Genomic DNA, 57671 nt, shown 5'->3' with positions numbered 1-57671 from the left:
TTGCTCAACGGCGCGTTGGCCTTGAAAATATTCCATCAGCCGCAGCCACGGGCCTTCACCGTCGTCTAGCGTGATAAAATCAATGTACTTGAAAATGCGGGGTTCGCGGAGGGTTCTTAATTCAGTATTGGGGTAGCCGCCGCCCATAAGCGTTTTCACGTGCGGGTACTTTTGCTTGATGAACTGCGCCAGCCGCAGCGCGCCGTACAGATTGCCCGGGAACGGCACGGAGAAACCCACCACCTCGGGTTGTACTTCCTGCATTCGCTCGTCCAGAATTTCCAGCAGGAGTTGGTCCACCAGATTGGGAGCGGTCTGTAGTTCGTTTTCCAGCGGGTCAAAGGAGGTGGCGCTAAGGGCCAGTTTATCCGCGTAGCGGCTAAAGCCGAAGTGCGGACACACGGTTTCCTTGATTAAATCGGCTAAATCCTCCAGGTACAGCGTGGCTAGGTGCCGGGCGCGGTCGGTGATGCCCATCGTCCCGAAGGCTTCTTCCAAATCAGCCAGCTGTAGAAACCGACTTGCCTCGGGCAGAAACGCGCCCATGGCGATGGGGTGGGCCAGGGTGCTGTCGCGGCCTTGCAGGAACTTTATAACGGGCTCCACCGTGTCCAGGTACGACTTCCGCAGGCGCAGCATGCGCTGGCTGTTGTCGGATAACTCATGCGTGCCCTCCAGAATGGCCTGAAACACTTGGTTCAACCCTCGGCGCGAGAACAGGCGCAATACCAACTCCAACCCGAAATCGGCTTGGGTCACGTCAAAGCCGCGCCCGCGTAGGAAACCTTTGATGTAGGCCGTGGCGGGGTAAGGCGTGTTGAGCTGCGTGAGCGGCGGCGTAATGAGCAGGGTTTTAGGAGCGGCGTTCAAGGGATTCTATTTTGGGCAAAGGTAGTAAAAGGAGTGCTGAGTCTTGAGTGCTGAGTCTAGCGTCAGAGTTTCCGTTTAGCGGCTACTTTTCTGAAAACAGGCCAAAAACAGAAATTACATTCTCCTGGCGCGAGTCTCCAGACTTGTGACAAGGCGTGCGTGGAGTCTCCAGACTCCAATATGCACGCATTTCCGGCTGGTGGTTCCCGGCGAGTCTGGAGACTCGCTTCACGGGTAGTCACGAGTCTGGAGACTCGCGCCAGCGAATTGCTTTTTTACCATCAACATCAATCAGGGACAACCAGCTATTTCAAATAGACCTCGTAGCGTCCGGAGGACCTGCGAGCGGCTAAATCATTCCTGTTTTCGGCCTCGTTTTCCAAAAACAGGTCGAAAACAGCGCGTATACTGTGTCTGGAGAAACAAGTGAAAAGTGCTATGAGTTCAGCCCCAGAAGTGAGCAAATTAACAGTAATGGCCTAACTGCGTAAAAAGCTTGCAGAAAAGGAAATGAATTATGGCTGTTCGGCTCACCAAACCATTGAAAATAGTACTCACCCTTGTGGTGGTGCTCCTCGCGTTCCGGATTGCGTTGCCGTACATTCTGAAAAACTACGTGAACAAAACGCTGGACGAACTGCCCGGCTACACGGGCCACGTGGAGGATATTGACATTGCTCTCATACGCGGGGCGTACCAGATTAACGGGCTGGTACTGCTGGAGGAAAAAGGCAACCCCAAGTACCCGTTCCTGCAGATCACTGAAACCGATTTGTCTATTGAGTGGAAATCTTTGTTCAAGGGCAAGCTGGTGGGCGAGGTCATCATGACCAACCCCAGGCTGAACATTTTGGCGGGCGGCTCTAAAACGGAAGATCCTACGCTAGACCACTGGACCGAGGTGGTGAAAGACCTCATGCCCATCACCATCAACCGCTTTGAGGTGCACAACGGCCGGCTGGCGTTCCTTGATTTTTCGGCTTCGCCGGACGTGAAACTGCACCTGGATAACCTAAGGCTGACCGCGCTTAACCTGGCCAACGTAGAGGAGGTGGGGAAAAAGCTTCCTTCTTCGGTGACGGCCACCGCCTCTTCCATTGGCGGCGGGGCTTTCAAGGGCAAAATGCAGGTGAACGCCCTTAAACGGATCCCAGACTTCGACGGCGATTTTCAGCTCACGGGCGTGAACCTCACCAGCCTCAATGCCTTCATCAAGGCCAACGCCAAATTTGACGTGGAGCGCGGCAAGCTAGATATGTACAGCGAACTCAAGAGCACCAACGGCCAACTGAACGGCTACATCAAACCTTTCTTTGAAGACATCAAAGTCCTGAACTGGAAGAAAGACAAGAAGGAAGGCGGTTTCCTGAGTGCCGTGAAAGAAGCGGTCATAGGTGTCTTCACCGAAGCCGCCGAAAACCAGCCCCGCGACCAGGTAGCCACCAAAATCCCCATCTCCGGCGACATCAGCAACCCCAAAACCAACGGCTGGAAAACCTTCATCAACGTGCTCAAACATGCCTTCATTGACGCCTTCAGCAAAGGGATAGAAAGTAAGTTGCAGGGTTCTGAGGAGGGGAAGTGAGTTTTTGGCGCAGACGCTCGCAGGTCCTCCAGACGCTACGAGGTCTTGGGAGCAGGCGGTATTACAATTTGTAGAAGGAAATATGCAGCAGACGAAGGCACTGGAACCTGGCAAGTTTTATCATCTTTACACGAGGGGTAATAACGGGGAAACGGTGTTTTTCACGCAAGAGAACTACTTTTATTTCCTGCAGTTATACCGCAGATATGTAGCCCCGTTTGTGCATACCTTTTGTTATTGTCTGTTGCCGAACCATGTTCATTTCCTGGTGCAAGTGAAGGAAGAGCAGTATCTGTTCAAGCCAAGTGAGATGAACCAGGAGCTGTTGCCGGTAACCGTTCAACGGCAATTGAGCCACTTACTGAATGCCTTCACCAAAGCCATGAACGCCCGCTATGGTCGTGGCGATAGTTTGTTCCAGAAACGTTTCAGAAGAAAAGAAGTGACCTCAGAAGCCTATTTTACAAGGCTAGTGTTTTACATCCACTTCAATCCGCAGCACCACGGGTTGATTCCTGATTTCAAAGAGTGGCCCTACTCATCCTATCCTAGTCTTTTATCAAAAAGCAAAACCAATCTGGAGCGAAACGAAGTCCTAAGTTGGTTCGGCGGCGCCCACCACTTCAAAACATTCCACCAAGACCTTGCCGATTTCTCCAGCATCCATCCACTCATAGAAGAAGACGAGGTATAACCCCGCAACTGCGCCTGCTCTCAAGACCTCGTAGCGTCCGGAGGACCTGCGAGCGTCTGCGCCAACTTCCGTTTTTGGCTTGTTTTCTGGAAAACAGGTTAAAAACGGAAGCTGCATTTTCATTTAATGCTGATGTTCCATCCCGGAAGCCCCAGACTTCTTACTTCCGCCCATCATCAAACCCGGATTAAGCCGCAGGTAAATCTCCCCGGAAACCGGCGTTTTCCCATACAACGGCTTCAGTAATTTATCTGGCGCGAAAACGGTGGCCTGCACGCCCAGCGTCAAATAGGTATTCGCAAAATTCGCTACGCGCTGGCTGGTGCCCAAGGTCAACGCGTGCACGTCAAAGACCTCATGGTGGTCAAATTGGCTGGCCAGGTCTAGTTCGCCGGGCGTTTTCTGCACGTACTCATAGCGACCGTACACCGCGGTTTTATCCATCTGCAAGTTGGCTTCGGCAATGGCCGAATGCTCTTGGTGGTGGCCGCCGCCGTTAAAGCCCCAAATCAGCGCCGAGGTGAAATATCTATCCCCGCCCCCGGCCAGCGGACGGCTGTACAGCGCCGAGGCCGTGGTGCGGGTCACGTCTTCCTCGGGCTCCAAGGATTCAGGGCTCTTCAGCCAACCGCGCGATACTTGCAGGGCCCAGTTCTCAGTGGGGTTGTAAGACAGACGGGCGGCGTAGGAATCAAAGCGGGCTTTGTCAAAGTCGTAGCGGTTCTCATCGGGTTCGCGGCCCGTGAAGTTGGAGCCTTCCAGCTTGAAGTTCTTGTACCTGAAGCCCAGCGTGGCCACCCCAAACGTGATGTGCGTGGCGTCCTGCCAGTGGTGCCCCAGCGGCGACTCGGGGTTGTTGAACGCCGAGATGCGGTGCATGAACACGGGCGGACCAATGACCGGCTCAGCGGGGTAGCCCAGAAAACCGTACACGTCCACGTTTTCATTGACCATGTGCGTGTAGCCCACGCTAATCTCTGAGAACAAATCATGCGGGTGCTGGCGGTCCACCAGTCTTTTGCCGCCGCCATACGTCTCGCCGCTCTGGAACAGGAGCGGGTAACCACGGTCGCCCATGGTCAGTTCGTCCAGACTCAACATCACGCTGAGGCGTAATAAACCACGTTTGCCTACCTCGCGCTGCGCCATGCCCATAAACCAGTTGGGTGCGTCCAGCTGAGAATCGCCGCGGGAGCCTTTGTCAAATATGTCCTGGCGGTTGTAGCGCAGCCAGAGTTGCCCGTGGAACATGAGCATCCAGTCGCCGGCGTGTTTCATGTAGCCGTACATGGGTGTGGCGTCCGGGTGCCAACTGGTGCCGGAGCCGTTTCGGTTCATGGGCAGGTTGCGGGAGAACGCGTGGCTCATGCCGCCCATTCCCATACTGTGGTTCATGCCCGCGTGCTGCGTGGTGTCAGAAGCCATGGCGCCGTGGTTCATGTGCATGCCGGGGTGGTGCTGGTGACCTTTGGCGGTGTCCATGGGCATGGTATGTCCTTCGTGGCTAGAAGCTTTGCTCTGATTCAGGCTGTCTTGTGGCGTCATTTGGTGCCCTTGGTGTTTACCCGCCGAATCGGCGACAGGCATGTGGTGTTGCGAGTGGTCTTGGTGCGTGACTGGCGGTGTCGCTTTCACCTTAGGGGCAGCATGCGTTTTCGGCGTAGCCGAGGGCTGGTTTTTCCGGTGCGTCTTCGCCGGGGGCGGGGCGGGTTTGTCTTTAATGGGCTGCAGCTTTGAAGGTTTGGGTTTGGCCGGCTCCGCCGAAGTTTTTTTCTTAGGGGCAGGTGCGGCCGTTTTCTTCGTCTCTTTTTTGGCAGGTGCGTGGTGCTCATGCTGCGCAAACGCAGTCATAAAACCGAAAGAGAGGAATATGCTTAAGGTGAAAATTCGTTTCATAAAGGCAGTACGTAAAGTGGGTGAAACTCTGCTACAAAGAAAACGCACGCCTGCCGCCGGGGTTTAACAGCATTCTGTAAGACTTGTGTATAATTTTAGTCATCGGCGGCCGCCGAAGGAATATCCAGCTGTTTTTGGCCTGTTTTTCAGAAAAGAGGCCAAAAACAGAAACAACCCGTAGCTTTACCGGCACCAACTACTTACGCTATGTTTCTAATAGAACTCACCTATAAAGTCCCTTTCTCAGAGGTAGAACCGTTCCTGGCCGAGCACCTGGCATTTGTGGAGAAAGGCTATGCCAGCGGGCACTTCCTGGCCTCCGGCCGAAAGGTTCCACGTGACGGCGGCCTCATCTTCTGCCAGGCCTCCGGCGGCAAAGCCGAACTGGAGCAACTCCTGCAAGACGACCCGTTTGTGTACCAGGATTTGGTGGAATACCGCATCCTGGAATTTGTCACCTCCCGCGCCGAAGAAGGTTTGAAAGGGCTACTGGCGTAAAAGCCGTTTTTGCCCTGTTTTAGCCAAAAAAGGCCAAAAACGCAGTGGCGAAATTCCCTCTCCCTCTGGGAGAGGGCTAGGGTGAAGGCAGCAGTTGGCGCAGACGCTCGCAGGTCCTCCGGACGCTACGAGGTCTTTTGAGAAGGGCTGATTGCTGAAGTACAGAAGAATCTGGCGCGAGTCTCCAGACTCGTGCCAAGGGGTGGGTGGAGTCTCCAGACTCCCTTTTTACCTCTTTGCAGATGGCTCCCGGCGAGTCTGGAGACTCGCTTCACAGTTAGTCACGAGACTAAAGTCTCGCGCCAGCGCAGAATATGTAAGCATGAAGAAATATGTGCCGTCCATTATCCCCAAAAACAGGTGCTGACCTCGTAGCGTCCGGAGGACCTGCGAGCGTCTGGGCCAACTGCGTTTCTGGCCTCTTTTCCTAAAAACAGCCCCAAAACAAGTGCCCTTCTACTTTGGTTTTAAAACAATTAGAAAAGCTTCCTTATTTTATCCGTAGAAGCAACATGGCAGGAAAAGCTGCTTACTTTTGAAAGAAACTCAACCACACCTACATGGAATTCTATCAGCGGCCCGCCCAAGAGGTTTTACAGGAATTCAATTCTTCTGCCCAGGGGCTTTCTGGGGAAGAGGCGCAGCAGCGGCTCCAGGCCAACGGCTACAATGAACTGAACGAGGCTGAGCGCGATTCTGTCTTCAAACTCATTCTGGAGACCTTCAAAGACCCCATGGTGATTGTGCTGCTGCTGGCCGCCGCCGTGCAGCTGGTGCTGGGCGAGGTGATGGAGGCCATCATCATCTTTGCCGTGCTGGTGCTCAACGCCATTGTGAGCGTGGTGCAGACCAAAAAGGCCGAAGGCGCCCTGGATGCCCTCCGCCAGATGTCGGCGCCGTCTGCCAAGGTGCTGCGCGGCGGCGTGACCCAGACCATGGCCGCCCGCGAACTGGTCACCGGCGACGTGGTGGTGCTGGAGGCCGGTGACTTTGTTTCGGCCGACGGCCGGTTGCTGGAGAGCGGCTCCCTGCGCGTAGACGAAGGCATGCTCACCGGCGAGTCTGAAGCCGTGGAAAAACATATTGAGGCCATTCCCGAAGACGCCCCCCTGGGCGACCGCAAGAACATGGTCTATAGCGGGGCGCTGGTAGTCTATGGCCGGGGTACGTTTGTGGTCACGGCTACCGCCGAAAAAACCGAGATAGGCAAAATTGCCGGCCTCTTGGCATCGGCGCAAGCCAAGCAAACCCCGCTCCAGCGCAAACTCGCAGATTTCAGCAAGAAGCTGGGCTGGGTGATTCTGGCGCTGTGTGTAGTGATCTTTGGGGTAGAGGCGCTGCGCGTGTGGCTGGAACCCGAAGGGCAGGACATGACCAACGCCTTGCTCAAGGCCTTTATGTTTGCCGTGGCCGTGGCGGTGGCGGCCATCCCAGAGGCGCTTTCCTCTATTGTCACCATTGTGCTGGCGGTGGGCACTAACAAAATGGCCCGGCACCACGCCATCATCAGAAAGCTACCGGCGGTAGAAACCCTGGGCTCCACCAGCGTGATCTGCACAGACAAAACCGGCACCCTCACGCAGAACAAAATGACGGTGGTAGACTACTACACCCCAGACAAAACCGCTGACGAGTTCCCGGAGAACCCCGCAGATTGGTCAGCGGGCGAGCAGCGGCTCATTCAGGTGGCCGTGCTCTGCAATGACTCGCAGATCAATGAAGACGGCGCTGAAGTGGGTGACCCCACAGAAGTGGCCCTCATTGCCTTCAGCAACAAACTGGCGCTGAACTACCGGCAGCTGCGGGAGAAATTCGGCCGGGAGGCCGAACTGCCCTTTGACTCAGACCGCAAGCTCATGTCTACGGTGCATACCATTGACGGGGAGCGGCTGCTGCTCACCAAAGGTGGCCCAGACGTGGTGCTTTCCCGCTGTTCCCGCATTTTCCTGAACGGGCAGGAACAACCGCTCACCCCAGAGTTGAAAGAGCAGCTGCATGACCAGAATGAAGACTTCTCTGACCGCGCCCTGCGCGTGCTGGCCTTCGCGTATAAATCTGTTCAGGCCGGGGCGGCGGTTTCTTTTGAAGATGAACATGACCTGGTGCTGGTGGGGCTGCTGGCCATGATTGACCCGCCGCGCGAAGCCGTGTACGCCTCTATTGAAGATGCCAGGAAAGCGGGCATCAGAACGGTCATGATCACCGGTGACCACAAGACCACCGCCCAGGCCATTGGCCGTGACATTGGCCTCATGGATGAAAATGACATTGCCGTGACCGGCCGCGAACTGGACGCCATGTCTGAAGAGGAGCTGGACCAGAAGCTGGAAGACATTGCCGTCTACGCCCGGGTTTCGCCCGAAAACAAAATCAGGATTGTGCGCGCCTGGCAGAAGAAAGGCAAAATCACCGCCATGACCGGTGACGGTGTAAACGATGCCCCCGCCCTCAAGCAGGCCGACATTGGCGTGGCCATGGGCAGCGGCACTGATGTGGCCAAAGACGCCGCCGCCATGATTCTCACAGATGACAACTTTGTCTCTATTGTGCGTGCCGTATCAGTGGGCCGTACCGTGTTTGACAACATCAAGAAAGCCATTGCTTATCTCTTCGCCGGAAACCTGGGGGCCATTATTGCCATTCTCTTCGCGCTGGCCCTGGACTGGGTGAACCCGTTCACGCCCATCCAGCTGCTGTTCATCAACCTGCTCAATGACTCTCTGCCCGCCATTGCCCTGGGTATGGAGAAAGCAGAGCCGCACGTGATGCGCCGCAAACCGCGCGATATCAACGAAGGGATTTTTGCCGGCGGTACCCTGAAGTCAGTGCTCATGCGGGGGCTCTTGATTGGCGCCGCCGTGATTTTCTCCCAATGGCTGGGGCTGCAGGAGTCGGCAGAAATCAGTGTGGCCATGGCATTCACCACCTTGATTCTGGCGCGTACGCTGCAAACGTTTGCGGCCCGTTCAAACACCCAGACCGTGTTTGGCGCGGGGTTCTTCCAGAACAAATACGTGCTGTGGGCGGTGTTGCTGTGCTTCGGGTTGTATGGCCTTACGGTGCTGCCGGCCACCAGGGCCGTGTTCTCCATTCCCGCCAGTTTCGGCTGGGCCGAATGGAAATGGGCGGCCGGTCTGGCCTTGCTGGCCGTCACCCTGATGGAGGTCTGGAAACTGACGCCGTGGGCCGGTGACAAGAGAAAGGGAACGGCGAAAGGAAAGAAGTAATCTGCTGAAAAGAGGAATGGTTTCTGTTTTGGGTTTTCTGTTTAGTCTCTGGCGCAAGCGGCTTTACAGGTAGTGAGCTTCTGTTTCTGGGCTGTTTTTGTGAAACTAGGCCCAAAACGGGGCACAACCGGGTGCTTGCACCTCTGAACACTGAGAACTCTAATCAGCTTCAGCAGTAAGATCTAATACATCTCAATCACCTTGAGCTGCCATTTCTTATTAATCTCGTACTTGCGTTTTTGGCTGAGGGTCATGGCTTTGCCCACGGCAAACGTGGAGAGGGCGGCCCCCATGGTGAATTTGGCATCATCACGGTAGTCTGGCGTGGCGAAGTAATTGATGCCGCCCACCAGCGTGAACAGTGCGCCCGTGCCTTGCAACAGGTAACTTAGAAAGCCCACTGCTTTTCGGCCGGAGGTGTGGTTCTTCATTTTGATTTCGGCTACCCACTCCAACGGAATGCGCGACTGCTGAAAGTAAAAGGCTCCGTCTTTGATATCTGTGATGGGGCCGGAGTAGAAGTAGGTGTCGTTTTTTACCCGGAAGGTGATCCTGTCACCCTTGTAAAACCGGAAGCGGGGCAATTTGCCGGGCTTGGCCAGGAGCAGGTACGCAAGTCTGGGCGGCGTGGGCGTATCTGCGGTTTGGGCGGGGCAGGAAAGGGTAAGCCCCAGGAAAAAGAACAAGCCATACAGGAGAAACTTCGCCATGCCAAAGAGGTGTTTTAGAGGGAAACGTAACCCGGGGCCAATTTATTAAAATCAACCGTCAGGTTTCTGCAACTCCGGGCAAAGCTGCCGCCCGGCCCGCCACGGGGTACTTTTCTGTTTTCGGCCTGTTTTGGCCAAAACAGGCCGAAAACAGGAATCCAGCACGGGTGTTAATACATCTCCACCACCTTGAGCTGCCACTTCTTCTCCAGGTTGTAGGTGCGTTTGGTGAGGGCCTTCAAACCCACGCCGGCGGCATACATGGTCAGGGCGGCCCCCATGGTGTGCAGGCCGTCTACGCGGTCATCTGAATGTGTAATGAAGTTGATGGCGCCCACCAGCGTAAAGATGGAACCGGCGCTCTTGAGTACCACACTGCTGTAGTTGAGCACTTTTTTGCCGCCGGTGTGGTTGCGCATTCTGATTTGGGCCACCCGCTCCAGCGGAATTCTGGTGTTCTGGAAATAAAAGGCGCTGTCTTTGATAGCGGTGATGGAACCAGAGTAGAAGCGGCTGTCATTCTTTACCCTGAACATGATCTGGTCGCCCACATAAAACCGGTACCGCTTCAGTTTGCCGGTTTTGTTCAGGAGCAGGTAAGTCAGGTTGGCCGGTTTGGTTTTAACAGAGTCTACGGCCTGCGCCTGACCGGTAAAAATAATCCCGAAGAAAAAGAACAAGCCGTACAGTAAGGATTTTGCCATGCCAGGGAGTGAGGTTTTAAGGGAGAACGGTGCTTGGGAGAAGATATTGGCGTATCCTGTCTCATCATAAGTAGGACACGCTATGTCTAACGGAGCTTATTTTCATAAATTATCATTGGGTAAGAATCTTGGGCAGCGCTGTTTGCATAATACGCCGGTATTTCTTTCCCCTGCGCCTTAAGAGCAGGGCGGAAGACGGCATAGGCGTATTTCTCGTGGGCAGAGATCTCCTCATCAAAGGTGAGCCTGATGGTGTCACCTACCATTTTATAGCTCTCTGATTTTTCATCCATCCCAAAACAGGCAGATGATTTTACAAACCGTTCCCCTGCTTTCAAGCGAAGCGTAGAGGTGCAATTAGCAACTCCTTCATATTGGGCCACCAGCAGGTCAGGCGCCTCAAATTTAGTGAAGTCAATAATTCCCGAGGGAAAAAGTAAAAGGCTCACCAGAACAACCAACAGAACGGCCGTTTTCTTTACCCGGTGCGCATTCTTGCACCTCTCCCTGTAAAGAAGGATACATTGTACTGGAAAGATGACGGCAAGAACGGGAAATCCTAAAAATAGGAGCATGCCTAACCCAAAATTCCAGAGCTGCGGCAGCTTCTGCCAGAAGTACATAGTATGCCACAAGACAAAATAGAAAAGTGAGAGAATGACCAATTTGCTTTTCAAGGGCTTTGCTGCGGTTGAGGCTATGAAGAGCATGTTTACATTTGTCGTTTGCGCTGCAAACGGGTGTCAAAAGAACCTGACTTCGCCTTTCACTCCCCGTTTTCGCTTGCAAATCAAAATGTAAACAAGCTCAAAGGATGAAGAACAGACAAAAAGAGCAAAGTAGCAAGTAGCGGCAGAAACAGAAATGGCCACCGGTTATCAGGTGGCCATTCTTTTAATATAACGGAGTTGGTAGTCTACTCTTGCACCGGAGTAGCGTTGTAGCCGGCTTTGTTCACAGCGGCCACTACTTCCTCTTCAGAGATGTTTCCCTGCACGGTCAGGATTTTATCAGGGTTGTTGGTGTCTACCGCCCAGTTCTCAACGCCAGGGGTAGCATCTAAGGTGGGGGTTACGGCGCTGATACAGCCACCGCACTTGATATTGGTCTTAAATTTTAATGTAGACATAAGGGTACGTATGAATTAGGAATGAATTTGAACACAAAGATCTATTTACAATTTTAACGTGCGCAGGCGTAAACTGTTGGTGACTACAGACACAGAACTCAGCGCCATGGCGGCCCCGGCCAGCATGGGGTCCAGCAGGAAGCCCCAGATAGGGTAGAGCAGCCCGGCGGCCACGGGTATGCCGATCACGTTGTAGATAAACGCCCAGAACAGGTTCTGATGGATGGTGCGCACCGTGGCCTTGCTCAGTTTAATGGCCTTGGCAATGGCGCGCAGGTCTGAGTGCATGAGCGTGATTTTGGCCACATCCATGGCAATATCCGTCCCGCGGCCCATGGCAATGCCTACATCAGCCAAGGCAAGCGCCTGCGAGTCATTGATGCCGTCGCCCACCATGCCCACCACATGGCCCTGGCGCTGGAGTTCCTGAATGAAATCGGCTTTGTCCTGGGGCATCACTTCGGCTTGGTAATGGGACAGGCCCACCTGTTGCGCCACGGCGGCGGCGGTTTGGGCGTTGTCTCCCGTGAGCATGTACACGTGCAGGCCCAGTTGCTGCATCTCTTGAATGGCTTGCGCCGAGGTTTCTTTAATAGCATCAGCGATGGCGATGAGCGCCACCACCTGTCCCCGCGTGCCGGCGTAGACCACGGTTTTGGCTTCGGCTTTGCGTTTAGCGGCCGTTTTTTCCAAATCGGGGCTAAACTGGAGGCCGTTTTCCTGCATCAGCTTCTCGTTGCCCAGCCAGAACGTTTGGCCCTGGTACTGCGCCTGCACGCCGCGGCCGGTCACGCTGGTGAACTGCTCCAGTACCGCCGGTTGCACGCCTTGTTCTGTGAGATGTTTGGAAACGGCCTCGGCCAGCGGGTGCTCACTCTGGTTTTCCAGCGCCAGCAGAACAGCAGCCAATTGGTTCGTTTCTTCCTCTGGAACCGCCCAGTGCAGCTCTGTTACCTCGGGTTTGCCTTTGGTGATGGTGCCGGTTTTGTCCAGCACCACGGCGGTGAGTTTATGGGCAGTTTCCAGAGATTCGGCGTCTTTGATCAGGATTCCGTTTTCGGCGCCGCGGCCCACGCCCACCATAATGGCGGTAGGGGTGGCCAGACCCAGGGCGCAGGGGCAGGCAATAATGAGCACGGTAATGAGCGCCAGCAGCGCGTGGGTTACGTTGTTATCGCCGCCCAAGAAATACCACGCGGCAAAACTCAGCAGCGAAATACCAATCACCACCGGCACGAAGATGCCCGCAATTTTATCGGTGAGTTTCTGCACGGGCGCTTTGGAGCCCTGCGCCTGCTGCACCATCTTGATAATCTGGGCCAGCAGGGTTTCTGCGCCAACTTTCTCCGCCGCAATCTGCAAGCTGCCTTTCTGGTTGATAGTGCCCGTGAACACCTGGTCGCCGCTGTTTTTCTCCACGGCCATCGGCTCGCCGCTGATCATGCTTTCGTCTAAAAATGAAGAGCCGCTGACCACCCGTCCGTCCACGGGAATTTTCTCGCCGGGGCGGATTAACAGCACATCGCCTACCAGTACTTGTTCAATGGGCAGCTCTATCTCCTGCCCGTTGCGGAGGGCTTTCACGCTTTTCGGCTGCAGGCCCATGAGCTTTTTGATAGCGCCGCTGGTGCGGGATTTGGCGCGTTCTTCCAGCAGCTTGCCTAAAAGAATGAACGCGATGATGACCGTGGCCGCTTCATAATAGACGTGCGGCTCCAGCCCGCGGGAGAGGAAAAACTGCGGATAGAACGTGTTGAAGGCGCTGAACAGAAACGCGATGCCGGTGCTCACGGCCACCAGCGTGTCCATGTTGGCCTTGCCGTGGCGGGCTTGTTTGAACGCATTTACATAAAAATTGCGGCCAAACCAGAACACCACCGGCAGGGTAAGCGCCAGCATGATCCAGTTGCCGTACGGCATATGGTGGAAGAACATGCCAATCACGGCCACGGGCAGAGACAGTGCCGCCGCCCAAATGGTTTTGGTTTTGAGGCGGGTGTACGCTTCCTGCTCGCGGGCCTCCTGCGCCTCCTGCGTGGCCTCCTCCTGCTGGATGAGCAGGTCATAGCCCACGCTCTGGAGGGCTTTCTGCAGTTGGGAGAGGTCAGTGCCTGAGGCGTATTCAACCAGGGCTGTTTTATTGGCGAAGTTCACCGCCGCGCTCTGGACACCGGGTTGCGCCTGCAGCATGGACTCTACGCTCACGGCACAGGCCGCGCAGGTCATGCCCTCTACCGGAAAACTGTTCTTAATGGCGGGTTTCTCTTTGGTCAAGGTGGCCATATATCTATTGGTTGAGGTTCTGATTCAAGTTCTGATACAAAGGTACGGGCCCCAAGCGCGCGCGGCGTTACAGCTTTGTATACCGTTGTTACATAATTTTAATGAGTTGCGTTTTAGGCCTGTTTTTCTGAAAACAGGCCTAAAACGGCACAACCTGCTTTCACAGCAACTGCCGGGCAATGAACTGCGCGTCTCTGGCCGCCCCCAAAAGCAGGGCCGAGCTTCTGCTGCGCTGCCAGGAGAGGCCCAGGTAAAACAGCCCCGGTACCGGACTGAGGCCTTGCTCATGCAACGGATTGCCGTCTGCGGTGATGGCCCCTGCTATCTGGAGCCAGCGGTAGTCCGGTTGAAAGCCGGTGGCCCAGATAATGCTGCTGAACTGGGTACTGGTCCCGTCCTTGAAAAAGACCTGCGAACCGGCAAACCCTGTGATCTCAGGCCTGAGCGGAATCACTTTTTCCCTGAGCAGTTGCTCCAGCTCGCGCCCGTAGATGACGTCTGCTTTCCGGAGGACCTTTTTGCCCACGCGCGAGGTGGGGGAGGCGTAGAGGGCACCCGTGACGGTGGCCCACCAGAAGACGCTTCGGCCCAGCATTCTGAGCGAAGAGAACCGGGGTTTCCTCTTCACAGATAGGTGCACCGCATGGTATTTGGCCAGTTCCACGGCAATTTGCGCCCCTGAGTTACCGGCTCCCACCACCAACACGTTCCCCGGGGGCAATTGGCCTGGGTTCCTGTACCGGGAACTGTGCAGCTGCACCACCTCTGGGGCGGGAGCTGTGGCGTACGTGGGTAGGAACGGCGCTTGAAACGGGCCGGTGGCCACCACCACTTGTTGGGCCAGGTAGTGGGCAGACGGGGTCTGGAGGAAGAACAGCCCCTCTTTTTTGGTCAGCGAAACTACCGGCTGCCCCAGTTCTACCGGAAGCCGGAACTGCTGGGCGTACTGCTGCAGGTACCGGGCTATCTCGTCTTTGGTAGGGTAGTGCTTTCTGGGCAACAGCAGCGGGAACCCCGGCAAATGGCAGTACGGTGCGGGCGTAAACAGTTGCAGGGAGTCATACCGCTCCCGCCAACTCTGCCCAACCTGCGGGGCCGCCTCCAGCATAAGAAAGTCTCTGCGCTGGAGGTGCAGGTAATAGCCCATGGCTAAGCCGGCCTGCCCGGCACCAATGACAATGACTTCATACACGTGGGGCTGCGCCACCGGCAGAACTGTGGTTGATTGCGTTTTCATGCTTCTGAATAGATACGCAAAACTAGATTTCGGCACAGCCGAAGGCATTACAGAATTTTATAGAAGTGGTGCAGGATTTTGTCTTGTAGGGACCCGGCGCCGCCTTGTCTCCATGTATCTCTGGTAAACCGGGCTCCACGCGTTTCTGATGACTACATTTCCCCGCCTGCTGATTACCCTTGTGGAACATCTGTCTTATCAGACGTTGACCGGGAGCAGCTGCTTTTGAGCACGTGTCAATTTGCCTTTTACGCTGCAGACCGTCCCAGAATACCCTGCGCAGGTACTTTTGCCACGAAAATGATAGTGGATACATGCTCCTGCAAGGGCAACCAAAGGGATACAGACTTTACAGATGCCTTGAACGGTTGACTTTCTGGTGCCCCGTGAATAGGCCTGAGCTTTGGCGCTTACTCAGGCAAGCCAGAGGTCAGCATCAGTTGGAACACAGCTGTCTGGCATTAGCTAAGCCTCTGTTCTATTAGAAAAAAACGCTCCCCCACCAGCCGGAGCCAACGGGGGAGCGTGAGATTCTGTTTTTGGCCTGTTTTCTGAAAAACAGGCCAAAAACAGAAATTACAGGTCTATGTCTGAGGTGTTGGCGGCAGAGAGAATATCTGCCACGGGGTCAGACTTAGGAATGAGCTCCTGGCAAACCTCTATGCACCGGCGGCAGGCGGTGGCGCAGGCCTGGCAGTGGTCATGGGCGTGGCGTTCGCACTCAATGGCGCAGGCCTCGCAGATTTCTACGCACTGCCTTAGCACCAGCCGCGCATGCTCTGACCCTTTAGACAGGAACGAGGCTGACAGGCGGCAGTAATCGGCGCAGTCTAAGTCCAGGTGAATACAGCGCGCCATCTTCTTTACTTCGTCTTCCTGCAGGCAGGCGGTGGCACAGTGGTCGCAGGCCGCGATGCAGGCCAATAACGCATCAATGGCCGGTTTATATTCGGTACGCATAGGCTTGGGTTTTGGTCTTCTTGTCTATACGCGAGCGGCAAAGATAGGGGTTAGCTGTTTTTGGCCTGTTTTTCAGAAAACAGGCCAAAAACAGCGGCAGGGGTTTAGTGATACACCCCCGCGTGCTCGCAGGCATGGCCGTCTGGCCCGCGCTCTACCTGCAGGGTCACGTGCTGGATGCCGTGGTGATGGGCTATCTCCTCCCGAATCTCCATGAGCTGGCTGTCCTGATATGTGTCTTCTACCACCAGGTGGGCGGTGAGGGAGTTTTCTGTGCTGCTCATGGCCCATACGTGCAGGTCATGCACCTGGGCCACGCCGGGAACGCCCTGCAAATACTCCCTGATTGCCGGTAAATCAATCCCGTGCGGAACGGCGTCTAAGGTGAGGCGCAAAGATTCTACCAGTAATCCCCAGGTACTCCAGACAATCACCACCACAATGACCAGGCTCATGGCGGCATCTACCCAGAACCAGCCCGTGTAGTGCATGACCAGCCCGGCCACCACCACGCCCAGGCTCACCAGGGCGTCAGCGGCCATGTGCAGGTACGCTCCCTTTACGTTGATGTCATGCTCTTTATCTCTGAAGAAGAGCAGGGCAGTGCCGGTATTGATGAGTATGCCCACAATGGCCACCAGGGTAATGGCGGTGCCGTTCAGGGCGGGGGCGGTGCCCAGGCGCTCAATGGCTTCCCAGCCAATGGCGCCCACTGCCACCAGGAGCAGCATGGCGTTGAGCAGGGAGACCAGGGTAGTGCTTTTGCCATAGCCGTAGGTGAAACGCTCAGTGGGTTTGCGCTGGGCCATTCTCAGGGCGAAAAAAGCCAGCAGCAGGCTCAGAACATCAGTAAAATTGTGGCCGGCATCTGTGAGCAGCGCCAGTGAGTTATACCACCAGCCAGCGGCGGCTTCTACCACCACAAAGGCTATGTTGAGGCCAATGCCCAGCAGAAAAGCTTTGTTCAATTTGCCGGAGGCTGGCAGGCCATGGGCATGGCCGCCGTGGGAGTGGGTATGGTTGTGTGTGTGTGAATGTGCCATGGGTCAAAGACAGTGTGTCTGCTCCTGATGCTTTTGTTCTCTTGTATGCAGCGGCCACGTGGGGTACTTTGTTTTCGGCCGCAGGCCAAAGGAAGAAAACAGAAGAGAAAAGGAAGTTACAGTTTTCTGCTGATGAGTTATAAGATTTTGCCAGCGATTCGCCTAAAAAGAAACAGCCGGGAATTTCCGGCTGTTTTTGTTCTTTCTGCAGATGCAGCTGTTAAGCTGCAAGTGAACGGCAGGCTTCGGCGCAGCGGTAGCAGGCCTCTGCGCATTGCTTGCAGTGTTCTGCGTCATGTTGGGCACATTCATCCCCGCATTTCTGGCAGATCTCAATACATTCTTTCAACAAGTGTTTGCCGTGCTCTGACCCTCTGGCCAGGAAAGCGGCTGTGAGGCGGCAGATGTCGGCGCAGTCCCGGTCAAGGGAGATGCAACCGGCCATCATTTTTACGTTGTCTTCCTGTAAACAGGAGGAGGCGCAATGCTCACAGGCTAATATACATTCTTGTAAGGCGTCTAACACAGGTCTGATTCGTGAATCAATCATAGTTTTTTAGTTAGTGGTTAAAAATCTATTCTTCTTCACACTCTAAAGGCCTTTGCGCCGCGGCCGCAGAAACAGGCAGTGGCACAAGGTACCTTTATAGATACGCCCTGCCGCCGCCGCTGTTCTTATAAAATTATGTGATGGGGTGTATATAATTTTAGGGCAGGTGTAAGATTGTCTTTTGGGCTGCAAACGGGCCTTAAAAGAACCTGACCTGGCGGTTACCCTGCCCCATAGCGCTGATCTGCTGCTCTAAAACGCTAGAGAAGCACCTTTCGCTCCCCTTTTCGGCTCACAATCAACATGTAAACAGGCTCTAAGGCTAGGCCAGGTGGTCTAGCGGCAGCCGCTCAATAGTGGGGTCTTTCTTGAAATCTGTCACAGAGACGCCGGTCACTTTCTTGAACTGGTTGGAAAGGTGCTGTACGCTGCTGTACTGCAGTTTGAAGGCAATTTCACTTAACGTGAGTTCGCCGTAGGAGAGGAGTTCTTTTACCCGCTCAATCTTTAACCGGATGAGGTATTTCTCAATGGTGGTGCCGGTGTGCTGGGAGAAGACCTTGCTCAGGTGCTGGTAAGACATGCCCAGTTTCTCTGACAGGTACACAGAGGTGGTGATGGGCTGGTACTCCTCTTCCAGGTGGCGCTGGTACGCCAGCAGGGTGGTTTTGATTTGGTCAGTGAGCTGTTCCTCCTTCTCCTGCAGCAGCTCAAAGCCGTGTTCCTGCAGCGCCGCCCGCAGGTGCTCCACCTGCACGGGCCCGCCTGTCACTACCGCCTCTCCCAGCTTTACTTCCTGCACGGCATAGCCCTGCTGGGTCAGCACGTCTGTCACGGTGGCAATGCAACGGGGGCAAACCATGTTTTTAATGTGCAGGTGCTGTTCCATAGGGTGTTTTAAAGGTGCGTAGCTTAGAAATAGGGAGCTGGTGTTCCCCTCTTTAACGTTCTGCCTTAGAGCTTGTTTACATTTGTCTTTGGAGCTGCAAACGGGTATCAAAAGAACCTGACTTCGCGGTTGATTCGCACCATAGCGGGGCGTATGCTGCTCAAAAAAAGCTATAGAAGAACCTTTCGCTCCCCGTTTTCGCTTGCATAATCAAAATTAAAACAAGCTCTAAGCAGGAGCGTTACATGGGCTTAAAAATAGTAAAAAGTCTATACTTCTTTAGGCCGGTTCTTAGGCACGTTCCGTTTGGGCGAGGCGGCCGGGGCGTTTCTGGGCTTCTTTTTTGAAAACCGGGCAAAAAGCCAGTTCACGCTGGGCACCACCAGGAAGGCCGTGCCTGAGATGACCAGGAAGAAGCCGATAAAGGCGTTGAACAGCCGGGGCAGAAAGTCATCTGTGAGCCCGAAGGTATAGAGCAGCACCGTCATGGCCAGCACCAGGCTGCTGAGGCCGGCAATGAGCAGGTCACGGCGCCAGTCACGCTGGAAAGGGTGCTGTTTAGCTACTTTGGCCATGGGAGAGCTGGCTGTTTCTAATCCAGTGCGGGAGCAGGTGCAGCAGTTCTGCCTGTAGCGACTTGCCGTTGTCCTCTTCTGAGTACTGCAGGGATTTCTGAATGAACTCTGGCAACGGCAATTCTTTCTGCTTCAGCTCCAGCACATACTCCTGCAGTACCTGCGGCCTTGGCCCCCAGGTGCCCAGCGGCTGCAGGGTGTCTGCGTGCAGGGCAATGAGTTTGGGAATGCTTTTGCCGCCGTTGGTGAGGTAAGCCTCCATCACGGCGGGCTGCTCTGTGCGCAGTATGGTGCGCAGGGAAATATGCTCTGCCTGTTCAGCAATGGCGGCCAGCACGGGCACATGAATGGCCGCGTCACCGCACCAGCCCTCTGTGAGCACCAGCCAAATCTGCGGCGTGGTAATGCTCTGCACCAGTTCCACCAGATCTGGCTGAAGCGGGGTCTGGTAGGTGCGCTCCATAATGGCCAGGCAGTTTTGGGTGAGTTGCGCCAGAAAGGCAGACTGCTCCAGCCCCGTGGTTTTCTCCTGGGCCACCGCGTGCCGCACTAAATCCATATAGCCCGCAAAAGAGAGGCTCTGCGCCACCACTTCTGGGGTAATCACGTTTGGTTGTGCTTCCATAGAAATTCTAAACTGTAGCTGGTAAAGCGGCGGCAAAGATACGGCAAAGCCCATGGTTAACCTACACCCGTCTGCTTTTCCCCTTTGTACGGAAAGAAAAAGACCCGAGGTGTTTCCCGGGTCTTTTTCTGAAAACAGGCCTGAAACGGCTGGTTTCTACGGTATTCTGCTACGGTTACTCTTTCTCGTTGCCCAGGCCGTCGGCACTTTCCTTATGGCCTTTGAGGGTGCTGGCGTTGGGCTGGTTGTTTCTGAACTCCTTGTCAGTGCTGTCTGCGCCGCGGGTGTCTGACCAGTTGGCGTTAGAGCCTTGGGGGCTGTCCTGCTCCAGGTCAGCTTTAGCACGTTTGGCACCGCCGCCGTGTCCCTCCTGGTGGCTCACGTTTTCGCCGCGGGTGTTATCAGCTCCGCCGGGCACGGGGCCGTCCTGAAAATTAGGGGCGTTGTGGCCTTTGCCGGGGTTGTGGTTGTGCACGTTGTTGGGTCTCCCGCTCACACCCGCGCCGGTATCCATGCGCTGGTTGTTCTGTGATTTCTGGTTCTGGCTGCCCTGGGTGTTGGGGTTGCTCCTGGTTTCGGGCGAGCCGTCATAGGGCGGGTTGTTATTATGGCGGTTGCTGTTGTTGAGGTGGTCGTTCTGGCTTTGTGCCTCTTGCCAGCTACGGTCCTGTTCTGGTCTGTTTTGTTTTGGGCTGTCTTCGCCTTTGCCTTTGGTCATAACGCGGTCTCCTTATCTATATGTGAAACATGTACAGGTATTTGCTTCGGCTGCGCCGATGTCTCTTACCTGTACGAGCCTGGTTATTTTTAGATTACCGGGGGCAGGGTATCCTTGCCTGAGTGCAGCAGATTTGTTAGAAAATGAACAGCCGGGGGCGGGTTAACTCAAAACCGAAGATGCGCGTACTACTACCCGTACAAGCACCGGAAGGGTAGCGGCCGCCTGCGCGGAATGGGCCTTTCTTCTAACCTACAGACCAAGAACTATGAAAAAGCTATTGATTTCCCTAAAAAACGTTTCCCTGGCCCTGTTGCTGGGAGGCGCCCTTTTAGTAGGCACCAGCGCGTGCAGCACCGGCACCGGTGACGGCCAGACCAACGTGGAGGAAAGTGATTTCAAAGACAAAAGCCCCACTGAGCACAACCAGCCGGGCCAGTCAGACAACACCCAGGACAACAACGGCCGGCCTGCCCCGGGCGCTATGGCCAGTGACTCTGCCTATGAGGAGGTGTATGACAGGCAGATGAAGAAAACCGAACAGAAGAAAGATGGCGGCACCACCGGCAACCAGGCCTTTGGGGGAGCCGCAGAAACGAACAAAGACGATCACTAGGAACTGCAATACAACAGGAAAGCCTGCCCCCGCAAAGGGGCAGGCTTTCCTGTTTTTGGCCTGTTTTTGAAAAAGTAAGCCTAAAACAGGTTTGAAATTTTCCTTTCCTGCGGCAGAGGGCCACGGCTAGAATCTGCGTTCCCGCTTTTCTCGCCATTGCTGCGCTGCTCCGGGCTCTACAAAAGCTTATCTGAAGGTGAAGCCGTTGGGCAGGATTCTTACCTGGAAAGAATCAATGGCGGTGCCTGAGGGCTGGTACCTGATTGCCCAGCCGTTGGTGCTGTAGCCACCCACTCCCAGATAGAGGGTTTCATTGGTAGGGTCAACTCCCAGACCGTAGGCATTGCGCCGAATGAGGGGAGCCGTGGGGGCCGCCGTGGCGTTGGTGGCCATAGAGTACACCGCCCCATTGTAGGTGAAGTAAAGCTTGTTTTTAGCACCGTTGGTGGTGAGGTAGCCTGCGCTGCTTGTGCCCTGGGGGAAATTATAGGTAGTAAGGGCGTGGTTGTTGGCGGGGTCAATTTTCACCAGCGCACCGGGGGCTGACCAGCCTCCTCTGAGCACCCAGATCTTGTTGTTGTTGTCCAGTGCCAGATGCGTAGGTGATTCACCCACGTTGATCTCTGTCTCTACCGCATCAGTAGCGGTGTTGATCACTGAGACGGTATTCCCTGAGCTGTTGGCTACGTACAGTTTGCCGTTGTGCAGAAGCAAGCCTTCTGGCAGTAAGCCTACGTTGATGGTTTTGGTAACCGTGTTTTTAGTGAGGTCTAACACAGACACGCGGCCGGTACCGGTGTAGCCGTAGAGGCTGTAGCCCACATACTCAGTGACGTAGGCTTTGGAAGAGTTCAGCGCTGCCATGTACCGCGGAATCTTAAGGCCGTTGATCACCCCTACAGATTTGAACGAGTAAGCGTTGACCACCTCAATTTTTTCACTGGCGTTCAGGGCAACGTAAGCGTTGTCTCCAATAAACGTGATAGATTGTGCGGCATCACCCAGCGGGCGGTCATTGATTTGTTTGAAAAGCTCCGGAATAAAGGTTTTGGCGTCTGGGGAGAGAAAACTTATCTCTGCCGTGGGAGTGCCAAACTGGCCTTCATTGGTGATAAAAACACCGTGCTCATAAGCGCCTTTGAGGGCGGTGTCTTCATCACTGTCACAGGAGGTGGCAAAGATGGTGCTGCTACCAAGCAGAACGTACAGGAGGTACTTTTTAAAAGATGAAACTTTCATAGGGTGTATAAGTGTGAAAAATAGGGTAGAAATAAAGGTTAAGGATGTTTGGCCCATTGCAGGGACAGGGAAATTCTGATGTTTCTGGGAGGCATGGCGCGGTAGGCCATGGTTTGGTAGACGGTGTTGGTCACATTGTGAACCTGCGCCATCAGTTGGGCCTCAAACGCGTGCCAGGAAAAAGTGCGCCCTGCACCGGCGTTGACCAGCGTGTAAGAAGGCAGCCAGTTGTTGTTGTCATTGTCTGAGTACCTGAGGCTGGTGAAGGTGGCGTCTGTGGTGAGCCACCAGCCGCGGTAGCGCAGGTCTAACCAGCCGGCCAGCTTATGCCTGGGTACATAAAATAACTGCCGGTCTTGCAGCTTGGCCTGGGCGTTTGGCAGTGTCTGCTCAGAAATGGTATGGGCATACGCGGCACCGCCTTGCAGGATCCAGTCTGTAGTTAACCGGTACTGCCACCTGCTGTCCAGCTCAAGCCCATGGCCGTTCACTCTGCTCAGGTTGACGGGCTCAGAATATCCGCCGTTGGCGGAAGGCTGCCATTGAATCCAGTCTTTTACGTTAAGCAGGTAGGCCGTGGCCTCAGTGGTGCCGGTGAGTTTTTTACTTTTATATTGATGCTGAAGGCCTTCTTCATACCCCCAGCCGCTTTCGGGTTGAAGGTTGGGGTTGCCGCCGGGCCGCCAGAAACGGTCATTGAGGGTGGGCACCCGGTAACTTCTGGAAAGGTTGGCCTTGAAGACCAGGCTATGCGCGTCTGTTTCCAGCAGTTGGAGGTTGGCTCCCAGCGTAGGGGTAGGTGGCGGATTGAACCCCTGCACCCATGCCTGCCGAACGTTCAGGCTCAACTGCAGCAGGGGCAGCAGATCATAACGCAGCCAGCCGTAGGCAGAGAACCGCCGCTCGTCTACGTTACCGCCGTAGCCGCCCACGTTGGCTTTGAACAGCTGGCCTTCACCGCCTAACTGCAGGAGAAGGGTAGGGAGCAGCTGCCGCTCATGCTCTATCTGGCTTTGGTAGGTGTTCACGGTAGAGAGCGAGAAGGTGCCGTCATCTCTATAGTCTAACCTGTCTTTAAACCAGGCGCCGCGCACGGTGGTGGTGCCGCGGGCAACCTGCCCCTGCCATTCGGCCATGAGCCGCAGGTTCTCATCTTCCTGTTCTGCGTGCGTGTTGGCGCTGCCCATAGACGGCTGAATCTGCCGGTGGGTCTTCACGTACCAGCCCCGTACAGAAAGCCGCTGCTCCTGGCTTAGTTTGAAATGCAGTTCCTGCGCAAGGCTGTTCTGGTGAAAGGCGGCGTTCTGCTGGCGCTCTGTTGGTGCCCCAAAGGCGGTGGTGTTTTTAAACTTGAAATTGTTGTCTGATGCCGTTCTGGTGAAGGAGGAAACACTGGTGAGGCGCCCGTTGGAAAAGGAGCCCGTAGCGGCAGTTCTTCTATGCCCAAAACTGCCCGCTTCCTGCTGCACGCGCACCAGCTGGTGGGGCTTGAAGGAGGCCGGGTTTTCCAGGATCACAGCTCCGCCAACGGCGCCGCTGCCGTGCAGGGCACCGCTGGGCCCATGCTGCAGGCTCACCTGGGTATTGGCCGCCGGTGGCAACAGCGCAAAGTCAGTGAGCCCCAGCGTGGGCAGCGCAATATTAAAGCCGTTCCAGAGAACCGCGGTATGGCTGGCGGTAGTGCCCCTGAAGGCCACGGTGGCGGTCATGCCGTTGCCGTAGCTTTTCAGGTACAGCGGGCTGCGCTGCTGGAGCACGTCTGCCAGGGTAATACCGGGTTGCCGCTGCAGCAGCAGCGAATCAACGGGTTGTACCCGGGCACCGGCGGCGTAGCGGGTGTTCCTTTTGCCGGCCACTGTTACTTCCTGCAGCTGCACGGCGTTGCGCAGCTGGGCGTGGGCGCGCTGGGTGAAGAGCACCTGGGCCAGTCCCAAAACAAATCCAAAAAAGAAAACGCGTTGCGTCATGTCCTCGGCCAGTTAACAGCAGAGGAGACTACAAGGGGAGAAATAAACGAAAACGCCGGCCCGCGGCGGGGCCACCATCCTTGCTGCTTTTTTTCCCGAAAGCCTCCAAGTATACAAGATGATCTGGCAGGTCTCCTGACTCTCTTCTTCGGCCCGGCCTTCCCATCTGGCAGTGCAGACAGTGGCGTGTGGTGGGCAGAAACAGTTGAAGATCACAGTTGCGGGTACAGCTCAGGTTTCTCACCTGATTCCCTTTTAAGCACACACCGGCAGACGGCCGGGGGGTGCACCAAAATCGGGGCAAAGGTACGGGAAGTTTTGCAATCTGGTGCAGGTGCACCGGGTAAATTCTGTTTCTGGCTTGTTTTCAGGGAAATAGGCCCAAAACGTACGCAGAATATTTCCGTACAAACAGGGGAACAAGGAGACGAGGCCACGCGGGGTTATTGTCTTGATTTAACTAACCTCAGCTATGAAACGTCTATTCTTTTTTGCGTTACTGCTGGGCCTGGGCCTTTCCGGCGCCTTTGCCCAAACCATTTCCAACGTAGACCTCACCAAAGTGTACAGCGGCATAGCCGACGAGGCTTCGCCGTTTTTCTACCCGCCCTTGCTGGAGCGCTACAAAGCCCATGACTCCAGCCTCACCGTCTTTGACTACCATTACCTGTATTACGGCTACACCAAACAGGACGGCTACAACCCCTACGCCCGGGGCGAAGGCGAAAAAGTAGCCATGCAGATGGTAGACGAAGGCAAACTGGAGGAGGCGCGGCTGGTGCTGCTGACTGAGTTTGAGGAGAACCCCTTCAACATGAATGTGATCTTCCGGCTGGGCAGCCTCGCCGACATGCAGCAGAAACCGGCCGAGGCCCGCCAGTGGCTTCTGAAGTTTGACGGCCTGCTGCGCACCATTCTGCAGAGCGGCGACGGCCAGTCTGAGGAGACGGCCCTGGTGGTGATTGCCCCGCAGGATGAATACCCCATCATGGGGGTTCTGGGTCTGGAGACCACCGGGCAGGGGCTGGTCAAAAACAAATATGACGTGCAGAAGCTCAAGACTCCCAATGAGATGGAGAGCGAGAAGCTGTACTTCAACATAGAAATGCCCTTTGGGCACATGGCCCGCACGTTCACCCAGAAAATTGTAAAAGCCGAGTCCAGACCTAAACCTGTGAAGGCGAAGAAGATGAGGGGCACAGCCGGTAATTAATCCTGTTTTTGGCCTGTTTTCCAGAAAACAGGCCAAAAACAGATGTCACCGGTTGGCAGGCGGGTCCTGGTACACCACCGGGCTGCACTGGCTGAACCTGACAGGCGCCTGCACTGAAAGGCGGTGCGTTTGAATGAACTGGTGCATGAGCCGCTGGAACTCAGCCTGTTTCTGGGCATCTACTTCCTGCGGGTTCAGGTGAAACAGGTAGTAGTCAACAGAACCGTCTGGGCTGAAATAGAAGCGGTTAAAGCAGCGGGTAGGTTTGCCCCAGGTGAAGTTGTTCTGGGCCAGGTGCCGGCCCAGCTCCTGCAGCAGTTGCTGGTACGCCTGCACCAGCCTTGCCTGGTCGTTGCCCCTGAACACCGCCAGGCTGGAGTCTGCGTGAACCGCACTTTTGTACCGGGCGTCTAGTTTCTGCATAGAATGGGCCGTACCTTCGGCTTGCTGAAACGAGGAAACCACTTTCTGGGCCTTTGCTACCTGCAGCAGGCCCATCAAAAGGAGGAAGAAGAAGAATTGCTTTTTCATGGCTCAGGGCTGGTTTTGCCCAAGATAAGCATCTTTGTACATTATAACTAATAATTTAGTTGATGCTAGTGTTTTCTGTTTCTGGCCTGTTTTGGCCAAAACAGGCCAGAAACAGAAAGAGGTTTGGGCTGGGCTACGGTGCGAGGTGTAACTTTTTAGCCAGCTTCCAAGTTTTTAGCATTGTATTTGCATTCGGCTTGCCGTCTTACTTTTTCCCTCTATCCCTGAAATGAAACGCCTATTCCTCCTGACCGCGCTCTGCCTTTCTGTTTTTGTGAACGGGCATGCGCAGACTATTTCCAAGATCAACTTTGACGCCATCAAAACCGCCATTTCATCTTCTAAGTCAAAGCTGTATTACCCTAACCTGCTCAAACGCTACCACGCCAATGACGGCACCCTCACCCCAGAAGAATACAAGCACCTGTACTACGGCTGGGTTATGCAGCCCGGCTACAGCCCCTACAAAGGCAATGACAAGGCAGATGCCCTCAACGAGATGCTGCTCTATGAAAAGTTTCCTGAGATTGTGAGCACGGGTAAGAAAATCCTGGCCACAGACCCGTTCAACATGGATGTGATGTACCTCATTCACATGGCCTACGGCGAAATGAACAACCAGGCAGAGAGCAAGAAGTGGCTGGTGAAGTTTGACGGGCTCATGCAGGCCATCAAAGCCAGCGGCAACGGCCGGTCGCCAGAGACGGCGGTGGTTCTGGCCGCCCCGCGGGATGAGTACATGTTTTTAACGGTGGTGGGGCTGCGGCAGAACGGGCCGGTGCAGACCATTGACAACAAGTACCACCTCATCAACATCAAGTCGCCTAACAAGCTCAACCTGACCCAGGTGTACTTTAATATTCAGAAGCCCCTGGCCAAGAAAAAGTAACCTGCCTGAAAAAAGGCCAGATGCGTCTCTGTGCCCCGGTTGGCAGGAGATGCGTTGGGCCCTACTACCACTGCTATGAGAAAAAGAATGTTTGCCGTCCTGGCCGTGGGCCTTGGGTTGGTGTCTTGCCAGCAGAACCAGAATGCCAGCAGAGAAGAGGCGGCAGAAGACAACAGTCACCAGGTGGCGGTGGCCCTTTGCGAGGTGACTACCACAGACTCAGTGACCACACAGAGCTGGCTGGTGGGGGAGTGGGAGCTGAAAGGCATCAGAACCAACTACATGGGCTCAAAAGAAGACGAGTTCCTGACGGGTGAACAGGTGGGAACGCCTAAGCGCCTGACTTTTTTTGAAAACGGTGAATACGAGGAGCGGCTGGACGGAAACCTGCAGGGCGAACGGCAGCCGTTCAAAATTGTGGGGCAGAGCCTCATGCCGGTGGGGTACCAGTACTGGTTCTGCGGCGAAAGAACGCTGGTCATCAGCAATGTGGCCGCAGACGGCGTGACCGAAGTCTACATCAAGCAATAACAAGAACCTTGGGGCCAACCTCTCTTGCTCAGAAACTTCCTGAGGCTTTCTATACCCGCCCAGACGTGGTGACCATTGCGCGCGAACTGCTGGGGAAACACCTCTGCACCCGCTTTGACGGAGTGCTGACCCGCGGCCTGGTAGTGGAGACCGAGGCGTATTCCGGCACCCGGGATGCCGCCTGCCATGCGCACCTGGGCCGCCGCACTAAGCGCACAGAGATCATGTACCACCAGGGTGGTGTGGCGTACGTGTACCTCATTTACGGGATCTACTCTCTGTTCAACGTGGTGACCAACGCAGAAGGCACGGCAGATGCGGTGCTCATCAGAGCCATTGAGCCCTTAGAAGGCATAGAAGAAATGCGGCTGCGCCGAAATCTGGCGAAAATAGAGCCGCGGCTTACGGCCGGCCCCGGGCTGCTCACGCAGGCGCTGGGCATTTCTACCCAGCACACCGGCGCAAGCCTGACCGGCTCTGAGATTTGGTTTGAGGACCGGGGGCTAGAGGTCCCGGAGCAGGATATCCTGGAAGGCCCGCGGGTGGGGGTGGCCTACGCCGGGGCAGATGCCCTGCTGCCCTGGCGCTTCCGGCTCAAAGGCAGCAGGTGGGTGAGCAAGGCCAACCCTAAATACCAGGTATAGCGTGTATGGTTCTCTTTACCGGCTCACGTAAAGACATTTCCTGTTTTTGGCCTGTTTTGGCCAAAACAGGCCAAAAACAGAACTGCTGTCAGGCTTAAACTTTGCGGCAGAGCAGCAGAATTGGCTTGTTCTGCCTATCTGTGGTGGCAAACAGGTAATCTTCGCCGCCTTCCTTCAGTTTTAACTTATCGCGCAGCTGCGCCACCGTTAAAGGGTAATTGCGCACGGTGATGTTGGCTTTTCTCTGGGGCAGCAGCCTGTGCATTTCTTTGGCGCTGGCTTTTGGTTTGGCGCTGATTTCAAAAATCCGGCCCGGAAACGCCCGGCACAAATCTGTTGAAGTATAGAGGTGGCTGTTGCGGTGCAGCTTCTGCACCTGATAGTGCTGTGAGAGCCACTTAAACGCCCCGGCTTTGAGCAGCGCGGTATTGGGCTCATAGAGGTAGCGGAGCGGTTCTGGGGTATAAATGGCCGCAGCCGCTTCCTCTTCTTGTCTGGTGAAGGTGATTTCCTGCGGCGCCTGCCCCGGCCGCAGGTGCACCGCGGTTATTTGCGGGGTTTCTACCGTCTCCTGTTCAAGTAAGTACAGCACCTCTTTGACTTCGTTCTGCACGGCAATAATCCATACCCTGGTGACACCGGGCAATTCCTGCAGTGCCAGGTCCAGGTCCAGCATGGGGGCCGTTTTCAATAGCACTTTTTTCGCTTTGCTGAGCAGGAGGGGCAGCAGGCGCAGCACATCTGGCTCACAGTCCTGCAGAAGGTGCACCCGCTCCCGGGCCTGGCCGCGCCGGGCGGGGTCCAGGTAGATGACATCCAGCGGGGCAGAGAGGGTTTGCAGAAAGTCTTCGGCCTCCTGGTGGCACACCTGCACGTTTGGCACGCCCAATTGGGAATAGTTGTAGGCAACGGTCTGCGCCAGTTCGGCCTGCCGCTCCACATAGTACACCTGCCTGTACTGCTGCGCAAAATAGAAGGCGTCTACCCCAAAGCCGCCGGTGAGGTCTGCCAGTGTTTCTGCGGGCACCAGCGCTGCCTTGTAGGCGGCGGTGAGCTCAGACGAACTCTGCTCCACAGAAAGGTTGGCGGGGAAAACCAGCTCCAGGTTAGCCGCCCAGGCAGGGAGCTTGTTCTTGGCCTTCTGCCGTGCCTGCACCTGCTGCGCCAGTTTGGGCACGTTGAGCTGGGGCCACTTTTGGGCCTGCAGCACCAGCTGCGCCGGGTCAGCGGTGAGATGGTCTTCTATAAATTTCTTTTCGGCGGAAGTGAGCATTGCAAAGGGTGGTGATAGGGTAGGGGTGCTGATTTCCTGTTTCTGGCCTGTTTTTCCAAAACTAGCCCCAAAACGGCTGAAACCTCTTCAATGGAGGATGATAAACTTTTGTGTACCTTTGTGGTTCTATATAAAAAAGTTGAACTACCATGGTAGAAACCTATCAGAAGTACAAAGTAAAAGATATTTCCCTGGCGGAGTGGGGAAGAAAAGAAATAAAACTGGCCGAGGCCGAGATGCCGGGCCTGATGGCGATCAGGGAAGAGTACGGCCCCAGCCAGCCATTGGCGGGTGCGCGTATTGCCGGTTGCCTGCACATGACCATCCAGACCGCGGTGTTGATTGAGACACTGGTGGCGTTGGGCGCTGAGGTGACCTGGTCTAGCTGCAACATCTTCTCTACCCAGGACCATGCGGCGGCGGCTATTGCGGCGGCGGGCATACAGGTGTACGCCTGGAAAGGCATGAACGCCGAGGAGTTTGACTGGTGCATTGAGCAGACCCTGTTCTTTGGCGAGGACCGCCAGCCCCTGAACATGATCCTGGACGACGGTGGCGACCTGACCAACATGGTGTTTGACAAATACCCTGAGCTGGCCGCCAACATCAAAGGTCTGTCTGAGGAGACCACTACCGGGGTGCACCGCCTGTACGAGCGCATGAAGAACGGCACTTTGTTGATTCCGGCCATCAACGTGAATGACTCGGTGACCAAGTCTAAGTTTGACAACAAATACGGCTGTAAAGAATCATTGGTAGACTCTATCAGACGCGCTACTGACGTGATGATGGCCGGTAAAGTAGCCGTGGTAGCCGGTTACGGTGACGTAGGGAAAGGTTCTGCCGCCTCGTTGCGTGGTGCCGGTGCCCGCGTGATTGTGACAGAGATTGACCCTATCTGCGCCCTGCAAGCCGCTATGGACGGTTTTGCCGTGAAGAAAATGGAGAACGCCATTCCTGAGGCTGACATTGTGGTGACCGCTACCGGTAACTTCAACATCATTCGGGCAGAGCATTTCCAGGCCATGAAAGACAAAACCATTGTCTGCAACATTGGCCACTTTGACAACGAGATTGACATGGCGTGGTTGAATGAGAACTACGGCCACACCAAAGACACCGTGAAACCGCAGGTAGACCTGTACACCATTGACGGCAAAGATATCATTGTGCTGGCCGAAGGCCGTCTGGTAAACCTGGGCTGCGCCACCGGTCACCCGTCTTTTGTAATGTCCAACTCGTTCTCTAACCAGACCCTGGCCCAGATTGAACTGTGGACCAACGCTGATGCCTACGAGAACAAAGTGTACACCCTGCCTAAGCACCTGGACGAGAAAGTAGCCCGTCTGCACCTGGCCAAGATTGGGGTGGAGCTGGAGGAACTGTCTGCTGAGCAAGCCGCCTATATTGGCGTGGAGGTAGAGGGCCCGTTCAAACCAGAGTACTACCGTTACTAATAATCCTGTTTCCGGCCTGTTTTCCGGAAACCAGAGCAAAAACGCCCGGCTTCTCCAGAGAGGCCGGGCGTTTCTTTTCTATAGCAAAGAAGGTCACGAGCGGTTGATAACCTCCAGCAGCTCTTGCATACGGTGCATATAAGTATGCTGCTGCAGGGTGCGTGTGTAGGCGTTGGCGGCAATGGCGTCACATTCCTCCGGCCGGGCCAGGTAATGGGTGAGCAGCTCAGGTATTTCCTCTAGCCGGTCATACAGCACAATCTCCTTCCCGGGTTCATACAAGTCCTGAATCTCTTCTTTGCGGTCAGAGATCTGGAACGCACGGCAACCGCTGGCTTCAAATAGCCTCGGGTTTACCCCATAAGACCAGCGGCCAAACCAGGTGTGCAGGTTAAAGACAATGTGGGCCTGGGAGAAGAAAGCGGCCATCTCAGTAGGAGTGAAGTACCCCATGTTCACAAAGTAGGGCCGCAAGGGCGAGTCCTTATCAATCTTTCGTTTCCAGGGACCTGCCAGGGCAAACTGAAACTGTGTCACCAACTGGGTCAGGGCTTTTTCCCGGATTGGGTGCCAGTCTCCCGCAAACACAATGTCATATTTCTTCTCGCCAGATGCGCCGGGTTTATGCACCTCTGGGTCTATGCCCACGGGCAGGTAGTGACAGTTTTTAACCTGGTAGTGATGGTACACGCCTTGGGTGCCTTTGCTGTTGGAGAAGAAGTGGTCATACAGGTGTGCCGGAATGTGCTTGTACCCCAAGTCAAACGGGTCATTGAGCCACCAGCAAACGGTCATGATGCCTTTCTGCTTCAGCTTCTCCAGAGTGGCGGCATCATGGTTAAACCCATAGATGGTAAAGAAAAGATCAGGTTTGATGGTTTCTGCCAAGTCTAACACCTGCTGGTTCTTATATGCCTTAAACCTTTTAAAGCTGATTTTTTCCCGCACCCTTTCTACCTGGCCATTTCTCTCATGGTTAAAAACATGCACCTCATGCCCCAGTTGCTGTAATGCTTTCTCTGTGAACCTCCCCATGGGAATGGTGCGCGTGTGGCCAGGTATAGAAAGTAAAATTCTCATAAAGGGGGGATAGGGTAAACTGTGTGTAAGGTTATGCTAGAGCTTGTTTAAATTTTGTTTTTGCAGGCGAAAACTGGGGGCGAAAGGTTCTGGCTATACCATTTTTGAGCAGCGTAGCAGCGCTACGTTGAGAGAAACGGGCGAAGCCAGGTTCTTTTGATGCCCGTTTGCAGCGCAAAAGACAAATTTAAACATGCTCTAAGGAGGTAAAACGGGAGGTAGTAAGTCACCCGTTTTTATTCAGTCTCTTATTTGCCTCATACAGTTTGTAGTATTTATAAAAAGAGCCGGCCGCGTTGGTAACCGAAATCACAAACCCGTCAGCTCCATACAGAAATCCTTTTTTCAGGAAATAATTCTTCAAGAAAGAAAATATTCCTTTCAGTACCGCTTTCAGAAAGCCAGATTTTTTTCGGTCCTGGTGCTCCTGTGCAAAAAGGGAGGAGTAATAATTCATTTTAGAGACAAGCTCAGAGGCGTCACGGTAAGAGAAATGATCTAAGGTGCCCGGTAAGGTTCTTACCTGTACGCCGTCTGTACGTATGCCCTCATGTACGTCTCTCTGGGAGAAGCCGGTATGCTGGCGGTGGTACAGGCGCAGCACAAAATCATTTTCCCAACCACAGGCATTGATTTCTCGTTTTCCATAGAAATTTTTGCGCAGAAACTGATACACCGTTGTGGGGGCGAGGGCATGGGTGAGAATGTTCTGCACCAGCTCCGGCGAAAGCACCTCATCACTGTCTACAGACAGGATCCAGTCATGGGTGGCGTGGGAGGCGGCCAGGTTCTTGAGCGGCCCAAAGCCAATGAACGGCGAATGAAACACCCGTACGTTCGCAAACGTCTGGGCAATAGCCACGGTGTCATCAGTAGAGCCGTTGTCCAGCAGGATAATCTCCGGGAAGCTGGCCAGGGCCGAAAGGCAGGCGGGCAGGTATTCCTGGCTGTTTTTGGCCAGAATGGTGACAGAAATGGGTGCAGGCATGGGCGCAGAACTAAAAAAGAGGCAGGAGTAACTTCCTGAAAAGTACCTTTCTAGCGGGTACTGAAAACATCTGCTAGAATATTCGTATGTACCTATGTATATTTAATTTCTATATTTGCGTATAGGTACCTTTATTAATGCTGTAAAAGTACTAAATTAAGTCAAATGAGCGAACAGAGAGGGAATTCAATGAGTAAAGAGGAAAAAGATGCCCGCTTTGAAGCGGAGCTAATGCCGGTCATTTCCTCTCTCTACAACTTCGCATTCCGGCTTACCCTTGATGAAGATGATGCCAATGACCTGGTCCAGGAGACCTATTTAAAGGCCTATCGTTTCTTCGATTACTTTGAACCCGGAACTAATGCCAAAGCTTGGCTGTTCCGCATCCTAAAGAACTCGTTCATAAACGACTTCCGGAAAAAGAGCAAGCAACCCGCCAAAGTAGACTACTCTGAGGTGGAAGGCTACTACAACTCAGAAGACGTGGACGCTGAGGGCGAAGGCTCCAGCGGCACCACAGACCTGCGCATGGAAAGCGTGCAGGACCTGATTGGGGATGAAGTGGCCGGGGCGCTAAACTCTTTGCCGGTAGATTTCCGGACGGTGATCATTCTCTGTGACCTGGAGGGTTTCACCTATGAGGAGATGGCCAAGATACTGGACATCCCTATTGGAACAGTTAGGAGCAGGTTGCACCGCGCGCGGCACTTCCTGAAAGAGAAGTTGGAGAAATACGCTAAATCAATGGGATATAACAGTTAATTTACAGCATTATGATGGGAACTACTACAATGACAAATGAGGTAAAAGGCGCAGGCGCCACAGATGAAAACCACGAGCCTGACTGTGAGAAGGTGAAAGGTGTGTTTGAGAAGTGGTTGGAAGGTGCCGCCACTAAAGAGGATGAGGCTTTTCTGGCAGAGCAGGCTGATGAGTGCTCGCCCTGCTTTGAGAGTATTGAGAAGCAGCAGGAGTTTATCACCTTCCTGAAATCTGCCTTGCGCCGGCCGGGCACCCCTGCAGACCTCGTCAACTCCATCAAATCAAAGATCCATACCATATAAGCTTAGGCTACTAAGCGGCGCTAAACCCAAATGCAAGGCAAAATCATTATTTTTTCGGCTCCCTCAGGGGCCGGCAAGACTACAATTGTACGGCATTTAGTAAACGTACTCCCAGAATTAAACTTCTCTATTTCTGCCTGCACCCGTGACCGACGCGGCCGCTCAGAAGAAAACGGTAAAGATTACTACTTTATCACGCCAGAGGAATTCCGCCAGAAAATTGACCAGGACGAATTTGTAGAGTGGGAAGAGGTGTACGAAGGCGCTTTTTACGGTACGCTTAAATCTGAGATTGAGCGCATCTGGGCTTCTGGAAAACATGCCATCTTAGACGTAGACGTAAAGGGCGGCCTGAGTGTGAAAGAGTTCTACAAAGACCGCGCCCTTGCCATTTTTGTGAAACCCCCTTCTATTGAGGAGCTTTCTAAGCGTTTGGTAGCCCGCAATACAGACTCGGCCTCCAGTATCTCCAGCCGCGTGTTCAAGGCCAAGTTTGAGTTGAGCTTTGAAGACAGGTTTGATGAGGTGATTGTGAACGAGAACCTGGAAGAAGCCTTCGCCAAGGCGGAGAAACTGGTGCGTGATTTCATTTATCAAGAAGACGTAATAGCATAAGCATGCGGGTTGGACTGCTCTTTGGGTCTTTCAACCCCATTCATGTAGGGCACCTCATTCTGGCCAACTACATGGCCACCAACACCACGCTGGACACTGTTTGGCTGGTGGTGAGCCCGCAGAACCCGTTTAAACCCAGCAACACCCTGTTGCATGAGTTTGACCGCCTGCACATGGTGCGCCTGGCCATAGCAGACAACCCAGACCTGGGGGTGACAGACATTGAGTTCAGAATGCCCAAGCCCAGCTACACCATTGACACCCTTATTTACCTGAAGGAAAAATACCCCACGTACCAGTTTGCCCTGATCATGGGCGAAGACAACCTGGCCACGCTGCACAAATGGAAGAATTACGAACAGCTGCTGGAAGAGGCTGAGGTGTTGGTGTACCCCAGGCCCGGCAGTGCCAAGGTGCCGGAGCAGTTTCAAAATCACCCCAAGATTCAGGTGGTGCCCGCGCCGCTGCTGGACATCTCTGCCACGTTTATCAGAAAGTGCCTCAAAGAGGGGAAATCAACCCGTTACCTGTTGCCGGAGCCGGTGCTGGAATATGTAGAAGCTAAAAAACTGTACAGGTAGAGCTGTCGGTCCTAAAAGCCGGGCGTCTGTTTTAAGGCTGTTTTTCTCAAAACAGGCCCAAAACAGACGCCCGGCTTTTTAAGGGGTGTCCAACCCTTGTTTCAGTGACGCAAAAGCCGCAGCTGTCCCTGAGATTGTGGCTTTGTTTCCGTTCTTAGGTGCTGTTCAATTTTCTGGGGCAGAACCTGCGCAACCAAGAATGGGTGGTGGAGGGGGAATGTGGGCGCCGTGCGGGGTGGGTGTGCTGGTAGGTTTCTGGTAATGTATGCGTTGAATTATCTCTGGAAAGTTGGTTATATTTTCTTTTCTGTTAAAGCAGCGGCAAGGTGACCCAGCAAAGGTAACCTTTCTTGGGTGTGATTCGTTAATAAAGGGTTTTAGGGTTTTGGCGCGAGGTTAAATCCTGTTTTTCCTTAAAATGTTCTTGGTAAACTCGGCTTGCTGGCCTAATTTGCTTCCACTTCTTCTTTAATGGAAGAGTTAATTGAAAAATGAGTAAATCTGTCCTGTTTCAAGACCCCACTATCACTATCTCTTTTGATGATTCCTCCCAATGTGTGTATGCCGACTGGACAGGGTTTCAAACACTTCGTTCTGTGCAGGAGGGCTGTGAGCGGATCTTAGAGGCCATGGTGCAGCACGGGAGCCATAAGGTCTTAAATGACAACACCAATGTAGAAGGAATTTGGTCCAGTGCGGCAGAATGGGTAGGGTCAGATTGGTTTCCGCGCATGAAACAGGCGGGAATGACCGCTTTTGCCTGGGTGTACTCGCCCAGCATGTTCAGCCGGCTCTCCACAGACAAGTCTTTGCGCTTTACCTATGACACCCGCGGCATTGAGGTGTTTGATGATATTGATGCTGCCACCAAATGGCTGAGAAGCCTGGACTAGGCTACGCACAGAAGCTGCTATAAACGCATACCTGCCAAAACAGAAAGCCCCGTTAGATTGCTCTAACGGGGCTTTCTGTTTTTGGCCTGTTTTCTGAAAAACAGGCCAAAAACGTAGGCTTAGATGGTCATGATCTCAGCTTCTTTCTTGGTGAGAAGCTCGTCAATTTTCACAATATAAGCATCTGTCAATTTCTGCACCTTGCCTTCTGCGTCTTTCACGGCGTCTTCTGAGGTGCCTTCTTTCTGAAGCTTACGGAGGTCATCATTCACATCTTTCCGGATGTTCCGGATTCTGATCTTGCCGCTCTCAGTCTCGTTCTTGGCCTGTTTCACCAGTTCGCGTCTGCGTTCTTCGGTCAGGGCAGGAATGTTCAGACGTACGCCTTCGGCATCTTGCTGCGGGTTAAGCCCCAGGTCACTGTTTTTGATCGCTTTGGCCACTTCAGAAATCATGTTCTTCTCCCAAGGCTTGATCATGAGGGTGCGGGCGTCTGGCGTGGTGACGTTGGCAACCTGCGAGATGGGGGTAGGGGTGCCGTAGTAATCTACCCGCAGGTGCTCCACCATGGCCGGTGAAGCTTTCCCGGCTCTGATTTTTGTTAATTCTACGCTTGTATGCTGTACCGCCTTCTGCATAGATTCTTCGGCTTCGCTCAAGTAAAAATTAATTTCTTCGGTCATGTTGTTCTTCGGTTAGAAAGATATGCTGTGTATGGCCGCCCCAGCGTAAGCCAATGGGCGGCGCTAATTTCTGATTTTATTCTGTAAATTCCATTGCCTGGGGCTTGGTTACATAGACACCAGGGTGCCTACTTTTTCCCCGTCCAGCAATCTGGCCAGGTTGCCGGGCTTGTTGATGTCAAAGACCACTATGGGCAGGTTGTTCTCTTTGCAGAGCGTGAAGGCGGTCATGTCCATCACGTTGAGGCCTTTTTCAAATACTTCTTCAAAGGTAATGTCTACGTAACGGGTGGCCGTGGGGTCTTTCTCTGGGTCTGCGGTGTAGATGCCGTCAACGCGGGTGCCTTTTAGCACCACATCTGCCTCTATCTCAATGGCGCGCAGGGAGGCGGCTGAGTCTGTGGTGAAGTATGGGCTGCCAATGCCGGCCCCAAAAATTACTACGCGGCCTTTCTCCAGGTGGCGCATGGCCCGGCGCCGTATGTACGGCTCGCAGACCTGCTGAATATTGATGCCTGAGAGCAGGCGGGTAAACACACCGGCTTTCTCCAGGGCGCTTTGCAACGCCATGCTGTTGATAACGGTGGCCAGCATGCCCATGTAGTCCCCTTGCACGCGGTCTAACCCTACAGACTCGGCTTGTACGCCCCTGAAAATATTTCCGCCCCCAATCACCACAGCTACTTGTACCCCAAGGTCTACGGCAGTTTTAATCTCCTGGGCATATTGCACCAGCATATTGGTGTCAATGCCGTACTGCTGTTCGCCCATCAGGGACTCTCCGCTGAGCTTCAATAGAATTCGTTTGAATCGCATGCTTCTTATAAGTAGAATAGTTAGTGACGCCTGTAGACGTTTTGGGCCTGTTTTCTGAAAAACAGGCCCAAAACAGGTTTTATCTAAAATACAACCAGTACCTGGTTCTTCTCCACGTTCTGTTTCACGCTTACTTTCACCTCGCTCACCACGCCGTCACCAGGTGATTTGATGATGTTTTCCATCTTCATGGCCTCCAGAATGAGAACTGGGTCTCCTTTCTTCACCTCCTGCCCCGGCGTTACCTTGATGTCCAGGATCAGCCCCGGCATAGGGGCTTTGATGTCATTGAGTTTTTGGCTCAGGGCCTGCCCCATGCCCAGGCTTTCCAGCAACAGGTCCATGCGGTCTTGCACCTGCAGGGTGTGCACGTTGCCGTTGATTTTTATTTGGAAGGTCTTGGTGTCTGGCTCGGTCTCCAGCAGCTCTGCCGTGTAAGACTTGCCGTCTTTGATTATATGGAAAGAGGTGGCGTTGAGCGGGAGCAGATCCCAGGTAAAAGGGGCGTTATTGAGAAGAATCTGGTTTTTCTCAACCACAACTTGCCACGTTTTCGTAGCTGATTTTACCTGTAGCATGTAGAGCAGCGTTTAAGAGCGTGTATACGGTAAGTTTAGAATAAATTCTCAACTTGAGTCCTCAAAGTTAATAAATCCTTGCATGAATCACATTGTTTCCCGCGCCTTCTTGTATATGACCGCAGCAGGGCTGCTGGCGGGTTGTGCCGCCAAACGCCCTGTAAACACCTCTGTTGCCGCTGAACCGGTAGCCACCCAGGTTGATTCTGCGGCTTTGGCTCCCGCCCCTGCCACCAGCCAGGGGCCTTATAATCCTGCGGCTGAGCGCCTGATGGATCTGCTGCACACGCGGCTCGACGTAAGGTTTGACTGGGGGAAACAGCACCTGCTGGGGGAGGCCACCCTCACCCTTAAGCCGTATTTCTATCCGCAGGAAAAAATTGTGCTGGATGCCAAAGGGTTTGACCTTCATAAGGTGACACTGCAAAAAGGAAAACAGGAGGTGCCCTTGGCCTATGACTATGACCGCTACCAACTCACCCTCAAGCTGGATAAGGCCTATACCCGTAAAGACACTTTGCAAATCTTTATCTCCTACACGGCTAAGCCCAATGAACTGAAGGTGAAAGGAAGTGAGGCCATTCTGGCAGATAAGGGCCTGTACTTCATCAACCCCACGGGGAAAGAGGAAGACCTGCCCCAGCAAATCTGGACGCAGGGGGAGACCGAGGCTAACTCTGCCTGGTTCCCCACCATTGACAAACCCAATGAGCGCATGACGCAGGAGATCATCATGACTGTAGAAGACCGGTTTAAGACGCTTTCAAACGGGGTGCTGGTATCATCTAGAAAAGGAGCCAACGGCCTGCGCACAGACCATTGGCGAATGAACCAGCCGCATGCGCCTTACCTGGCCATGATGGCTATTGGTGAATTTACGGTGGTGAAAGACAAATGGCGGGACAAGGAGGTTACCTATTGGGTAGAGCCTGAGTATGCGGCTACGGCCAAAGCTACCTTTGGCCGCACCCCTGCCATGATGGAATTCTTCTCCCAGAAGCTGGGCGTGCCCTTTGTCTGGGACAAGTACGCGCAGGTGGTGGTACGTAATTTTGTGTCAGGGGCCATGGAAAACACCACAGCCTCCACGTTTATGGAGTCTGTGCAGCAAGACCGCCGGGAACTGCTAGACAAGAACTGGGACCATATCATTGCCCATGAGCTTTTCCACCAGTGGTTTGGTGATCTGGTGACCACTGAATCCTGGGCCAACCTGCCCCTGAATGAGTCCTTTGCAGATTACTCAGAATACCTGTGGGCGGAGCACCAGTACGGGGCAGATGAAGCCGCTCTCACGCACAGAGAGGCATTGCTGGAATATTTAGGCGAAGCCAGAACCAAGCAGGAGCCGTTGATCCGGTACCGGTACCTGGACAAGGAAGATATGTTTGACAGTCATTCATACGCCAAAGGCGGGAGGGTGCTGCACATGCTCCGGAAATTGGTTGGGGAGGAGGCTTTTTTCCAGTCTCTCAATTATTACCTGGTCCGGAACAAGTTCAGTCCGGTAGAGATAGATGAACTGCGCTTGGCGTTTGAGGAAGTAACCGGGAAAGACCTCAGGCCATTCTTTCAGCAATGGTTCCTCACCCCGGGGCATCCGGTGCTGAGCATCAGCCATTCTTTCCAGGACCAGTCCCTGACACTGCACGTGAATCAGACACAGGACACTGTGCAGACAACCGTCTACAACTTTCCTTTGACGGTTGCTATCTATCATAAAGGGGGGAAGCAGGAGTGGCAGGTTGAGGTCACAAAGACAAACCAGAGCTTCAGTTTTCCATTGGCCCATACCCCAGAAGCGGTAGTGGTAGACCCAGAGCAAACGTTGTTGGCAGATATACAACATAAGCAGACAATCTCAGAATGGGCAAACCAGTTCCAGTACAGCACGGCCTTTGCTGCAAAGGCAACTGCGCTGGACCATCTACGGGACACTACCGGGCTGGGGCTGCAGGAAGCTATTATGAAAGCCGTGCAAGATCCATTCTGGAAAATTAGAGCCACAGGACTAGAGCTCTTGGTAAGCACTCCTCTAATGGAATCTCCAGAAGTGCAGGGGCAACTGCAGATGCTGGCGGCCAAAGACCCTAACAGTTCAGTAAGGGCCACGGCTACTTACGTATTGGGGACATTGACAGGGCTCCCGAAAGAGATTATTGAAGTAGGGCTGCAAGACAGTTCCTACCAGGTAAACGCTGCCGCCATTTTCTCATGGGCCAGGGGCAAGCATGATCTGCAGCGCCTGACTTCATTTTTAAACCTGAAAAACCCAGACATAGTAAATGCGGTAGCCGCAGCTTTTACAGATTCTCAGGAGAACCAGATGTACGATTGGTACCTGCGGCAGGCCAGGAGACTGCGTAGCGGGGACCTGTATTACTTCATACAGAGCTTTGGCGCCTTCCTGATGAAAAAAAATATTGATGAGCAGGAGAGGGGTTGGCAGGCTTTGGTAAACATAGTGGAACGGGAAAATATGCCAGTGGTCAAACAGTCAGCGTTTCAAATGCTTACACTCATGGCAGAGACAGAAGAACGTAAAGAAACAGTGGCAAAACTGCAGGCACAGGATGAGAAATTGAGGGACAACGAAGGGCTATAAATGATTGGCCTGAAAAAATATTTGCAGAAATATTTGACACGAAAGAAAAAGCATCTAATTTTGCAGCTCCTAAGAACGAAAACGGCAACGGAAAACGGTTTTAGGGTTCTTTGAAAGAAGAATGGGGAGATTCCAGAGTGGCCAAATGGGACGGACTGTAACTCCGTTAGCGTAAGCTTTCGAAGGTTCGAATCCTTCTCTCCCCACACCAACACCGGTCAGAAATCAGAATAAGGTTACAGGTTATTCAAAGTGAAATTTCTGATCTTTTAGTAAACAAGCGGGAGTAGCTCAGTTGGTAGAGCGACAGCCTTCCAAGCTGTAGGTCGCGGGTTCGAACCTCGTCTCCCGCTCTTTTTTAAAAGTGTATGATGCAGCGCAAGCTGCATCATTTCATTATGCCGACGTAGCTCAGGGGTAGAGTACTTCCTTGGTAAGGAAGGGGTCGTGGGTTCAATTCCCATCGTTGGCTCGAACGGGTGTGTTTTGATAGAGCGCACTATTCAACGAAGAACTAAATACTATCTAAAATGGCTAAAGAACAATTTGATCGCTCCAAACCGCACGTAAACATCGGTACGATTGGGCACGTTGACCACGGTAAGACAACCTTGACTGCTGCTATTACTCAGGTTTTAGCGAGTAAAGGTCTAGCCGCAAAAAGAGATTTCTCTTCTATTGACAACGCTCCAGAAGAAAAAGAGCGTGGTATTACAATTAACACCTCTCACGTAGAGTATGCTACTGAGAACCGTCACTACGCGCACGTTGACTGCCCAGGTCACGCTGACTACGTGAAAAACATGGTGACTGGTGCTGCTCAGATGGACGGTGCTATCCTGGTAGTTGCTGCTACTGATGGTCCAATGCCACAAACACGTGAGCACATCCTTTTGGCTCGTCAGGTAGGTGTTCCTGCCCTTGTTGTGTTCATGAACAAAGTGGACATGGTAGACGATCCAGAGTTATTAGAGCTAGTTGAAATGGAAATCAGAGAGCTTCTTTCTTTCTATGATTTCGACGGCGATAACATTCCAGTGATTCAAGGTTCAGCTCTTGGTGGCTTGAACGGAGATGAGAAGTGGGTGAAAACTATTGAAGAATTGATGGCAGCTGTTGATAGCTACATTCCAATTCCTGCTCGTTTAACTGATCTTCCTTTCTTGATGCCAGTTGAAGACGTGTTCTCAATCACTGGTCGTGGTACAGTTGCCACTGGCCGTATTGAGCGTGGTATCATCAACTCTGGTGAGCAAGTAGATATCTTGGGTATGGGTGCTGAAGGCTTGAAGTCTACAGTAACTGGTGTTGAGATGTTCCGTAAGATCCTTGACAGAGGTGAAGCTGGTGACAACGTAGGTCTGTTGTTACGTGGTATTGAGAAAACTGATATCCGCAGAGGTATGGTTATCTGCAAGCCAGGTTCAGTAACTCCTCATCAAAAATTCAAAGCTGAGGTTTACGTTCTTTCTAAAGAAGAAGGTGGACGTCACACTCCATTCTTCAACAACTATCGTCCTCAGTTCTATTTAAGAACTACAGACGTAACTGGCGTGATTACTCTGCCAGAAGGTGTTGAAATGGTGATGCCTGGTGATAACATCACTATCACTGTTGAATTGATCAACAAAGTAGCGATGGAGAAAGGTCTGCGTTTCGCTATCCGTGAGGGTGGTAGAACTGTAGGTGCCGGTCAGGTAACTGAAATCCTTGACTAATTTCAAAAAAAATGAGTCCGCTCTGCTGTTGAAGTGGGGCGGACTTGTTTTTTTAGAAAAAGAATACTACATTTGCACTCCATTTGAATGAATGGCGTGCATTTTTTTACGGGAGTAGCTCAATTGGTAGAGTAGTGGTCTCCAAAACCATTGGTTGTAGGTTCGAGTCCTACCTCCCGTGCAATAGAAGTAAATAGAATCACAATGGGAAAGTTGACGAAATTCTTCAATGACACAGTAGAGGAGATGCGGAACAAAGTATCTTGGCCTACCTACGCAGAGCTTCAAAAAAGCTCTATTTTAGTGTTGGTAGGGTCTGTTGTGTTTGCAGTCATTGTGGGTGCTATGGACTTTGTTTACGACTCCACCCTGGAATGGTTTTATAACCAATTCTAAAAAAGAAGAGCTGGAGAAATGGCAGATTTAAAATGGTATGTAGTGCGCGCGGTTTCAGGACAAGAAAAGAAAGCAAAGTCTTATCTTGAAAATGAAGTAGCGCGTCACAATCTTACGGAGATGGTGCCTCAGGTGCTAATTCCGTCAGAGAAAGTTTATGAGATGCGTAACGGGAAAAAACGCGTGAGAGAACGCAGCTTTTTTCCCGGTTATGTATTAGTGCACGCTGATATTTCAAATGGTGAAGTAGAGCACCTGATCACTAGTACCCCAGGAGTTATAGGTTTTCTGGGGGCTAACGGTGGTAATGCCACTACAAAGCCCGTTCCTTTGAGGATGTCTGAAGTCAACCGCATCTTAGGTAAAGTTGACGAGACCTCTGAGGAAGTTGAGACTCTGGAGACCCCGTTTATTGTGGGAGAGACAGTGAAGGTGATGGATGGCCCATTCAATGGTTTCTCTGGAACAGTAGAGGAAGTGTTTGAGGAGCGTCGCAAACTGAACGTGATGGTGAAGATCTTCGGTAGAAATACACCGGTTGAACTGAACTACATGCAAGTAGAAAAGGAACAGTAGTAATAATTAATAATGGCAAAAGAAATAAAAGGTTACCTGAAACTTCAGGTAAAGGGAGGCGCCGCGAATCCTGCACCGCCGATTGGACCTGCTCTTGGTTCTAAAGGTCTTAACATTATGGAGTTCTGCAAGCAATTTAATGCGAGAACCCAGGATAAGGCTGGCCAAGTTTGCCCAGTTTTGATTACGATCTATACAGATAAGTCGTTTGACTTTGTAATTAAGACTCCTCCAGCACCAGTTTTGTTGATGGATGCAGCAAAAATCAAAAACGGGTCAAAAGAGCCTAACCGTAACAAAGTTGGTTCTGTGACGTGGGATCAGATTCGCGAGATTGCTGAAATCAAAATGCCTGACTTGAACGCTTTCAAAGTGGAGTCAGCTATGAAATTGGTTGCGGGTACAGCGCGTAGCATGGGTATCACAGTTAAAGGCACTGCTCCCTGGAGTGAGTAATTAAAAAAGCAAATGGCTAGAATTTCTAAAAACAGAAAAGCAGTCTTAGCGAAGTACGACCCTAAAAAAGAGTATTCTTTGTTAGATGCAGCGGGTGTTGTGAAAGAGATTACCTTCACAAAGTTTGATGCCTCTGTTGACATTGATGTGCGCTTAGGAGTTGACCCACGTAAGGCTGATCAAATGGTGAGAGGTGTTGTGACACTTCCACATGGTACAGGTAAAGATGTTCGTGTATTAGTGCTTTGTACTCCTGACAAAGAGCAGGAAGCAAAAGATGCTGGTGCAGACTTCGTTGGTTTAGATGATTATATCCAGAAAATCGAAAAAGGATGGACTGATGTTGATGTAATTATCACGATGCCAGCGGTAATGGCAAAAGTAGGTAGACTAGGAAGAATCTTAGGACCACGTAACTTGATGCCTAACCCTAAAGCTGGTACCGTAACTACTGACGTTGCCAAGGCGGTGAAAGAAGTAAAAGCTGGTAAGATTGACTTTAAAGTTGATAAAACCGGTATCATTCATACAAGCATTGGAAAAGTGTCTTTTGGACCAGATCAGATTGCAGCCAACGCGGCTGAGGTAATTGCTACCTTGAATCGTTTAAAGCCATCTTCAGCCAAAGGAACTTATATCAAGAGCGTCACATTGTCTAGTACAATGAGCCCTGGTGTGGTAGTTGACAAAAACTCAATCTAACGAGAAAAAGAGATGACACGGGAAGAGAAAGAAATCATTGTACGTGACTTAAGCGAAAAGTTAGCCAATAACTCTTTCGTTTACATCACGGACGCTTCAGACTTAACGGTAGCCACTATCAACAAATTCAGAAGATTGTGTTTTGATAGAGGTATAGAGTACAAAGTGTACAAAAACACTCTGATACGCAAAGCCTTAGACACCCTTGATGTGGATACGTCTTCATTAGACGTGGCTTTGAAAGGGTCTTCAGGACTTCTATTTGAAGCAACAACAGGAAATGCTCCGGCAAAATTGTTGTTAGACTTCCGCAAAGGCGGAAACAAAAAGCCCTTGTTAAAAGGAGCTTACATTGACAGCAGCATTTACATTGGAGAAGAGCAGCTAGATACCCTCAGCAAGATCAAATCTAAAGAGGAGCTTATTGGTGAGATCATCGGCTTGCTTCAATCACCTGCCAAAAACGTTATTTCTGCCCTTCAGAGCGGTGGCAATGTGTTGGCTGGCGTGCTTAAAACGTTATCAGAGAGAGAACAATAATTTCAATTTTAAAACAACTTTTAATTACTAATAAAAATGGCAGATTTGAAAGCATTCGCTGAGCAGTTGGTTAACTTAACTGTTAAAGAAGTTAATGAACTTGCTACAATTCTTAAGGATGAGTATGGTATTGAACCAGCAGCTGCTGCTCCAGTAATGGTAGCCGGTGGTGCTGCCGGTGGAGATGCTGGTGCTGCTGCTGAGGAGAAAACTTCATTTGATGTTGTCCTTAAATCAGCTGGTGCCTCTAAACTAGCAGTTGTGAAACTGGTAAAAGAATTGACTGGCCTTGGCTTGAAAGAAGCGAAAGAGCTTGTTGATGGTGCTCCAAAACCATTGAAAGAAGGTGTTGCTAAAGATGAAGCTGATTCATTGAAAAAGCAATTGGAAGAAGCTGGTGCTGAAGTGGAGGTTAAGTAATCCACACACTACCTTCCATTACCACAAAGGGTTAGACCTGGCATTTTCGTCAGGTCTTTTCCTGTTTGTACCTAGAAAAGTTTTTTCTAGAAGATAAGTGCCTTAGAACAGACCGTTATTAGGCATGACAAAGTTTAAACGTTAAAATCTGACAACTTTGGCAACAAGTAAAACGACAGAGCGGATCAATTTTGCCTCCATTAATTCTGTGATTGATTATCCAGACTTCTTGGATGTGCAGTTGCAGTCATTCAAAGACTTTTTCCAGTTGGAAACAGCTGCCGAAAACCGCACGGAAGAAGGTCTTTTCAAAGTATTCGCTGAAAATTTCCCAATTTCTGATTCCCGCGAAAATTTCGTTCTGGAATTTGTGGACTACCACGTAGATCCTCCAAAATATTCAGTTGACGAATGTATTGACCGCGGATTAACATATTCTGTTCCACTAAAAGCAAAACTTCGTCTGATCTGTAATGATACAGACAATGAAGATTTTGAAACTATTGAGCAGGAAGTATTCTTGGGCAACATCCCGTACATGACTGAGAAAGGTTCGTTTGTGATCAATGGCGCTGAACGCGTAATTGTATCACAACTTCACCGTTCTCCAGGGGTGTTTTTTGCGCAAAGCAAACATACCAATGGTACTAAATTATACTCAGCCAGAATTATCCCTTTCAAAGGGTCCTGGATTGAGTTTGCGACAGACGTGAACAACGTTATGTACGCCTACATTGACCGTAAGAAGAAGTTTCCGGTAACAACGCTTCTTCGGGCTATAGGTTACGGTACAGATAAAGACATTCTTGATCTGTTTGGGTTATCAGAAGAAGTAAGTGCTGACAAGAAAACCTTGAAAGGTGTTGTTGGTAGAAAGCTTGCTGCACGGGTTCTGCGCACCTGGACAGAAGATTTTGTTGATGAAGACACCGGAGAGGTGGTTTCAATTGACAGAAACGAAGTCTTATTGGAGCGTGATTCAGAAGTGACAGAAGATGATTTAGATGTTATCACAGATTCTGGGGTAAAGTCTATCATCCTGCACCGTGAAAATGTGAACATTGCAGACTACAGCATCATCTACAATACACTTCAGAAAGATAACTCAAACTCTGAGAAAGAAGCGGTGGAGCAAATCTACCGTCAATTGAGGAACACTGAAGCGCCTGATGAAGAGACTGCCCGAGACATTATCCAGAAACTGTTTTTCAGTGACAAACGGTATGACTTAGGCGATGTTGGCCGTTATAGAATCAATAAGAAGCTAGGGCTTGAGCATAACTGGGATGCCAAGGTGTTAACCAATGAAGACATTGTGCTCATTGTGAAATACCTGATCGGTTTGATTAACTCAAGAGCGGTAGTAGATGATATTGACCATTTGAGTAACCGCCGGGTAAGAACCGTTGGCGAGCAGTTATATGCGCAATTTGGGGTAGGTCTGGCCCGTATGGCCAGAACCATCAAGGAGCGTATGAACGTGCGGGACAATGAAGAATTCAAACCGGTTGATCTGATCAACGCCCGTACGCTTTCTTCTGTGATTAACTCGTTCTTCGGAACGAACCAGTTGTCACAGTTTATGGACCAGACCAACCCTCTGGCAGAAATCACGCACAAGCGTAGGGTGTCTGCTCTGGGGCCAGGAGGTCTTTCAAGAGAGCGCGCTGGTTTTGAGGTTCGTGACGTTCACTATACCCATTATGGCCGTCTTTGTACCATTGAAACACCAGAGGGACCAAACATTGGTCTGATCTCCTCGCTCTGCGTGCATGCGCGCGTGAATAGCATGGGCTTCATTGAAACTCCTTACCGCAATGTGGTAGAGGGAAAAGTGGATATGAACTCAGGTGTAAAATACCTGACTGCTGAAGAAGAAGATACCCACCACATTGCTCAGGCAAATGCCTTGATTGATGAGAATGGTAACTTTATCAATGATAAAGTTAAAGGCCGTTTTGAGGGTGACTTCCCGGTAGTTGAGCCAGAACGCTACACTTACATGGACGTTGCTCCAAACCAGATTGTGTCAGTGGCTGCGTCATTGATTCCTTTCCTGGAACATGATGATGCGAACCGTGCCTTGATGGGATCTAACATGCAGCGTCAGGCGGTTCCACTGTTGAAACCGCAGGCTCCAATTGTAGGAACTGGTCTGGAAGGAAGAGCTGCCCTTGACTCCAGAGCTCTGGTAAGAGCAGAAGGTGATGGGGAGGTTCACTTTGTTGATGCGAACAAAATCATCATTCGGTATGACCTCACTGATGAGGAAAAACTGGTGAGTTTTGACGCTGAATATGTGACCTATGACCTGATCAAATTCCGTCGGACTAACCAGGATACCTGTATCAACTTAACGCCTATTGTTAAGAAGAACGAAAGAGTTGTGAAGGGTCAGCCGTTGTGCGAAGGATACGCTACAAACCAGGGAGAACTTGCTTTAGGAAGAAACCTGCAGGTGGCGTTCATGCCTTGGCAGGGATATAACTTTGAGGATGCGATTGTGATCTCTGAGAAAGTTGTTAGAGATGACATCTTTACCTCAATTCACATTGAAGAGTTTGAACTGGAGGTTCGGGAAACGAAGAGAGGCGAAGAAGAATTAACTTCTGAGATTCCAAATGTCAGCGAAGAGGCAGTTCGTAACTTAGATGAGAATGGAATCATCAGAATTGGTGCTGAAGTTCGTGAAGGGGACATTCTGATTGGTAAAATCACTCCTAAAGGTGAGACAGACCCAACGCCAGAAGAAAAACTTCTGCGTGCTATCTTCGGTGATAAAGCCGGTGATGTGAAGGATGCCTCGTTAAAAGCGCCGCCATCTTTGAATGGGGTGGTGATAGAGACAAAACTTTTCTCTCGTCCTAAGAAAGATAAGAACCTCCGCGCGAAAGCGAAGAAAGAGGTGGAAGATCTGAAAGCGAAATACAACAGTGAACTCAAAGCCGTGAAGAACGTGATGATTGAGAAGCTGGTAGAATTGCTTGAGGGGAAAACAAGCCAGGGTGTTCGTCACCGTTTTGGGGATGAAATCTTGACCAAAGGTGCCAAGTTTGGCAAAAAGAACATCACTGATGCGCTTTTCCCAGACAAGAACCCTTACAAAGATGAAAGCAACTATGCTGTTCCGGAAGAAGTGAACATGTTCAAGGACCTGATCCTTGAAGGATGGACTGCTGACGAGCAAACAAACAAGATGTTGCTGGAACTGGTGAAGAATTATACCAAGCGTCGTAACACCATCTCTGCCCGCTTCAAGCGTGATAGATTTACTTTAGAAGTAGGAGATGAGTTGCCAGCAGGTATTGTGCAGCTAGCTAAAGTGTACATCGCTAAGAAGCGTAAGCTGAAAGTGGGTGACAAGATGGCGGGTCGTCACGGTAACAAAGGGGTTGTTGCCCGTATTGTACGCGAGGAAGACATGCCGTTTCTGGAAGACGGAACACCCATGGATATTGTGTTGAACCCACTTGGGGTACCTTCCAGGATGAACATTGGGCAGATCTATGAAACAGTTTTAGGATGGGCTGGATTAAGGTTAGGGCGTACTTATGCCACACCAATCTTTGACGGTGCCACTGAGGAACAAGTTTCGGCTGAACTGACAGAGGCTAACTTGCCTCGCTTCGGCCGGTCTTACCTGTTTGATGGCCTAAGCGGAGACCGCTTTGACCAACCCGTAACGGTAGGTGTAATTTACATGCTGAAACTGGGTCACTTGGTAGACGATAAGATGCACGCCCGTTCAATTGGACCATACTCACTCATTACGCAGCAGCCGTTGGGTGGTAAAGCACAATTTGGTGGTCAGCGTTTTGGTGAGATGGAGGTATGGGCATTGGAGGCCTTCGGGGCTGCCAACGTTCTGCAGGAGATCTTAACTGTGAAGTCTGATGATGTGATTGGCCGTGCCAAAGCATACGAAGCCATTGTGAAAGGCGACGTGTTGCCTAAGCCGAACATCCCTGAGTCTTTCAACGTGTTGATCCACGAACTCAGAGGCTTGGCCTTGGAAATTACGCTGGACTAAAAAGCTGTTTTGGAGGAGATTTCAGAAAAAGAGGCCAAAAACGCCTTTGTCTGGAATCTCCCTCATCTGCGTTAGGAGAGCTGCTTAGTAAAAAGGAATTTTACATATCTAGCAACACATAACATGGCGTTAGCAAGAAATAAAAAATTAATCCAGGACTTCTCTAAAGTTACCATCAGCTTGGCTTCTCCAGAATCAATTCTGGAGAGATCAAACGGAGAGGTAACAAAACCGGAAACCATCAACTACAGAACCTACAAGCCAGAAATGGGCGGTTTGTTCTGTGAGCGGATTTTCGGGCCAGTGAAGGATTGGGAGTGCCACTGCGGGAAATATAAGAGAATCAGGTACAAAGGGATTATCTGTGACCGTTGCGGTGTTGAAGTAACTGAGAAAAAAGTGCGCCGTGAGCGCATGGGGCATATTGAGTTGGTGGTACCGGTAGCGCATATCTGGTATTTCAAGTCATTGCCAAATAAAATTGGATATCTGTTAGGTTTACCAACCAAGAAGCTTGACCAGATTATCTATTATGAGCGCTATGTAGTGATTCAGCCAGGTATCTTGGGCGAAGACAGTGTAAACATGCTGGACTTCCTCACTGAAGATGAGTACCTGGACATGATTGACAAGTTGCCACGCGAGAACCAAATGTTGGACAACAACGATCCAAACAAGTTCATCGCGAAGATGGGGGCTGAGGCGCTGCAAATGTTGCTGGAACGCATCAATCTGGATGACCTTTCTTACGAGCTACGTTACTCTGCTGCCCATGAGACTTCTCAGCAGCGGAAAGCAGAAGCACTGAAGCGCCTACGGGTGGTAGAGGCGTTCCGTGATGCGGCTACCAGAATTGAGAACAAACCTGAGTGGATGGTGATCCGGATGGTGCCAGTTATTCCGCCAGAATTGCGCCCTCTAGTTCCATTGGATGGTGGCCGTTTCGCTACTTCTGACTTAAATGACCTGTACCGCCGTGTGATTATCCGGAACAACCGTCTGAAGCGTTTGATTGAGATCAAAGCGCCAGAGGTGATCCTCCGGAATGAGAAGCGTATGTTGCAGGAAGCCGTAGACTCCTTGTTTGACAACTCACGCAAGGTGAATGCGGTTCGTGCAGAAGGTAACCGTGCGCTGAAGTCACTTTCAGATATGCTGAAGGGTAAGCAGGGACGTTTCCGTCAGAACTTACTTGGAAAGCGTGTGGACTACTCTGGCCGTTCGGTGATTGTGGTTGGTCCAGAATTGAAACTGCACGAGTGCGGTTTGCCTAAGAACATGGCCGCTGAGCTTTTCAAACCATTCATCATCCGTAAGCTTATTGAGCGCGGTATTGTGAAAACGGTGAAGTCTGCGAAGAAAATAGTTGATCGTAAAGATCCGGTAGTTTGGGATATCCTGGAAAATGTATTGAAAGGACACCCTGTTCTGCTCAACCGTGCTCCAACGCTCCACAGATTAGGTATCCAGGCATTCCAACCTAAGCTGATTGAAGGAAAAGCGATTCAGCTGCACCCATTGGTAACCACAGCCTTCAACGCCGACTTTGACGGTGACCAGATGGCGGTACACGTTCCCCTTGGACCGGCCGCAATTCTGGAAGCCTCTATGTTGATGCTGGCTTCACACAACATTTTGAACCCTGCCAACGGTGCCCCAATTGCGGTACCTTCTCAGGACATGGTGTTGGGTCTGTACTATGTAACCAAAGGTAAGCGCTCTACAGAAAATGAGAAGATTGCCGGCGAAGGTATGTCTTTCTACAGTGCTGAAGAAGTAATCATCGCCATCAATGAAGGTCGCTTGTCTAAGCATGCCTTTATCAAAGTGCGTGTGAAAGTACTGGATGAGAATAACCAATTGGTTACTAAACTCATTGAAACAGTAGCTGGCCGTGTGCTATTCAACCAATTCGTGCCAGAAGAAGTTGGGTACGTAGACGAACTCTTGTCTAAGAAGAAATTGCAGCAGATTATCTCCCGCGTGTTCAAAGTAACAGGTATGGCGAGAACTGCTCAATTCCTGGATGATATTAAAACCCTTGGATTCCAGTCTGCTTACAAAGGCGGTCTGTCAATGGGCTTGGGTGACATTGTGATCCCTAAAGAAAAAGATATTCTGGTGGAGCAGGCTAAAAAAGATGTAGACGCTGTATGGGCGAACTACTCAATGGGTCTGATCACAGATAACGAACGTTACAACCAGGTGATTGATATCTGGACGCGTATCAACAACCAGATTACTGAAACGTTGATGAACCGTCTTGAGAAAGATGACCAAGGTTTCAACTCCATCTTTATGATGATGCACTCCGGAGCCCGTGGTTCCAGAGAGCAGATTCGTCAGCTGGGAGGTATGCGGGGTCTGATGGCGAAGCCTCAGAAATCATTGCAGGGTTCAGTAGGAGAGATCATTGAAAACCCAATTCTTTCCAACTTTAAAGAAGGTCTGGATGTAATTGAGTACTTTATCTCTACCCACGGTGCCCGTAAAGGTCTTGCAGATACCGCCTTGAAAACGGCAGATGCTGGTTATCTAACCCGTCGTTTGGTAGACGTGTCACAAGATGTAATTGTGAATGAAGCTGACTGCGGTACCCTTCGCGGCCTGGAAGTGAGTGCACTGAAAGACAATGAAGATATCGTTGAGTCTCTTTCTGAGCGTATCTTGGGTCGTGTGAATGTGCATGACATCATTGATCCTCTCACAGGAGAGATGATTCTGGAGTCAGGAGGCGAAATCACAGAAGAGGTTGCCAGAATGATTGAAAATACGGCTATTGAAAGTGTTGAAATTCGTTCAGTACTAACCTGTGAGACTAAGCGTGGTATTTGTGCCAAATGCTATGGCCGTAACTTGTCTACTGGCCGCATGGTTCAGAAAGGAGAGGCCGTTGGTGTGATCGCTGCCCAATCAATTGGAGAGCCGGGTACACAGCTGACACTCCGTACCTTCCACGTGGGTGGTACTGCGTCTAACATTGCCGTTGATGCTGCTATCCGTGCTAAATTCAATGGGGTAATCGAGTTTGAAGACGTAAGAACCATTGATACCACCAATGCTGAAGGTGAACCTGTGAAAGTAGTAATGGGTCGTTCAGGGGAAGTGAAAATTACAGAGGCCGGTACAGGTAAGTTATTGATCAGCAACCACGTTCCTTACGGTTCATTCTTAGTGGTAGATGAGGGACAAACCGTTGCCAAAGGTGATGAGCTATGTAACTGGGATCCATACAATGCGGTTATCTTATCTGAATTTGATGGTACCATTGCGTATGACTCTATCATTGATGGCATCACATTCCGTGAGGAATCAGATGAGCAGACAGGTCACCGTGAGAAAGTAATCATTGAGACCAAAGATAAAACTAAGAACCCTGCTATAGTTGTTAACCCTGCCAGTGGAGAGCCTAAAGGGTATAATATCCCGGTTGGGGCGCATATCACAGTAGAAGATGGTCAGCGCATCAAAGCGGGCCAGATTGTTGCTAAGATCCCACGTGCAATTGGTAAAACACGCGATATCACTGGTGGTCTGCCACGAGTTACCGAGCTCTTTGAAGCCCGTAACCCGTCTAACCCAGCAGTTGTGAGCGAGATAGATGGGGTGGTAACGTATGGTGGTGTGAAACGCGGTAACCGCGAAATCTATATTGAATCAAAAGATGGAGTGAAGAAGAAGTACATGGTACCTCTTTCCAAACACATCCTGGTTCAGGATAATGACTTCGTACGTGCCGGTGTTCCGTTATCAGATGGTGCCATCACGCCTAATGACATCCTGAACATTCAAGGCCCTGGTGCGGTGCAAGAGTACTTAGTGAATGAAATTCAGGAAGTATACCGCTTGCAAGGGGTGAAAATCAATGACAAACACATTGAAGTGGTGGTTCGTCAGATGATGCAGAAGGTGAACGTAATTGATCCAGGAGATACCAGCTTCCTGGAGAACCAGACGGTTGATAAAGTTACGTTCATGGAAGAGAATGACATGATCATAGATATGAAAGTAGTGGAAGATGCAGGTGACTCAGCTGCCATGAAACCAGGTATGATTGTGACGGCTCGCCGTCTGCGGGATGAGAACTCAAGCCTGAAGCGTCGGGACTTGCGATTAGTGACCGTGCGTGATGCGCAGCCAGCAGTCTCAAGACCAACGTTACAAGGTATTACTCAAGCCTCACTGGGTACGCAAAGCTTTATTTCGGCAGCTTCCTTCCAGGAAACTACCAAAGTGTTAAGTGAAGCGGCCATTAAAGGTAAAGCAGATGAACTGCTGGGCTTGAAAGAAAACGTAATTGTTGGACACCTGATTCCTGCCGGAACGGGCTTACGTGAATACACCAAATTGATTGTAGGCTCCAAAGAAGAGTATGAAGCTCTTTCAGCCAGCAGACAGTCCGGGGTAAGAACAAAGCAAGGCGAACTGCAAGAGAGATAAAATGGCAGCAGCAGAACAACAAGGACAAATCAACATAGAGTTGACTGAAGAGATTGCTGAGGGCGAGTATGCAAATCTGGCCATGATAGCACATTCTCACAGTGAATTTGTGATTGACTTTATCCGGCTTATGCCCGGTATCCCAAAGGCAAAAGTTAAATCAAGAGTGGTGATTACTCCAGAGCATGCCAAGCGTTTTTTGGCTGCTTTGGAGGAAAACATTCTGAAATATGAGCAAAGTTTTGGAGTGATTAAGCAAACGCCTGAGGCCCCAAGCTTTCCTCTAAATTTTGGTGGAACAATTGGCGAAGCATAAGCCGCTAATAATTAATGAATTAAAACTTTGATTTTGCAAAGTGATTTTTATACCTTTGCAAACCATTTTTTGAAGAGAGAAATCAGTTTAAAAAGTTAGTAAATGCCTACTATACAACAATTAGTAAGAAAGGGAAGAGAAGCGCTAACATCAAAGTCTAAGTCTCCAGCTCTTGACTCATGCCCGCAGAGACGTGGGGTGTGCACACGCGTTTACACAACCACACCTAAGAAGCCAAACTCAGCGATGAGAAAAGTGGCTCGTGTGCGTTTGACAAACGGCAAGGAAGTCAATGCCTATATCCCGGGTGAAGGCCACAACCTGCAAGAGCACTCCATCGTGCTTATCAGAGGTGGTCGTGTGAAAGACTTACCAGGTGTAAGATACCACATCATTCGTGGTGCGTTAGATACTGCCGGTGTAAACGGTCGTCTACAGTCCCGTTCTAAATACGGTGCAAAACGTCCTAAACCAGGTCAGCCAGCAGCTGCTGCAGGAAAAGGCGGTAAGAAAAAATAATTGAGTTAAGACAATGAGAAAAGCGAAACCAAAGAAGAGAATTCTTCTTCCTGATCCAAAATACAAAGAAACTCTGGTTACCCGTTTTGTAAACTACCTGATGGTAGACGGTAAAAAGAGTGTGGCATACAAGATTTTTTACGATGCTTGCGATTTAGTTGAGAAAAGAACTAAAGAGAGCGGGTTAGATACCTGGAAAAAAGCATTGAACAACATCATGCCAGGTGTAGAGGTAAAATCCCGCCGTGTAGGTGGTGCAACTTTCCAGGTGCCAACTGAGGTGCGTCCGGACAGAAAGATTTCTCTTGGTATCAAATGGATGATCTCATACGCTCGCAAGAGAGGTGAGAAGACCATGATGGATAAATTAGCTGGTGAGATCATCGCAGCTGCCAAAGGAGAGGGTGCTGCTGTGAAGAAAAAAGATGATACGCACAGAATGGCGGAAGCTAACAAGGCATTCTCGCATTTCAGATTCTAAGAATGGCTAGAGACTTAAAATTCACAAGAAACATAGGAATTGCCGCGCACATTGATGCCGGTAAGACCACAACGACAGAGCGTATCCTTTACTATGCGGGTGTAAGCCACAAAATAGGAGAGGTGCACGATGGAGCTGCCACCATGGACTGGATGGAGCAGGAGCAGGAAAGAGGTATCACCATTACTTCTGCCGCTACTACTGTAAACTGGGACTACAGAGGTGACAAATACCATATCAACATCATTGATACTCCAGGTCACGTTGACTTTACCGTAGAGGTAAACCGTTCCCTGCGCGTATTGGATGGTCTGGTTTTCTTGTTTAGTGCAGTAGATGGTGTTGAGCCACAGTCTGAGACAAACTGGAGACTTGCCGATAACTACAAAGTAGCCCGTATCGGTTTCGTAAACAAAATGGACCGTTCCGGTGCCGATTTCCTTGCCGTATGTAAGCAAGTGAAAGAGATGCTGGGCAGCAACGCCGTAGCGCTTCAGTTGCCAATTGGTGCTGAAGATGACTTCAAAGGTGTGGTTGACTTGGTGAACTTCAGAGGTATAGAGTGGAATGAGCACGACAAAGGGATGACCTTTAGAGAAGTTCCAATTCCTGACGATATGTTGGAGGAAGCCACAGAGTACCGCGAGAAGTTACTGGAAGCAGTAGCAGACTACGACGAGTCTCTGATGGAGAAATACTTTGATGATCCTGAAACGATCACTGAAGCAGAAATCATGAACGCGCTTCGTAAAGCAACTATTGATATGGCCATTGTGCCTATGCTTTGCGGTTCTTCTTTCAAGAACAAAGGTGTACAAACCATGCTTGACTATGTGATGGCTTTGATTCCATCACCTCTGGACAAGGACAACATTGTTGGTACCAACCCAGATACCGGCGAAGAAGTAGTGCGTAAGCCAAGCGAAAGCGATCCTTTTGCCGGCCTTGCCTTCAAAATCGCTACTGACCCTTACGTAGGGCGCCTTTGCTTTGTGCGTGCCTATTCAGGAGTGTTGGAGTCTGGTTCGTATGTGTACAATACCCGTTCTAACAACAAAGAGCGTATTTCCCGTATCTTCCAGATGCACGCCAACAAGCAGAACCAAATCGAAAGATTGGCTGCTGGTGACATCGGGGCGGTAGTAGGCTTCAAGGACATCAAGACAGGAGATACCCTTTGCGATCAGAATGCGAAAATCGTTCTGGAGTCTATGGACTTCCCTGAGCCAGTAATCGGTTACGCTATTGAGCCTAAAACGCAGGCTGACTCTGATAAAATGGGTATGGCAATTGCCAAACTTATTGAAGAAGATCCAACCTTGCAGGTGAACACCGATGAAGAGACCGGCCAAACTATCCTGAGAGGTATGGGCGAGCTTCACCTGGAGATCATCATTGACCGTATGAAGCGGGAATTCAAGGTTGAACTGAACCAAGGTGCACCACAGGTAGCGTACAAAGAAACCATCACCAAAGCAGTTGAGCACCGTGAGGTTTACAAGAAGCAGTCCGGTGGTCGTGGTAAATTCGCGGACATTGTGTTCACCATGGGCCCACGTGAGGACGGAAAACAAGGTCTTGAGTTTGAGAACGCCATTGTTGGTGGTGTGATCCCAAGAGAATTCATTCCTCCTGTGCAGAAAGGATTTGAAGAAGCAATGAAAAATGGTATCCTTGCTGGTTTCCCAGTAGATTCCATGAAAGTTCGCTTGTTCCACGGTTCTTTCCACGATGTTGACTCCGATGCATTGTCGTTTGAATTAGCAGCCCGTGCTGGTTTTAAAGAAGCAGGTAAGCAATGTGCTCCTAAACTTCTTGAGCCAATCATGGCGGTAGATGTGGTGACTCCAGATGAGTACACAGGTCCAGTTACCGGTGACTTGAACAGAAGAAGAGGTATCATGAAAGGAATGGATACCAAAGGTACTTCAACTGTGGTGAAAGCTGATGTTCCTTTGTCTGAACTGTTCGGTTATGTAACTGATTTACGTACTATCACTTCAGGAAGAGCAACTGCTTCCCTTACTTTCTCTCACTACGAGCAAGTACCACAAAACCTGGCAGATGGGATCATTGCAAAAATTAAAGGGACTTCGAAATAGTTGAAATAGAATGAATCAAAAGATCAGAATCAAACTGAAATCTTACGATCACAATCTGGTTGATAAATCATCAGAGAAAATCGTGAAAGCGGTAAAAGCAACTGGTGCGATCGTGAGTGGTCCTATTCCTTTGCCTACCGAGAAAGATATCTTCACTGTTCTTCGTTCACCGCACGTGAACAAGAAAGCAAGAGAGCAGTTCCAACTTTGTACCTATAAAAGACTAGTAGATATTTACTCTACTTCTTCTAAAACGGTAGATGCTTTGATGAAGCTTGAATTACCAAGCGGCGTTGATGTTGAAATCAAAGTTTGATAAGACATACTGGGTAAAAAAAGGGAGAGGGTTACCTCTCCCTTTTTTATTGTAGTCTCCAATTTTCAAGACATTACAAGATATCATTGGTATTTAGTGATTAGTAAATGAAGCTGTTTAGAGTTTAATAACTTCCAAAGAATTAGGGAGGTAAAAGTGTTTGCGACAACATTTCTCACCAAGCCCTAACTCAATGGAAGCGA

At 51.4% G+C, this 57671-nt stretch carries 54 protein-coding genes, 4 tRNA genes and 1 riboswitch (1 of these 59 running past the window's edge); of the genes, 34 read left to right on the top strand and 24 right to left on the bottom strand.

What is annotated here, in order from left to right:
* A protein-coding gene (locus FHS90_RS17110; protein WP_182513946.1) for a B12-binding domain-containing radical SAM protein crosses the window boundary here: on the bottom strand, positions 1-870 show its 5' end (the start). It extends 1338 nt beyond the left edge of the window; 870 of the gene's 2208 nt are visible here — the first part of the coding sequence; it begins with the start codon at positions 868-870; the stop codon falls past the left edge of the window.
* 517 nt (positions 871-1387) lie between these two features.
* Here FHS90_RS17110 and FHS90_RS17105 point away from each other — a divergent pair.
* On the top strand, positions 1388-2455 hold the full coding sequence (locus FHS90_RS17105; RefSeq protein WP_182513945.1) for a DUF748 domain-containing protein: 1068 nt from the start codon (positions 1388-1390) through the stop codon (positions 2453-2455).
* A gap of 244 nt (positions 2456-2699) precedes the next feature.
* A complete protein-coding gene (locus FHS90_RS17100; RefSeq protein WP_182513944.1) occupies positions 2700-3149 on the top strand; it encodes a hypothetical protein in 450 nt (149 codons plus the stop codon).
* 123 nt (positions 3150-3272) lie between these two features.
* On the opposite strand, the gene FHS90_RS17095 is transcribed toward FHS90_RS17100, so the two are convergent.
* Entirely contained in the window at positions 3273-5045 is a 1773-nt protein-coding gene (locus tag FHS90_RS17095; protein ID WP_182513943.1) for a hypothetical protein, read from the bottom strand.
* A 207-nt stretch (positions 5046-5252) separates the two neighbouring features.
* Between FHS90_RS17095 and FHS90_RS17090 the strand changes: the two genes are divergently transcribed.
* Both FHS90_RS17090 and FHS90_RS17085 read left to right on the top strand, forming a co-directional pair.
* Complete coding sequence (locus FHS90_RS17090) at positions 5253-5543, top strand: YciI family protein (protein WP_182513942.1); 291 nt, start codon at positions 5253-5255, stop codon at positions 5541-5543.
* Positions 5544-6103: 560 nt separating this feature from the next.
* Entirely contained in the window at positions 6104-8770 is a 2667-nt protein-coding gene (locus FHS90_RS17085) for a cation-translocating P-type ATPase (protein ID WP_182513941.1), read from the top strand.
* Between the two features lie 182 nt (positions 8771-8952).
* Here FHS90_RS17085 and FHS90_RS17080 read toward each other — a convergent pair whose 3' ends face one another.
* The 13 genes from FHS90_RS17080 to FHS90_RS22500 all read right to left on the bottom strand — a co-directional run bounded on the left by FHS90_RS17080 (position 8953) and on the right by FHS90_RS22500 (position 20193).
* Positions 8953-9480 carry a hypothetical protein gene (locus FHS90_RS17080; RefSeq protein WP_182513940.1) on the bottom strand — a complete coding sequence of 176 codons (528 nt, stop codon included), beginning with the start codon at positions 9478-9480 and terminating at the stop codon, positions 8953-8955.
* Between the two features lie 170 nt (positions 9481-9650).
* A complete protein-coding gene (locus FHS90_RS17075; protein WP_182513939.1) occupies positions 9651-10184 on the bottom strand; it encodes a hypothetical protein in 534 nt (177 codons plus the stop codon).
* A gap of 86 nt (positions 10185-10270) precedes the next feature.
* Positions 10271-10633 carry a hypothetical protein gene (locus FHS90_RS17070; protein ID WP_182513938.1) on the bottom strand — a complete coding sequence of 121 codons (363 nt, stop codon included), beginning with the start codon at positions 10631-10633 and terminating at the stop codon, positions 10271-10273.
* Positions 10634-11100: 467 nt separating this feature from the next.
* Positions 11101-11313: a heavy-metal-associated domain-containing protein gene (locus FHS90_RS17065; RefSeq protein ID WP_182513937.1), complete on the bottom strand. Its 213-nt coding sequence runs from the start codon at positions 11311-11313 to the stop codon at positions 11101-11103.
* A gap of 45 nt (positions 11314-11358) precedes the next feature.
* Positions 11359-13596, bottom strand: a complete 2238-nt coding sequence (locus tag FHS90_RS17060; protein WP_182513936.1) for a heavy metal translocating P-type ATPase — start codon at positions 13594-13596, stop codon at positions 11359-11361.
* 160 nt (positions 13597-13756) lie between these two features.
* Positions 13757-14833 (bottom strand): flavin-containing monooxygenase, encoded by a 1077-nt coding sequence (locus FHS90_RS17055; protein WP_182513935.1) that lies wholly within the window; start codon positions 14831-14833, stop codon positions 13757-13759.
* 576 nt (positions 14834-15409) lie between these two features.
* On the bottom strand, positions 15410-15793 hold the full coding sequence (locus tag FHS90_RS17050) for a four-helix bundle copper-binding protein (protein WP_182513934.1): 384 nt from the start codon (positions 15791-15793) through the stop codon (positions 15410-15412).
* A gap of 104 nt (positions 15794-15897) precedes the next feature.
* Positions 15898-16836: a cation diffusion facilitator family transporter gene (locus FHS90_RS17045; protein WP_182513933.1), complete on the bottom strand. Its 939-nt coding sequence runs from the start codon at positions 16834-16836 to the stop codon at positions 15898-15900.
* 220 nt (positions 16837-17056) lie between these two features.
* Complete coding sequence (locus FHS90_RS17040; RefSeq protein WP_066835649.1) at positions 17057-17386, bottom strand: four-helix bundle copper-binding protein; 330 nt, start codon at positions 17384-17386, stop codon at positions 17057-17059.
* Positions 17387-17708: 322 nt separating this feature from the next.
* Positions 17709-18275 (bottom strand): AraC family transcriptional regulator, encoded by a 567-nt coding sequence (locus FHS90_RS17035; protein WP_182513932.1) that lies wholly within the window; start codon positions 18273-18275, stop codon positions 17709-17711.
* Between the two features lie 269 nt (positions 18276-18544).
* Complete coding sequence (locus FHS90_RS17030) at positions 18545-18850, bottom strand: hypothetical protein (protein WP_182513931.1); 306 nt, start codon at positions 18848-18850, stop codon at positions 18545-18547.
* Positions 18834-19475: a thioredoxin family protein gene (locus FHS90_RS17025; RefSeq protein WP_066835672.1), complete on the bottom strand. Its 642-nt coding sequence runs from the start codon at positions 19473-19475 to the stop codon at positions 18834-18836. The genes FHS90_RS17030 and FHS90_RS17025 overlap by 17 nt, the downstream gene beginning before the upstream one ends.
* 175 nt (positions 19476-19650) lie before the next feature.
* Positions 19651-20193 (bottom strand): hypothetical protein, encoded by a 543-nt coding sequence (locus tag FHS90_RS22500; RefSeq protein WP_241499025.1) that lies wholly within the window; start codon positions 20191-20193, stop codon positions 19651-19653.
* A 268-nt stretch (positions 20194-20461) separates the two neighbouring features.
* Here FHS90_RS22500 and FHS90_RS17015 point away from each other — a divergent pair, with 268 nt between their 5' ends.
* Positions 20462-20809, top strand: a complete 348-nt coding sequence (locus FHS90_RS17015; RefSeq protein ID WP_182513930.1) for a hypothetical protein — start codon at positions 20462-20464, stop codon at positions 20807-20809.
* Between the two features lie 186 nt (positions 20810-20995).
* Here the strand turns inward: FHS90_RS17015 and FHS90_RS17010 are convergent, their stop codons facing one another.
* Together FHS90_RS17010 and FHS90_RS17005 are read right to left on the bottom strand one after the other, a co-directional pair.
* Positions 20996-22048, bottom strand: coding sequence for a YncE family protein (locus FHS90_RS17010; protein ID WP_182513929.1), 1053 nt, complete (start codon positions 22046-22048; stop codon positions 20996-20998).
* A 38-nt stretch (positions 22049-22086) separates the two neighbouring features.
* Positions 22087-24015 carry a TonB-dependent receptor gene (locus tag FHS90_RS17005; RefSeq protein WP_182513928.1) on the bottom strand — a complete coding sequence of 643 codons (1929 nt, stop codon included), beginning with the start codon at positions 24013-24015 and terminating at the stop codon, positions 22087-22089.
* Between the two features lie 108 nt (positions 24016-24123).
* Positions 24124-24324: riboswitch (cobalamin riboswitch) on the bottom strand.
* A gap of 163 nt (positions 24325-24487) precedes the next feature.
* On the opposite strand from FHS90_RS17005, the gene FHS90_RS17000 reads away from it, so the two are divergent.
* Entirely contained in the window at positions 24488-25228 is a 741-nt protein-coding gene (locus FHS90_RS17000; RefSeq protein ID WP_066835659.1) for a DUF4919 domain-containing protein, read from the top strand.
* Between the two features lie 45 nt (positions 25229-25273).
* Here FHS90_RS17000 and FHS90_RS16995 read toward each other — a convergent pair whose 3' ends face one another.
* Positions 25274-25759, bottom strand: a complete 486-nt coding sequence (locus FHS90_RS16995) for a hypothetical protein (RefSeq protein WP_066832256.1) — start codon at positions 25757-25759, stop codon at positions 25274-25276.
* 229 nt (positions 25760-25988) lie between these two features.
* Here FHS90_RS16995 and FHS90_RS16990 point away from each other — a divergent pair, with 229 nt between their 5' ends.
* The 3 genes from FHS90_RS16990 to FHS90_RS16980 all read left to right on the top strand — a co-directional run bounded on the left by FHS90_RS16990 (position 25989) and on the right by FHS90_RS16980 (position 27823).
* The gene (locus FHS90_RS16990) at positions 25989-26648 is read left to right on the top strand and encodes a DUF4919 domain-containing protein (RefSeq protein ID WP_066832258.1); all 660 of its coding nucleotides are present in this window, start codon (positions 25989-25991) and stop codon (positions 26646-26648) included.
* 75 nt (positions 26649-26723) lie between these two features.
* A complete protein-coding gene (locus FHS90_RS16985; RefSeq protein ID WP_182513927.1) occupies positions 26724-27179 on the top strand; it encodes a hypothetical protein in 456 nt (151 codons plus the stop codon).
* Between the two features lie 8 nt (positions 27180-27187).
* On the top strand, positions 27188-27823 hold the full coding sequence (locus FHS90_RS16980; RefSeq protein WP_182513926.1) for a DNA-3-methyladenine glycosylase: 636 nt from the start codon (positions 27188-27190) through the stop codon (positions 27821-27823).
* Positions 27824-27917: 94 nt separating this feature from the next.
* Here FHS90_RS16980 and FHS90_RS16975 read toward each other — a convergent pair whose 3' ends face one another.
* On the bottom strand, positions 27918-29096 hold the full coding sequence (locus FHS90_RS16975; RefSeq protein WP_182513925.1) for a THUMP-like domain-containing protein: 1179 nt from the start codon (positions 29094-29096) through the stop codon (positions 27918-27920).
* A gap of 149 nt (positions 29097-29245) precedes the next feature.
* Between FHS90_RS16975 and ahcY the strand changes: the two genes are divergently transcribed.
* Positions 29246-30553 (top strand): adenosylhomocysteinase, encoded by a 1308-nt coding sequence (ahcY, locus tag FHS90_RS16970; RefSeq protein WP_066832276.1) that lies wholly within the window; start codon positions 29246-29248, stop codon positions 30551-30553.
* Between the two features lie 93 nt (positions 30554-30646).
* On the opposite strand, the gene FHS90_RS16965 is transcribed toward ahcY, so the two are convergent.
* Both FHS90_RS16965 and FHS90_RS16960 read right to left on the bottom strand, forming a co-directional pair.
* Entirely contained in the window at positions 30647-31633 is a 987-nt protein-coding gene (locus FHS90_RS16965) for a CgeB family protein (protein WP_182513924.1), read from the bottom strand.
* Positions 31634-31859: 226 nt separating this feature from the next.
* Entirely contained in the window at positions 31860-32621 is a 762-nt protein-coding gene (locus FHS90_RS16960; protein ID WP_066832280.1) for a glycosyltransferase family 2 protein, read from the bottom strand.
* 165 nt (positions 32622-32786) lie between these two features.
* On the opposite strand from FHS90_RS16960, the gene FHS90_RS16955 reads away from it, so the two are divergent.
* The 5 genes from FHS90_RS16955 (at position 32787) to FHS90_RS16935 (ending at position 35774) form a co-directional block, all read left to right on the top strand.
* Positions 32787-33383, top strand: a complete 597-nt coding sequence (locus FHS90_RS16955) for a sigma-70 family RNA polymerase sigma factor (RefSeq protein ID WP_066832282.1) — start codon at positions 32787-32789, stop codon at positions 33381-33383.
* Positions 33384-33412: 29 nt separating this feature from the next.
* Positions 33413-33685, top strand: coding sequence for a hypothetical protein (locus FHS90_RS16950; RefSeq protein ID WP_182513923.1), 273 nt, complete (start codon positions 33413-33415; stop codon positions 33683-33685).
* A gap of 30 nt (positions 33686-33715) precedes the next feature.
* Positions 33716-34300: a guanylate kinase gene (gene gmk / locus FHS90_RS16945; protein WP_066832285.1), complete on the top strand. Its 585-nt coding sequence runs from the start codon at positions 33716-33718 to the stop codon at positions 34298-34300.
* Positions 34301-34302: 2 nt separating this feature from the next.
* Positions 34303-34881: a nicotinate (nicotinamide) nucleotide adenylyltransferase gene (gene nadD / locus FHS90_RS16940; protein ID WP_066832288.1), complete on the top strand. Its 579-nt coding sequence runs from the start codon at positions 34303-34305 to the stop codon at positions 34879-34881.
* A 491-nt stretch (positions 34882-35372) separates the two neighbouring features.
* Complete coding sequence (locus FHS90_RS16935; RefSeq protein WP_066832292.1) at positions 35373-35774, top strand: STAS/SEC14 domain-containing protein; 402 nt, start codon at positions 35373-35375, stop codon at positions 35772-35774.
* Positions 35775-35893: 119 nt separating this feature from the next.
* Here FHS90_RS16935 and frr read toward each other — a convergent pair whose 3' ends face one another.
* The 3 genes from frr to FHS90_RS16920 all read right to left on the bottom strand — a co-directional run bounded on the left by frr (position 35894) and on the right by FHS90_RS16920 (position 37851).
* A complete protein-coding gene (gene frr / locus FHS90_RS16930) occupies positions 35894-36457 on the bottom strand; it encodes a ribosome recycling factor (protein ID WP_066832294.1) in 564 nt (187 codons plus the stop codon).
* 108 nt (positions 36458-36565) lie between these two features.
* Complete coding sequence (pyrH, locus tag FHS90_RS16925) at positions 36566-37273, bottom strand: UMP kinase (protein ID WP_066832297.1); 708 nt, start codon at positions 37271-37273, stop codon at positions 36566-36568.
* Positions 37274-37356: 83 nt separating this feature from the next.
* Entirely contained in the window at positions 37357-37851 is a 495-nt protein-coding gene (locus tag FHS90_RS16920) for an acyl-CoA carboxylase biotin carboxyl carrier protein subunit (RefSeq protein ID WP_066832300.1), read from the bottom strand.
* 82 nt (positions 37852-37933) lie between these two features.
* Between FHS90_RS16920 and FHS90_RS16915 the strand changes: the two genes are divergently transcribed.
* The 19 genes from FHS90_RS16915 to rpsJ all read left to right on the top strand — a co-directional run bounded on the left by FHS90_RS16915 (position 37934) and on the right by rpsJ (position 57468).
* A complete protein-coding gene (locus FHS90_RS16915) occupies positions 37934-40456 on the top strand; it encodes a M1 family metallopeptidase (protein ID WP_182513922.1) in 2523 nt (840 codons plus the stop codon).
* Between the two features lie 123 nt (positions 40457-40579).
* Positions 40580-40662 (top strand) — tRNA-Tyr (locus FHS90_RS16910).
* Positions 40663-40736: 74 nt separating this feature from the next.
* Positions 40737-40809, top strand: a tRNA-Gly gene (locus FHS90_RS16905).
* 47 nt (positions 40810-40856) lie between these two features.
* Positions 40857-40928 (top strand) — tRNA-Thr (locus tag FHS90_RS16900).
* Between the two features lie 58 nt (positions 40929-40986).
* Positions 40987-42174, top strand: a complete 1188-nt coding sequence (gene tuf, locus FHS90_RS16895) for an elongation factor Tu (RefSeq protein WP_182513921.1) — start codon at positions 40987-40989, stop codon at positions 42172-42174.
* 108 nt (positions 42175-42282) lie between these two features.
* Positions 42283-42355 (top strand) — tRNA-Trp (locus tag FHS90_RS16890).
* Positions 42356-42378: 23 nt separating this feature from the next.
* Positions 42379-42570: a preprotein translocase subunit SecE gene (gene secE / locus FHS90_RS16885; RefSeq protein WP_066832303.1), complete on the top strand. Its 192-nt coding sequence runs from the start codon at positions 42379-42381 to the stop codon at positions 42568-42570.
* 18 nt (positions 42571-42588) lie between these two features.
* Positions 42589-43146 carry a transcription termination/antitermination protein NusG gene (nusG, locus tag FHS90_RS16880; RefSeq protein WP_066832306.1) on the top strand — a complete coding sequence of 186 codons (558 nt, stop codon included), beginning with the start codon at positions 42589-42591 and terminating at the stop codon, positions 43144-43146.
* Between the two features lie 12 nt (positions 43147-43158).
* Positions 43159-43602, top strand: coding sequence for a 50S ribosomal protein L11 (rplK, locus tag FHS90_RS16875; protein WP_066832309.1), 444 nt, complete (start codon positions 43159-43161; stop codon positions 43600-43602).
* A gap of 12 nt (positions 43603-43614) precedes the next feature.
* A complete protein-coding gene (gene rplA, locus FHS90_RS16870; protein WP_066832312.1) occupies positions 43615-44304 on the top strand; it encodes a 50S ribosomal protein L1 in 690 nt (229 codons plus the stop codon).
* Between the two features lie 12 nt (positions 44305-44316).
* Positions 44317-44844: a 50S ribosomal protein L10 gene (gene rplJ, locus FHS90_RS16865; RefSeq protein WP_066832315.1), complete on the top strand. Its 528-nt coding sequence runs from the start codon at positions 44317-44319 to the stop codon at positions 44842-44844.
* Between the two features lie 36 nt (positions 44845-44880).
* Positions 44881-45264 (top strand): 50S ribosomal protein L7/L12, encoded by a 384-nt coding sequence (rplL, locus tag FHS90_RS16860; RefSeq protein ID WP_066832322.1) that lies wholly within the window; start codon positions 44881-44883, stop codon positions 45262-45264.
* A 157-nt stretch (positions 45265-45421) separates the two neighbouring features.
* Entirely contained in the window at positions 45422-49294 is a 3873-nt protein-coding gene (rpoB, locus tag FHS90_RS16855; RefSeq protein ID WP_066832325.1) for a DNA-directed RNA polymerase subunit beta, read from the top strand.
* A gap of 123 nt (positions 49295-49417) precedes the next feature.
* Complete coding sequence (gene rpoC, locus FHS90_RS16850) at positions 49418-53734, top strand: DNA-directed RNA polymerase subunit beta' (RefSeq protein ID WP_066832328.1); 4317 nt, start codon at positions 49418-49420, stop codon at positions 53732-53734.
* Position 53735: 1 nt separating this feature from the next.
* Positions 53736-54050: a DUF3467 domain-containing protein gene (locus tag FHS90_RS16845; protein WP_066832331.1), complete on the top strand. Its 315-nt coding sequence runs from the start codon at positions 53736-53738 to the stop codon at positions 54048-54050.
* Between the two features lie 102 nt (positions 54051-54152).
* Positions 54153-54569 carry a 30S ribosomal protein S12 gene (gene rpsL, locus FHS90_RS16840; protein ID WP_048919295.1) on the top strand — a complete coding sequence of 139 codons (417 nt, stop codon included), beginning with the start codon at positions 54153-54155 and terminating at the stop codon, positions 54567-54569.
* A gap of 13 nt (positions 54570-54582) precedes the next feature.
* Complete coding sequence (gene rpsG, locus FHS90_RS16835; protein WP_066832334.1) at positions 54583-55050, top strand: 30S ribosomal protein S7; 468 nt, start codon at positions 54583-54585, stop codon at positions 55048-55050.
* A 2-nt stretch (positions 55051-55052) separates the two neighbouring features.
* Positions 55053-57152 (top strand): elongation factor G, encoded by a 2100-nt coding sequence (gene fusA, locus FHS90_RS16830; RefSeq protein ID WP_066832336.1) that lies wholly within the window; start codon positions 55053-55055, stop codon positions 57150-57152.
* A 10-nt stretch (positions 57153-57162) separates the two neighbouring features.
* Positions 57163-57468, top strand: a complete 306-nt coding sequence (gene rpsJ, locus FHS90_RS16825; protein WP_048919298.1) for a 30S ribosomal protein S10 — start codon at positions 57163-57165, stop codon at positions 57466-57468.
* Positions 57469-57671: the final 203 nt, after the last annotated feature.

The organism is Rufibacter ruber (assembly GCF_014138425.1).
Classification (GTDB): Bacteria; Bacteroidota; Bacteroidia; order Cytophagales; family Hymenobacteraceae; genus Nibribacter; species Nibribacter ruber_C.
Note: the sequence above shows the minus strand (reverse complement) of the source record. Positions and strands in the feature narration are given on the sequence as shown.

Coding starts and splice junctions, on each gene's coding strand:
- FHS90_RS17105 (WP_182513945.1), top strand. CDS start 1,388: ATGGCTGTTCGGCTCACCAAACCATTGAAAATAGTACTCACCCTTGTG.
- FHS90_RS17095 (WP_182513943.1), bottom strand. CDS start 5,045: ATGAAACGAATTTTCACCTTAAGCATATTCCTCTCTTTCGGTTTTATG.
- FHS90_RS17090 (WP_182513942.1), top strand. CDS start 5,253: ATGTTTCTAATAGAACTCACCTATAAAGTCCCTTTCTCAGAGGTAGAA.
- FHS90_RS17085 (WP_182513941.1), top strand. CDS start 6,104: ATGGAATTCTATCAGCGGCCCGCCCAAGAGGTTTTACAGGAATTCAAT.
- FHS90_RS17080 (WP_182513940.1), bottom strand. CDS start 9,480: ATGGCGAAGTTTCTCCTGTATGGCTTGTTCTTTTTCCTGGGGCTTACC.
- FHS90_RS17075 (WP_182513939.1), bottom strand. CDS start 10,184: ATGGCAAAATCCTTACTGTACGGCTTGTTCTTTTTCTTCGGGATTATT.
- FHS90_RS17065 (WP_182513937.1), bottom strand. CDS start 11,313: ATGTCTACATTAAAATTTAAGACCAATATCAAGTGCGGTGGCTGTATC.
- FHS90_RS17060 (WP_182513936.1), bottom strand. CDS start 13,596: ATGGCCACCTTGACCAAAGAGAAACCCGCCATTAAGAACAGTTTTCCG.
- FHS90_RS17055 (WP_182513935.1), bottom strand. CDS start 14,833: ATGAAAACGCAATCAACCACAGTTCTGCCGGTGGCGCAGCCCCACGTG.
- FHS90_RS17050 (WP_182513934.1), bottom strand. CDS start 15,793: ATGCGTACCGAATATAAACCGGCCATTGATGCGTTATTGGCCTGCATC.
- FHS90_RS17045 (WP_182513933.1), bottom strand. CDS start 16,836: ATGGCACATTCACACACACACAACCATACCCACTCCCACGGCGGCCAT.
- FHS90_RS17040 (WP_066835649.1), bottom strand. CDS start 17,386: ATGATTGATTCACGAATCAGACCTGTGTTAGACGCCTTACAAGAATGT.
- FHS90_RS17035 (WP_182513932.1), bottom strand. CDS start 18,275: ATGGAACAGCACCTGCACATTAAAAACATGGTTTGCCCCCGTTGCATT.
- FHS90_RS17030 (WP_182513931.1), bottom strand. CDS start 18,850: ATGGCCAAAGTAGCTAAACAGCACCCTTTCCAGCGTGACTGGCGCCGT.
- FHS90_RS17025 (WP_066835672.1), bottom strand. CDS start 19,475: ATGGAAGCACAACCAAACGTGATTACCCCAGAAGTGGTGGCGCAGAGC.
- FHS90_RS22500 (WP_241499025.1), bottom strand. CDS start 20,193: ATGACCAAAGGCAAAGGCGAAGACAGCCCAAAACAAAACAGACCAGAA.
- FHS90_RS17015 (WP_182513930.1), top strand. CDS start 20,462: ATGAAAAAGCTATTGATTTCCCTAAAAAACGTTTCCCTGGCCCTGTTG.
- FHS90_RS17010 (WP_182513929.1), bottom strand. CDS start 22,048: ATGAAAGTTTCATCTTTTAAAAAGTACCTCCTGTACGTTCTGCTTGGT.
- FHS90_RS17005 (WP_182513928.1), bottom strand. CDS start 24,015: ATGACGCAACGCGTTTTCTTTTTTGGATTTGTTTTGGGACTGGCCCAG.
- FHS90_RS17000 (WP_066835659.1), top strand. CDS start 24,488: ATGAAACGTCTATTCTTTTTTGCGTTACTGCTGGGCCTGGGCCTTTCC.
- FHS90_RS16995 (WP_066832256.1), bottom strand. CDS start 25,759: ATGAAAAAGCAATTCTTCTTCTTCCTCCTTTTGATGGGCCTGCTGCAG.
- FHS90_RS16990 (WP_066832258.1), top strand. CDS start 25,989: ATGAAACGCCTATTCCTCCTGACCGCGCTCTGCCTTTCTGTTTTTGTG.
- FHS90_RS16985 (WP_182513927.1), top strand. CDS start 26,724: ATGAGAAAAAGAATGTTTGCCGTCCTGGCCGTGGGCCTTGGGTTGGTG.
- FHS90_RS16975 (WP_182513925.1), bottom strand. CDS start 29,096: ATGCTCACTTCCGCCGAAAAGAAATTTATAGAAGACCATCTCACCGCT.
- ahcY (WP_066832276.1), top strand. CDS start 29,246: ATGGTAGAAACCTATCAGAAGTACAAAGTAAAAGATATTTCCCTGGCG.
- FHS90_RS16965 (WP_182513924.1), bottom strand. CDS start 31,633: ATGAGAATTTTACTTTCTATACCTGGCCACACGCGCACCATTCCCATG.
- FHS90_RS16960 (WP_066832280.1), bottom strand. CDS start 32,621: ATGCCTGCACCCATTTCTGTCACCATTCTGGCCAAAAACAGCCAGGAA.
- FHS90_RS16955 (WP_066832282.1), top strand. CDS start 32,787: ATGAGCGAACAGAGAGGGAATTCAATGAGTAAAGAGGAAAAAGATGCC.
- FHS90_RS16950 (WP_182513923.1), top strand. CDS start 33,413: ATGACAAATGAGGTAAAAGGCGCAGGCGCCACAGATGAAAACCACGAG.
- gmk (WP_066832285.1), top strand. CDS start 33,716: ATGCAAGGCAAAATCATTATTTTTTCGGCTCCCTCAGGGGCCGGCAAG.
- nadD (WP_066832288.1), top strand. CDS start 34,303: ATGCGGGTTGGACTGCTCTTTGGGTCTTTCAACCCCATTCATGTAGGG.
- FHS90_RS16935 (WP_066832292.1), top strand. CDS start 35,373: ATGAGTAAATCTGTCCTGTTTCAAGACCCCACTATCACTATCTCTTTT.
- frr (WP_066832294.1), bottom strand. CDS start 36,457: ATGACCGAAGAAATTAATTTTTACTTGAGCGAAGCCGAAGAATCTATG.
- pyrH (WP_066832297.1), bottom strand. CDS start 37,273: ATGCGATTCAAACGAATTCTATTGAAGCTCAGCGGAGAGTCCCTGATG.
- FHS90_RS16920 (WP_066832300.1), bottom strand. CDS start 37,851: ATGCTACAGGTAAAATCAGCTACGAAAACGTGGCAAGTTGTGGTTGAG.
- FHS90_RS16915 (WP_182513922.1), top strand. CDS start 37,934: ATGAATCACATTGTTTCCCGCGCCTTCTTGTATATGACCGCAGCAGGG.
- tuf (WP_182513921.1), top strand. CDS start 40,987: ATGGCTAAAGAACAATTTGATCGCTCCAAACCGCACGTAAACATCGGT.
- secE (WP_066832303.1), top strand. CDS start 42,379: ATGGGAAAGTTGACGAAATTCTTCAATGACACAGTAGAGGAGATGCGG.
- nusG (WP_066832306.1), top strand. CDS start 42,589: ATGGCAGATTTAAAATGGTATGTAGTGCGCGCGGTTTCAGGACAAGAA.
- rplK (WP_066832309.1), top strand. CDS start 43,159: ATGGCAAAAGAAATAAAAGGTTACCTGAAACTTCAGGTAAAGGGAGGC.
- rplA (WP_066832312.1), top strand. CDS start 43,615: ATGGCTAGAATTTCTAAAAACAGAAAAGCAGTCTTAGCGAAGTACGAC.
- rplJ (WP_066832315.1), top strand. CDS start 44,317: ATGACACGGGAAGAGAAAGAAATCATTGTACGTGACTTAAGCGAAAAG.
- rplL (WP_066832322.1), top strand. CDS start 44,881: ATGGCAGATTTGAAAGCATTCGCTGAGCAGTTGGTTAACTTAACTGTT.
- rpoC (WP_066832328.1), top strand. CDS start 49,418: ATGGCGTTAGCAAGAAATAAAAAATTAATCCAGGACTTCTCTAAAGTT.
- FHS90_RS16845 (WP_066832331.1), top strand. CDS start 53,736: ATGGCAGCAGCAGAACAACAAGGACAAATCAACATAGAGTTGACTGAA.
- rpsL (WP_048919295.1), top strand. CDS start 54,153: ATGCCTACTATACAACAATTAGTAAGAAAGGGAAGAGAAGCGCTAACA.
- rpsG (WP_066832334.1), top strand. CDS start 54,583: ATGAGAAAAGCGAAACCAAAGAAGAGAATTCTTCTTCCTGATCCAAAA.
- fusA (WP_066832336.1), top strand. CDS start 55,053: ATGGCTAGAGACTTAAAATTCACAAGAAACATAGGAATTGCCGCGCAC.
- rpsJ (WP_048919298.1), top strand. CDS start 57,163: ATGAATCAAAAGATCAGAATCAAACTGAAATCTTACGATCACAATCTG.